Raw genomic sequence first — 54,694 nt, forward strand, 5'->3', positions numbered from 1 at the left:
CAGTTCCATCTGCTGCATCAGGAAGTCCATCGGCATCGCCGTGTTGGACTCGGTCTGCAGGTCGACGCCGTTCAGCTCGCACAGGTAGCGCGCGCGCAGCATCGGCTTGCGCAGGGTCTGGTAGGCCTCGTTGGCGCGGGTCGCCCACTGCATCGCGACGCGCTTCTCGGCGTCGCTGGCGTTGACGAAGCGGTCCGGGTGGACCCGGCCCTGGACTTCGCGGTAGGCCGCATCCAGGGCGTCCATGTCGACGTCGAACCTGGCCGGGAGTTGGAACAGCTCGAAGTGGTTCTGCATCGCGGGTCTGCTTGCCTCAGATGCGGAAGGATTCGCCGCAGCCGCAGTTGTCCTTGACGTTCGGGTTGTTGAAGCGGAAGCCTTCGTTCAGGCCTTCGCGGGCGAAGTCCAGTTCGGTGCCGTCGATATAGGGCAGGCTCTTCGGATCGACGAAGACCCTCACGCCGTGCGATTCGAAGATATTGTCTTCGTCCGCCGGCTCGTCGACATACTCCAGCTTGTAGGCCAGGCCGGAGCAGCCGGTCGTGCGCACACCGAAACGCAAGCCGACACCCTTGCCCCGGCGTTCGAGGTAACGGTTGATGTGCTTCGCGGCTTTTTCGGTCAGGGTGATTGCCATCAGTATTCTCCAGCTTGAATTACGTTTGCTGCTTCGGCAGGGTGGGCACGCCGCGCCCACCCTACGGATTTACGCCTGTTCGGTAGCGTGCTTGTGCTTGTAATCGGCCACGGCGGCCTTGATCGCATCCTCTGCCAGGATCGAGCAGTGGATCTTCACCGGCGGCAGCGCCAGTTCTTCGGCGATCTGGGTGTTCTTGATGGACAGCGCTTCGTCCAGCGACTTGCCCTTCACCCATTCGGTCACCAGCGAGCTCGAAGCGATCGCCGAACCGCAGCCGTAGGTCTTGAACTTCGCGTCTTCGATCACGCCGGCTTCGTTGACCTTGATCTGCAGCTTCATCACGTCGCCGCAGGCCGGGGCGCCGACCATGCCGGTGCCGACGTCGTCGGAGTTCTTGTCGAACGAGCCGACGTTGCGCGGGTTTTCGTAGTGGTCGAGGACTTTGTCGGAATATGCCATGTCAGTGCTCCTTGTATTCGTATGCGGTGATTAGTGTGCGGCCCATTGGATCGAATTCAGGTCGATCCCGTCCTTGTGCATTTCCCACAGCGGCGACAGTTCGCGCAGCTTGCCGACTTTCGACTTCAGCAGGTTGACCGCGAAGTCGATGTCTTCCTCGGTCGTGAAGCGGCCGATGGTGAAGCGGATCGAGCTGTGCGCCAGTTCGTCGCTGCGGCCCAGGGCGCGCAGCACGTAGGACGGCTCCAGCGAGGCCGAGGTGCAGGCCGAACCCGACGACACGGCGAGATCCTTGACCGCCATGATCAGCGACTCGCCTTCGACGAAGTTGAACGAGACGTTCAGGTTGTGCGGCACGCGGTGTTCCATGTCGCCGTTGATGTAGACCTCTTCGATCTCCATCAGGCCCTTGGCCAGGCGGTCGCGCAGCGCCTTCACTTTCACGATCTCCGCATCCATCTCTTCCTTGGCGATGCGGAAGGCTTCGCCCATACCCACGATCTGGTGGGTCGGCAGGGTGCCCGAACGCAGGCCGCGCTCGTGGCCGCCGCCGTGCATCTGCGCTTCCAGGCGCACGCGCGGCTTGCGACGGACATACAGGGCGCCCACGCCTTTCGGGCCGTAGGTCTTGTGCGCGGTGAAGGTCATCAGGTCGACCTTCAGGTCTTCCAGGTTGATGTGGACCTTGCCGGTGGCCTGGGCGGCGTCGCAGTGGAAGATCACGCCCTTCTTGCGGCAAAGTTCGCCGATTTCCTTGATCGGCTGGATCACGCCGATCTCGTTATTCACCAGCATGACGGAGACCAGGATGGTGTCCGGGCGGATCGCCGCTTCCAGCTGTTCCAGCGAGACCAGGCCGTTGTCCTGCGGCTCCAGGTAGGTCGCCTCGAAGCCGACGCGCTCCAGTTCGCGCACGGTGTCGAGCACCGACTTGTGCTCGGTCTTCACGGTGATGATGTGCTTGCCCTTCGTTTTATAGAAGTTGGCGGCGCCCTTCAGGGCCAGGTTGTTCGATTCGGTCGCACCCGAGGTCCAGATGATCTCGCGCGGATCGGCGCCGACCAGGGCGGCGACATTGGCGCGCGCTTCCTCGACCGCCGCCTCGGCGCTCCAGCCGTAGGCGTGGCTGCGCGAGGCCGGATTGCCGAACTGCTCGCGCAGGAAGGGAATCATGGCGTCGGCGACGCGTGGATCGATCGGCGTGGTCGCCGAATAGTCCATGTAGATCGGGAAATGCGGTGCAGTCTGGAAGCTCTGCTCGATTTTTTTGTCCAGGGGCGCGTTCATCAGTTCACTCCAATATGCTTTGCTTCGGTGTTGTCCGGCGACGCGTGGCGGTGCATCACCACCACGTTCTGTTCCTTCGATTCTTTTTGTTTCTGCTGCTCGACCAGGTCATGCAGGGTGACCGAATCGAGGTAATCGACCATCTTCGCGTTCAGCGTGGCCCAGAGTTCATGGGTCATGCAGCGCGTGCCGCTGGCGGCATCGGCGCCGTGGCAGTTTTCCTTGCCGCCGCACTGGGTCGCATCGAGCGGCTCGTCGACGGCGATGATGATGTCGGCCACGGTCACCTTGTCGGCGCTGCGCGCCAGGCTGTAGCCGCCGCCCGGGCCGCGCACCGACTCGACGATCTCGTGCCGGCGCAGCTTGCCGAACAGCTGCTCCAGATAGGACAGCGAAATGGCCTGGCGCTGGCTGATGCCCGACAGCGTGACGGGACCATTGCCCTGGCGCAGGGCAAGATCGATCATCGCGGTAACAGCAAAACGGCCTTTGGTGGTCAGACGCATCACAACCCCGGGTTGGTATCCAAACAGTGTTAAAATCTTGCTTCTCTTCAACGCCTCAAGTTCCTTTCCCGCATTAGCAAGAATAAAAACCTGATTAGTTGATTGAATTAGTCAAGTATAGCGCATTCGGCAGCCTTTGTCTTGGCGGCCCCAAAACCACCACACTCCCAAAATTCGGGGTCAGAGCACTTTTCCCGACAAAAGCTCACAGGCAATCGCCCCCCGTGTCCCCGGCACTTCCGCGCTGATACCGGCGCAATCGCGCAACGACGGTTCCAGAGAACATTTGATCGAAAAAGTGCTCTGACCCCGAATTAGGGACGCAGCAGTTGCATCGGGCCGAACAGCTTGTGCATGCCTTCGTGGCCGATGAAGCTCAGGTTGTAGGGGTGTTCGGCGTGGATCTGGGGGAAGCCTTCGGTTTCCGGTACTTTCTTCAGTTGCTCGGCGATCTTGCCCCACAGGACCAGGGTCGGCTTCGGCTCGCACTGCCCGAGCGCGGCGAAGACGGCGCGCTGGAACGGTAGCCAGGCGCGGGCGTCGACCACCGGGGCGACGTGCTTGCGGAATACCAGCGAAGCGTTCAGCAGCAGGAAGCCCCGCGCGACCAGCTTGTCCTGCAGCGCCGGCAGCGTCTGGATGAAAGCGCCTTCGCGGGCCGCTTTGGCGATCGGCGCCAGGGCCGCGCCGCCGGTGTCGGCCATGCTCAGCTGGCCGTCGGCCACCAGCAGCATCTTCATGAAGTTGCGCAGCGAGGTCGCGCGGTTGACCGGCTTCGACAGGCCGGTGTCCGACCACAGCCCGCCCACCGCGCCGTCCATGAAGCACACGCCGGTCGCGCTCTCGGGGCGCGGGTACGGCCCCTCGCCCACCAGCACGTAGCGCACCTGCCCCAGCGGCAGGGAAAAGGCCGCGAACAGCCGCCCGCCGGTCGGCAGGTAGTCGTCGGCGGCGAGCGCCGGCAGATAGGCCGGGTCGAGCGCAATCATGGCGCGCAGGCCGGCTTCCAGGTGCGGCCGCCACGAGGGGTCGGCAAGGTCGAAGGCATCGAGGATGGGCGCGGGGATCGCGGTATTCGGCATGGCTGGGCTCGGCAAGCTGAAAAGGGCTCAGATTGTAGCTTTTTTACGGGCCGTTCCGCGCGTCAACCTGGCGTCCGGGTTTCGCAAATCGGTGCATCATCGGCAGCATTTCGCAACCCAGGGAGACCCCCCATGCAAACGATCCAGGATGTGATGACCCGCGACGTGCAAAGCATCTCGCCGCAGGAAACGATACAGCGCGCCGCCCAGATGATGGATGAACTGAACGTCGGCTCGATCCCGGTGCTCGACGGCCAGAAGCTGGTCGGCATGATCACCGACCGCGACATCACCGTGCGCGCCACCGCCGCCGGCCAGGCGCCGGGCAGCACCCGCGTCGGCGACGTGATGAGCACCGACGTGCGCACCTGCTCGCCGCACCAGACCGTCGACGAGGTGCTCGGCCAGATGGGCGACGTGCAGATCCGCCGCGTGCCGGTGGTCGACCAGGCCTCGCATGAGGTGGTCGGGATCGTGTCGTTGGGGGATATGGCGACCAAGCACTCGGCCGGCGTCGACCACGCCCTGGAAGAGGTATCGAAGCCGTCGAGACCGGACCGCTCGACGGCCGGATCGCAGACCCGGCACTGAGCCGTCAATCGCCGGCCGGCGCGGGATTACTCCGCGTCCGGCTGGTTCGAAGGATGCGCCGCCACGAAGGCGGGAATCTGCACGCACAGCGCATTGATGCGCGAGATGTTCGGATAGATCGAGACATCGATGCCGTGGCGCTGCGCATTGAAGACCTGCGGCACCAGGAAGCAATCGGCGATGGTCGGCTTGTGGCCATGGCACAGCGGACCGGCGCTGGGGTCGCGCGCCAGGTGCTTTTCGAGCACCTCGAGGCCGCCGACCAGCCAGTGACGGTACCACTCCGCCTTCTTCTCTTCCGTCACGCCGAGATCGTGCACCAGGTAGCGCAGCACGCGCAGGTTGTTCACGGGATGGATGTCGCAGGCGATGATCTGGGCCAGCTCGCGCACGCGGGCGCGCTCGGTGGCGTCCTTCGGCATGATCGGCATCTTCGGATGGGCATCTTCGAGGTACTCGAGGATGGCCATCGATTGCGTCAGCGTGATGTAGTCGTCCTGAAAAGCCGGCACCAGGCCGCTCGGATTGATGGCGCGGTACTGCTCCTGCAGCTGTTCGCCGCCGCCGCGCAGCAGGTGCACCGGGATAGCATCGTACTGGAGCCCCTTCAGATTCAGCGCGATACGCACCCTGTAGGCGGCCGAGCTGCGAAAATAGGTATAGAGCTTCATTCCTTCCTCCCGTGATAGTGGGCGACCTCCTGGTCGATCGCCCCGAAAATGCTCGCGCCGGCCGCATCCTGCATTTCGATGCGGACCGTGTCGCCGTAGCGCAGGAACGGCGTCTGGGGCGCGCCCTGTTCGATCGTTTCATACATGCGCAGCTCGGCCAGGCAGCAGTAGCCGACGCCGCCGTTGGCGATGCTCGAGCCGTGCAGGCCGCCCTGCTTGTTCGACACCGTGCCGGAGCCGATGATGCTGCCGGCCGCCAGCTCGCGCGTCCTGGCGGCATGCGCGACCAGCTGGGCGAAGCTGAAGGTCATGTCCTCGCCCGCGTTCGGGCGGCCGAAGGGCTGGCCGTTCAGGGTCACCAGCAGCGGCAGGCAGAGCTTGCTGTCGCGCCAGGCCTCGCCCAGCTCGTCCGGCGTCACGGCCACCGGCGAGAAGGCGCTGGCCGGCTTCGACTGGAAGAAGCCGAAGCCCTTCTCCAGCTCCTTCGGGATCAGGTTGCGCAGCGAGACGTCGTTCACCAGCATCACCAGGCGGATCGCCTGCGCAGCCTGTTCCGGGCTCGCACCCATCGGCACGTCGCCGGTGACGACCGCCACTTCCGCTTCCAGGTCGACGCCCCAGTCCTCGGACAGCACCGCGATCGGGTCGCAGGGGCCGACGAAGGAATCCGAACCGCCCTGGTACATCAGCGGATCGTTGTAGAAGGACGGCGGCACCTCGGCGCCGCGGGCCTTGCGCACCAGCTCGACGTGGTTGATGTAGGCCGAGCCGTCGGCCCACTGGTAGGCGCGCGGCAGCGGCGAGGCGCATTCCTCTTCCAGGAAGGAGACGGCGTCCTGGGCCGTGCCCTGGTTCAGCTCTTGGTACACCCGCTGCAGTTGCGGCGCGACGCGGTCCCAGTCGTCCAGCGCGGCCTGCAGGGTGGGCGCGATGCCGGGGACGGCCTGGCAGGTGACGAGGTCACGGCTGACGACGACGAGAGTGCCGTCGCGGCCGCCGGTTTTCAGAGTGGCAAATTTCATGAGATTCCTCAGCGACAAATATTGCCGTAATTAAAAATGAAAACGTACTATCATACAAACAATATTTTTCGACCTATTTATCGGACTATCTGATGAATCCCACCCTGCGCCAGATGCGCGCCTTCGTCGCTGTGGCCAAGACTGGTAACTTTACGCTTGCTGCTCAATACATGCACGTGACACAGTCAGCTTTGTCCGGTTTGATCAAAGAACTAGAACAAACACTTGGCGCGAGGGTGATTGATCGCAGTACGCGTCGAATCGCACTGACGGAAATGGGCAAGGAGCTCTACCCCCTATTCAGCCAGATGATCGACGATCTCGACCGTGCGCTTGCTAACGTTGCGGATCATACACAACTCAGGAAGGGTATCGTCCGAGTCGCGGCGCCCCAGCTGATGGCATGTACCCTGTTGCCCCAGGCCATCGCCGCCTGGCGAGTGCGCCACCCCGAAATCAAGGTCAGCCTGGCCGACAGCGGGGTCGAGCAGGTCGGCGCGCGGGTGCTGTCCGGCGAGGTCGACTGCGGCATCGGTCCCGAGCGCGACGACACCCCGGAACTCGAAGCGCGGCCGCTGCTCGAGATGCCTTTCGAAGCCGTGCTGCCGCCCGGCCATCCGCTCGAGAGCCGCGGGCAGCTGACCTGGAACGACCTGGCCGGCTATCCCTTCATCTCGCTGCGCGGCCAGTTCACCGAGCGCCTGCTGGCCGATATGGACGGGTCCCTGCGCGAAGCGACCCTCAAGCCCGAGCACGAGGTGACCTTCATGACGACCGCGCTGGCGATGGTGGCGGCCGGCCTCGGCGTGACGATCTGCATGCCTTATGCGTCGGCCCTGGTGCGGCGCCACGGCCTGCTGACCCGGCCGCTGGCCGAGCCGGTACTGACACGCCGCTTCTTCATCTATACGCGCGGACAGCGCTCGCTGTCGCCGGCGGCCGAGGCCTTCGTCGCCTTCTTCCTCGATTACGTCGGCAAGGGCTTGCCCCGGTAAGCGCTAGAATGGCGGGATGTCCCATAACACCATCGACATCAACCGGACCATGAAGCGCTTCGACAGCCACGCCAGCGTGTGGCTGTTCGGCTATGGCTCGCTGATCTTCAAGGCCGACTTCCCCTTCCTCGAACGCCGTCCGGCCCACATCGCCGGCTGGACCCGGCGCTTCTGGCAAGGCTCGCACGACCACCGCGGCACCGAGCCGGCGCCCGGGCGCGTGGTGACCCTGGTGCCGGAAGCCGGCGCGCTCTGCCACGGCATGGCCTACCTGGTCACGCCGGAGGAATTCGCCCACCTCGACTACCGCGAAAAGAACGGCTACCTGCGCCTCGCCACCGACATCCATTTCGAGGACGGCGGCTCGGCCGAGGGCCTGGTCTACATCGCCACCCACGAGAACGCGGCCTACCTGGGCCCGGCCAGCGAGCGCGAGATCGCGCGCCAGATCGCCGGCGCCCGCGGACCGAGCGGACCGAACAGCGAGTACCTGCTGGAGCTGGCCAGGGCCCTGCGCGAACTGGGCAAGCCCGACGAACACGTGTTCGAGATCGAGCGCCACCTGGTAGCGTTCCACGGCTGATCCTGCGCCCCGATTCCGGCGTCTGTGGTCTAATCGCCGCATGCAACCAGCACCGACACGGCCGCCGTCAAGCGACGAACTCGACGAGGACACCCTCGCCTTCGTGCGCCGGGTATTCGGCTTCGCCCGCGCCGGCGAGGCCGCGGAACTCGCCACCCTGCTGGGCCAGGGCCTGCCGCCGAACCTGCGCAACGAGCGCGGCGACAGCCTCCTGATGCTGGCCTGCTACCACGGCCACCACGATGCCGCGAAAGTCCTGCTGGACCACGGCGCCGATCCGGACCTCATGAACGATGCCGGCCAGGCCCCGCTGCACGGCGCCGCCTTCAAGGGAGATCTGCGGATCGCCATCCTGCTGCTCAGCCATGGCGCCCAGGTCGACACCGCCGGCCCGAACGGCAAGACGACGCTGATGTTCGCCGCCATGTTCAACCGCGCCGACATCGCCCGGCTGCTGCTGGCGCGCGGCGCCGATCCCTTCCGGCTAGATGCCGACGGCAATTCCATGCTCGACGCGGCGCGCAGGATGGGGGCCGCCGACACCATGGAGCTGATGGCCGCAAGCACCAACGAAAGATAATCAGGCCGAAGGCATCGGACAGATACGATCGCGCCCGCCCTGCTTGGCCTCGTACAGCATGGCGTCCGCGCGCAGGAACAGCGCGTTCTCCGTCTGGCAGGCCGGATAGGCGGCCATCCCGCCGCTGAAGGAAAAGCGCCGCACGTCGCCCGAACGCACCTCGAAAGGCAGCAGACCGAAGGCCTGGCGCATCGCATTCAGCCGGTGCCAGCCGCGCTCCAGTGTGCAATCCCAGAACACGATCACGAATTCCTCGCCGCCGAAACGGCTGAGCAGGTCGCGCTCGCCCAGGTGGGATGCCAGGCAGACCGCCAGGCGCTTGATGACGATGTCGCCAAAATAATGGCCCCAGCTATCGTTGATGGTCTTGAACTTGTCGATGTCGATCACGCCGAAGGCCATCGGACACTCCTCGCGCGCCGCCTGGCGGATCAGTTCCTGGGCCTTCTTCTGCAGGCCGACCTTGTTCAGCAGGCCGGTCGCGCGGTCCTTGGCAATCAGGTCCTTGCTGATGCGGATCTTGCTGGCCCGGTTGACCAGCTGGGCGCACAGCAGGCCGGGGTCGCCTGCCGGCAACACCGCGTCGAAGCCGTTCGCCAGGGCGCGCTGCATCAGGGCGGCGTCCGGCTGGCGCTGCAGCAGCACGATCTCGCGCACCGGGTCGGCTTCGATGTTTTTCTTGAGTACGCGCGCCAGGGAATCGGTGCGCGCGAACTCGGCATCGCTGACCAGCACCAGGTCGGGCTGCAGCTCGCGCACCCGCAGGTGCAGGGTCTGGGCCTGATCGTGCGGGATCAGCTCGATGCGCGCCTGGCGCAGGCAATCCTCGTCGAATCCGCCGGCTTCTCCCAGGTGGAGCAGGCGTACCAGCTCGCCGCGCTTTTGCTGGACGAAGAGATTGAACAGCTTGTCGACCAGTACGTCGTTGGCGATCGGCTTTTCGGCATAGGCCAGGCAGTGGGAGTCGACCAGTTTCTGCTGCAGCAGGTAGCGGCCGCCCTGGCGCGAGCTCTGCAGGTAGACGTATTCGCGCCCCGGCGGCAGGCGCTGCAGCAGCTCGCCCAGCATCAGGGTCTTGCGCCTGTCCTGCATGTCGGCCTGCATATTGTGCAGGGCATCGAGATCGATCACGAACAGGCCGTTGCCGGCATCGCCCTCCACCGCCGCCACGAACTCGCTGACTTCGCTGAAGAAAGCCATGTCGAAGTCATATTTGTGGGCGTGGAGCCGCAACTCGGCAGCGTTGTCCTTGATGAAGAAACTCTGCGACAACAACAGCGCACGGTATTTGTAGAGCGGGACGTTGCTTGGCATGGGACCTGGTCTGTGTATCGGAATGCATCAGCAACACAAACATACAAGGATCCTAAGAAAAATTGTATAAAAAGGGAAACTTTTTTTATCAAATATGCATTCCGAATGACGGCGCAACAACACTCGGCTTGGTCCTCGTGCTTGATGCGATCACGCAAACTTGGTATTCAGGATAGCTATCGTCCCGTTGTGTACGGTGGCGTTTTATGCAGGAGTTCACGTGCAAGGACTCCTGCGAAGCCGCGAACAACACAATTCAGTCCATGGATGACGCTCGAAACAGCGTCAACAGGAACATCAAAGTTGAAATTCGAGATGGCATCGTAAGTATGGAATGCGTGAAGAAATAAGTTGACACGCCAATAAAGCAAATCCGCCCTCGGGCGGATTTGTTCGTTTACAGCGGCCCGCAGTCAGACCACGCCCTCGATCACCCGGCGTACCTGCAGCGCGCGTTCCTCGACGCTGCCGCTCACCAGGGTATACGGAATGCCGCGCGCCTCCAGGTCCTCCAGGACGAGCTGGTGGATGCGCCCGCGCCAGGCTTCGTTCTCGCGCGCGGCCTGCTCCTCATAGGGGATGTCGTCGGCACAGACGAAAGTATGCGCATAGCGCTCGCGGCATTCGTCGGCGCAGCGCAGCAGCTCGGGCGGGACCGGCTTGCCGACCTGGCCGAATTCCAGGCCCAGCAGCAAGGTGGTCAGGGCATTCGTGTCGACGAACAGGTAGCACCTGGCGTAGGGCATCTGCTCGTCCTCGGCCTCGCGGTGGCGCAGGGCGATGTCGACATAATCGCCGGCATCCAGCTGGCCTTCCTTGTCTTCCCAGATGTAGCGGCCGATCTCGGGCACGGCCACGCTGCCGTACTGGCGCGCCAGGTATTCGCACAAGGTCGATTTGCCGGTCGATTCCGCACCGACAAACACCACCCGCCTGATCCGGCCTGCTGCGCTGCCCTGCTCTTCCATATGAATCCCGTGATCGTAATGAATTACTTGCATCCCAGAAAGATGCGAGGCGCCATCCTAACTCAAAACAGGTCCATCTGCGGGCTCGCCTTGGCCTTCCCGCCCTGCGGCTTGCCGCCCGCCTCGGCCGCCGGCACGCCGCCGAACAGGTCGAGCTGGGTGACGTCCTCGTCGCGGCGCTGGCAGGCCGCGGCCGAGGGCACCACCAGCGGGCGGCGGAACTGCGTGCCGTCCATCTTGCTGAAGCGGCCATTAAAGCCGTCCATGCCGAGCCGCTTGACCGCCTTGGTGAAGCGCTGGCGGATCAGGTCGGCCCACACGCCTTCGCCCGTCATGCGCTTGCCGAAATCGCTATCGTATTCCTTGCCGCCGCGCATATCTTTCATGCGATTCAGGACGCGTTGAGCCCGGTCTGGAAAATGAGCGTACAACCATTGATGAAACAGCGGGTTGACTTCCCACGGCATGCGTAGCACGACGTAGTGGGCGCCGACCGCGCCGGCGTCCCTGGCGGCCTCGAGGATGCGCTCGATCTCCGGTTCCGTGATGAAGGGAATGATGGGCGCCACGCTGACGCTGACCGGGATGCCGGCTTCGGTGAGCGTGCGGATCGCGCGCAGGCGGCGTGCCGGCGCGGCCGCGCGCGGCTCGAGGGTGCGCGCGATCTCGCCGTCCAGGGTCGTGAGCGTGATCGCGGCCGCCGCCAGGCCCTTCTCCGCCATCGGCGCGATCAGGTCGACGTCGCGCTCGATCAGCGCCGACTTGGTGATCAGGCCATAGGGGTGCTTGCACTCGGCCAGCACCTGCAGCACTTCGCGCGTGATGCCGCGTTCGCGCTCGCAAGGCTGATAGGCGTCCGTGTTGACGCCGATGGCGATGCTTTCGGGCACATAGCCGGGGCGGGCCAGTTCGCGGCGCAGCAGGTCGGCCGCATTCACCTTGGCGAAGATGCGGCTTTCGAAGTCGAGGCCGGGCGACAGGCCGAGATAGCTGTGCGAGGGACGTGCGAAGCAATAGATGCAGCCGTGCTCGCATCCCCGGTAGGGATTGAGCGAGACATTGAAGGGAATGTCCGGCGATGCATTGCGGGTCAGGATGGTTTTGGCAAACTCATCCGTGACAATGGTCTTCGGCGCGGCCGGTCCTTCATCCTTCAGCCCCGGGACCGTCCAGCCGTCGTCGAAACGCTCGCGGCCGTGGACTTCGTAACGGCCCTGGAGGTTCGACACGGCGCCACGGCCCTTGTGCGGCGCGAGCGGCCGCGGGGGGATCATGACCTGGCCTTGCAATTCCACGTCTTCTGCCCAAGCTTGTTGGCGATTCACTATGGCGCTCCCGAGTACTGTATGGATATACAGTATCGTACACCTGCTTTATTGTTGGTTCAAGCGCGAAATAGACGGGATTGTTGTTCCACAAACCGATCGAATCCGTCGAGCAACGAAGTGTAGTGTTCAGGCCGGTTTTCGAGGCGGGACAGCGCATGCACGGCCGCTTCCAGCGACGACAGCTGGTCCGGCGCATGGGCCTTGCGAATCCGATAAGCCGAAGGCGGCAGTTCCTGCAGAGCCAGGCGCGGCAGGCACTGCAGCGCAGGGTTCAGGTAGAGCATCTTGCGACTCTTGCGCCAGGTGGCGTCGAGCAGCACCAGGCGCAGCGCCTCCGGCTGCGCCAAGCCGGCAGGATCGAGCGGCGGCGGCGCCGGCAGGCCGAGCGCGGCTTCGCCGGGGGTGTGCGGGTACAGCAGCAGCGGCCTGCGTCCGTCCGCATGCAGGGCCGCGTCCAGCTCGGCGGCGGCAAACGCCTCGCCGACCAGCAGCCGGCTCGACGGCAGGGACAGGTGCAGCAGCCGCGCGCTGTTCTTGGCGTGATGCACCTCGAGCGGATGTTGCAGGACCAGCAGCTCGACACGGCTGGCGAGCGGCGCCGCGAAGCCGCAGATGCAGGCGCTCCGCGCGCGCAGGCAGGCGGCGCAGGTGGCGCGCCGGGAAGCTGAAGGTGTCATGGGCGGCGATTGTACTCTCCGCCCGGCGGACGAAACATCAAAAACTGCCGCCCACCCGCTCCCCGCGCGGCGGCATATTGTCCGGCTCCGGCACCGGGGGATCGTCCTTGCGCAGGGGCTTGAGCGCCCCGCTCCACCGCACCACCTGGTCGAGCATGGTCTCGACCGCGCGCTCGTGGTGCTCGGCCGGGTTGAAGGTGGTGAAATTCTCGAAGTCGGTGAACAGCGACAGCATCACCTGGGCGCGCACGTCGGCCACCATCAGCTCGCCCATCACCAGGCGCAGGTTCTCGATCGCGCGCGCGCCGCCCGCGCTGCCGTAGCCGACGAAGCCGGCCGCCTTGTTGTTCCACTCCTTGTACAGGTAGTCGATGGCGTTCTTCAGCGCGCCGGACGTCCCATGGTTGTACTCCGGCGTGACGAACACGAAGCCGTCGAACCCGGCGATCTTCGCCGCCCAGGCCTTCGTATGCGGCTGCGAATACTGGCCCATCGACGGCGGCACCGGCTCGTCCAGCAGCGGCAGGCCGAAGTCCGCGATGTCGACCAGTTCGAAGGCGGCGTCGCCGCGCGCGGCCGCGCATTCCATCACCCAGCGCGCCACGTCGGGCGCCTTGCGTCCGGGGCGGGTGCTGCCCACGATGATTCCCACATTGATCATGCTCCCCTCCATCCATGCGATTGGTGATTCATGGTGCCACGCGCCAGCCTCCCCCCAGCGCCCGGTACAGGTCCACGTGCGCCGCCAGCCAGCTGGCGCGCAACTGCAGCACGGCGGTTTCGGCGCTGAAGGCGTTGCGCTGGGCGTCCAGCTCTTCCAGGTAGGAGGAGTAGCCGTTGCGGTAGCGGTTGTGGGCGATGCGCAGGGCCTCGGCGGTGGCAACCCGGCGCGCCTCGGTCTGGTCGAGCTGCTCGCGCAGGCGCTGCACGGCCGTCAGCGCATTCTCGGTCTCGGCGAAGGCGTTGCGCACCACCGATTCGTAGGCGAACACGGCGCGGTCGCGCAGCGAGGCCGAGATCTCGGCCTGGGCGCGCAGGCGGCCGGCGTCGAACAGCGGCGCCAGCACGCTGCCGCCCACGCTCCACAAGGTGGTGCCGGCGCCCAGCAGGTCGGGCAGCGTGTGCGCATAGCCGCCGACCGATGCCGTCAGGCGCAGCGAGGGCAGCATCTGGTCGCGGGCGGCGGCCAGGCTGGCGTCGGCGGCGGCGATGGCCGCTTCCGCCTGGGCGATGTCGGGCCGGCGGCGCAGCAGTTCGGACGGCAGGCCCGGCGCGATGCCCGGCGCCCGCAGCGCGACCAGGCCGGCGCCGCGCGCCACCGGTCCCGGATTGGCGCCGGCCAGCAGGGCCAGGGCATTCTCCTGCTGGGTGATCGAGCGTTCCAGCTGGGGCACCACGGCGGCCGTGGCGCGGTACTCGGCCTCGGCCTGGGACAGTTCCAGGCGCGAGCTGTAGCCGACCTCGAACTGACGCTTCGCCAGCGCCAGCGACTGCTCGCGCGAGGCCAGGGTCTGGCGCGCCAGCGCCAGCTGGGCATCCAGGCCGCGCAGGTTCAGGTAGCCGGACGCGGTGCTGGCCGCCACCGACAGCGCGGTCGCCTCGGCCGCCGCCTGCTGGGCCGCGTAATCGAAGCGCGCCGCCCGGGTCGCGGCCTCCAGCCGGCCCCAGGGATCGATCTCGTAGGCCGCCTGCACGTTGCCGGTGACGCTGGTGGTTTCGATCGGCGTGCCGAAGGGGCCGATGCTGCGCGCCCGGGTCGGCCCCACGCTGACGGACAGGTTCGGGGCCAGGGCCGAGCGCGCCACCTGGATGCGGGCCTGGTATTCCTGCAGGCGCGAGCGCGCGCTGCGGAGGTCGCCGTTGCGCGCCAGCGCCTGGGCCACCAGGGCGTCCAGCGCCGGGTCGCCGAAGGCCCGCCACCATTCCTGCTCGACGGCGGCGTTCGGCCCCACCTGCAGGGGCGTGCGCCAGGCCGCCGGCACTTCCAGCGAGGACGCCGGCCGGTCCTGCACCTGGATGCGGCAGCCGGCCAGCAGCAGGATCGCCGCGCCGAAGGCGAACGATGCACGCACGGCCCGCCTCATCGCTGCTGCCCTTTCGGCGCGGCGGCGGGGGCACCGGTATCGATGCTGGCCACCACCGACATGCCAGGCCGCAGGCGCGCCGCCAGTTCCTGGTTGGGGTCGATGCTGATCCGCACCGGGATGCGCTGGGCGATCTTGACGAAGTTGCCGGTCGCGTTGTCCGGCGTGATCACCGAGAACTCGGAGCCGGTGGCCGGCGAGATCTGCTCGACGTGGCCGCGCATCTTCGCGTGGTTGAGGGCGTCGACGGTGAAGCTGACAGGCTGGCCCAGGCGCACGTCGGCCATCTGCGTTTCCTTCATGTTGGCCACCACCCACATGGTCTGCGGCACCAGGGCGGTCAATTGGGCGCCGGCGTTGACGAAGGCGCCCAGGCGCACCGTCACCTGGCCCAGCTGGCCGTCGCGCGGCGCCAGGATGCGGGTGTTGGCGAGGTCGATCTCGGCCAGGCGCACGGCCGCCTCGGCGTTGGCCACCGCCGCTTCCAGCGAGGCGCGGTTGACGTCCACGGTCTTGAGGCTCTGGCGCGAGATCTCGAGCGCGGCGCGCGATTGCGCGGTCTGCGCCACCGCCTGGGCGTGGGCGGCGCGGGCGGCGTCGCGCTCGCGCGCCGACAGCGAACCGTCGGCGGCCAGTTCCTCGACCCGGCGCAGGTCGGCCTGGGCGCGCTGGGCCTGGGCCGCCGCATTCGCCACCGCCGCCTGGTTCTGGGAGATGGTGGCGCGCGCGCTCTGCTGGCTCTGGGCGAAGTTGGCGAGCGCCGCGCGCTGGGTCGCCAGCTGGGCGCGCGCCTGCTCCAGGCGCTGGTTGTAGATGCGGTCGTCGATGCGCATCAGGAGCTGGCCCTGGCGCACATGCTGGAAGTCCTGGACGTCGACCTCGACGATGTAGCCGGACAGCTGCGGGCTGATGATGGTCACCTGCCCGCGCACGGTGGCGTTCTCGGTACTCTGGATGGTGCTGCGGAAGGGCGGCAGGTCCCAGGCGTACAGGACGATGAGGACGCCGATCAGGGCGATCAGCGCGAACACGGCGCCGCTGGCGATCACGTGGCGGTTCGATTTGTCCTGGGAAGCGTTGGTAGTGGTCTCGGCCATATTGTCGTCGTATTCAAAGGATCAGGTCGGGCGGATGGTGCCGTCGGCGGTCGGCTCGGGCGGTTCGCCGGCGGCGTTGGCGATCGGCGAGTCGGTCACCGTCTCGGGGGCGGACGACGGCGGCGGCGCCGCGGCGGGCGGCGCCACATAGGTCAGCCACAGCGCGCGTCCGAAGATCCAGGCCGCCAGCAACGCGGCGAGGATGGAGATCGCCAGGAACACGTCGTTGTAGGCGAGGATGTTGGCTTCGCGGGTGACGGTCTGGCCCAGCACCGCAATGCCCTGCCGCGTGCGCGAGGACGGATCGGCCAGCACCCGTCCATAGGCCGCCGCGCCCTGCTGGATGCGGGCCGCCACCAGCGGGTCGAGGCTGCTGAGCTCATCGGCCAGGTTCGAGGAGTGGAATTTTTCGCGCATCACCTGCCAGGTGCCGAGCAGCGAGGAACCGAGCAGGCCGCCGAGGTTCTGGGTCAGGCCGAACAGCACCGAGAAGGTGATCAGGTTGGCCGGATTCGTGATCACCGTACCCAGCAGGGTGAGCAGCAGCGGCCCGAGGAAGAACACGCCGCCGAAGGCCAGCAGGCCCTGGCTGACGTACATCTCTTCGGGGCGTGTCAGGCTGGTCGCGTGCGAGTCGATCCAGGCCCCCATGGCCATGATCAGGAGGGCAACCACCTGGGGCGCCATCAGGTGCCTGGGGTTGTAGACCAGGGCCGACATGGCGATGCCGAGCAGGGTGCAGACCAGCACCACCAGGAACAGGGTCTGCAGCTGGTCGTTGTTCAGGCCGACCATGCGCAGGAAGCCGACCGCGCCGATGCTCTGCTCGGACAGCACCACGCGCACCAGCACCATCGCGATGAACAGGCGCGCGATCATGCCGTTGGTCAGCCAGCGCAGGTTCAGCAGCGGATTCTTGCGGTTGTGCTCGACGGCGACGGCCGCCAGCAGCAGGACCACCGACACGGCGAGCGCCACGCCGACCCAGGGCTCCTGGGTCCACCACAGCACCCGGCCGAAGGTCAGGACCGCGCACAGCAGCGCCATGCCGGGTGCGAACAGCGCGAAGGTGAGAAAGTCGGTCGGGCGGAAGGCCCGGAAGCGGTCGCCCGGCGGCAGCTTGAGCCACAGCACGGCGCCCAGGGTCACCAGGGTCAGGCCCAGCTCGAACAAATAGAGGCCGCGCCATTCGGCCACTTCCAGCAGCCGGGTCGAGAACAGGTAGGCGATCGGCTGCGCCAGCTGCGAGATGCCGGTCGAGATGATGATGCCTCGCGGCCGCCACTCCTTCTTGAATGACTGCAGGGTGTAGTACAGGCCCAGGGTGGACAGCGCGGCGCCCACCATGCCGTGCGCCGCCCGCACCGCGATCGCCGAACCGAGGTCGTTCACGAACAGGTGGGCGAAGGTCACCAGCGCGTACAGCACCAGGAAGAATTCGGTGAAGGCGCGCAGGCCGAACTGCTGGCGGAACTTCACCAGCAGCAGGTTCATCGAGACATTCGTCATGACATAGGCGGTCGGCAGCCAGTTGGTCTCGGCGGCAAAGGCGCCCAGCGCGCCCTGCAGGTTGACCAGGTTGACCGTCACCAGCGCATTACCGAGACCGCCGGTCAGGCTGACCAGGCTGCCGACCAGGAAATAGGCGATGCGGCGCGGCGTGGAATGCCTGGGGAAGGATGGGCCGCCAGGCATGGTCGGCCGTTCGTCCGGGTGCCATTCGCGCGGCGCATATTTATCGCTCATGCACTCTCCAGCACCTGCTGCCACTGCTCGAGCACGTTCACGGCCATCGCCACTTCACCGGGGTTGAGATGCGCCAGTGCCTCGCGCCGCATGGCATCGGCGTGCTCCCTGAGCTTGTCCTCCATCTCCCGGCCCTCCTGCGTGAGCACGACCAGCTTGACCCGCCGGTCCTGCTGGCTCGGGACCCGCTCGATCAGGCCGGCGGCGGTCAAGCGGTCGATGGTCGTCACGAGGGTGGCGCCATCGACGCCGAGCTGCTGCGCCAGGGCCGTCTGCGAGGGTCCTGGTGCCTCATGCTCGCCGACGCCACGCCGAAGCTCCGCCAGCGCGGCGATGGCGCTCCAGCCGGCCACCGTCAGACCGTAAGGCTTCAACTGGCGTTCCAGCGCCTTGTTCCATGCGCGTCCACCGCCTTGCAGGGCCTGGGTGAACAATTCGCCAAGGCGGTCATTGAGCCGTTCATCGAAAGTAACCATGGGGCCACCCAATCGTTGGACATTCTAATTATCTGCCTGTTCTGACAAATCTGGCCACACACAAAGATTTAATGCGCGAATTGGTTATTCGGATATTGCTCTGAGAAATTACAGTGCTTAGAATCAATTTATTCCCCTAAGCAATTGGTTCTTGCCGGATGCATCCGTAAGGCCGCTGTTCCCAGAGTCTTCCATGTTTAGAGTACGCGCTTCTGTTCGCCACCTTACGTCCGCACTGATCATCGGGCTGGCCATGCTGCCGGGCTTTTCCGTCGAGCAGGAGTTGCAACTCGACTACCGGATCAACGAGCACATCATCCTGATCCCGGCCGGCAAGAATCATCAGGCGCGCCTGGAAACGACGGTGTTCTCGCCGAACGGCCCGGGCCCCTTCCCGCTGATCATCATCAACCACGGCAAGGATCCGGGGCACCCGAACCTGCAGCCGCGCGACCGCTTCTATCACATGGCCCATGCCTTCGTTGCCCGCGGCTACGCGGTGATGGTGCCGATGCGCCAGGGCTTCGCCAACTCGACCGGCCGCTACCGCGACCGCGGCTGCGACATGACGGCCAACGGCTACATCCAGGCCGAGGACATCATGGACACCCTGGCATACGCCCGCGAGCAGAAATGGATCGACGCCGACCGCATCGTGGTGGCCGGGCAGTCCTACGGCGGCCTCGCGACCATGGCGCTGGGCACCCGGGAACTGCCGGGCGTGCGCGGCCTGATCAATTTTGCCGGCGGCCTGCGCGACGACAGCAACGGTTGCGGCTGGCGCTCGGCCCTGGTCTCGGCCTTTGCCGAATACGGTTCGCAGAACAAGATTCCGAGCCTGTGGATGTACGGCCAGAACGATTCGCTGTTCGGCCCGGAACTGGTGGCGCGCATGCACGACGCCTTCGAACAGGCCGGCGGCAAGGCCCAGCTGGTCGAGTACGCGGCGTTCAAGCGCGATGCGCACGGCATGCTGGCCAGCCGCGACGGCGAGAAAGTCTGGCTGGCCGACACCATGCAGTTCCTGGAGCGCGTCGGCATGCCGACCAAGGTGGTCTACAAGGTGCCCGAGCCACCGATGCCGCAAGCAACCAATTTCGCAAAGATCGAGGACGTCGAGGCCGTGCCTTTCCTCAGCGAGAACGGCAAGCGCGCCTATGCCGAATACCTGACCAAGATGACCCCGCGCGCCTTCGCGGTGTCGCCGAGCGGCGCCTGGTGCTGGGCCGAGGAAGGCGAAGCGCCGGAAGCGCGCGCCCTTGCCACCTGCTCGGCCAAGAGCGACAAGCCGTGCCGCCTGTATTCCGTCGACGAGCACGTGGTGTGGAATCCGGACCTGGCCGAGAAGGCCGCGGTCACGGCATCGAATACGCCGGTGCCGGCGCCCGCGGCCGATTCGGCGGGTACTGCGCAGATGGGTGGTACCGCGGTTGTAGCGAATTAAGTGCAAACGTCGTGCCCGCCTTCGCGGGGACGACGTTTGAGGGCGCAGGCCGACGTTTGGTACCGCGCAAACCCCCTACCCAATACCAATTCGACAATGTAGCGTCCGCCACCAAGGGAGAGCTACATGCCGTCGTTTAACACAACAAGCACCCGAGCGCTGCTGGCCCTGGCCTGCCTGCTGGGCAGTGCAACGGCCGGGGCCGCCAACAACCATCCTGTCGTACTGGTGCACGGCTTCCTCGGCTTCGGGCCGGATACCTTTCCCTTCAGTCGCTTCCTGTACTGGGGCGGCTACCACGACATCGCGGCCCGCATGCAGCGCTACAAGGGGCCGCATGCGGTCTACACGGCCGGCGTCGGCGCGATCAGTTCGAACTGGGACCGCGCCGCCGAACTGTACGCCCAGATCAAGGGCGGCTGCGTCGACTACGGCGCCACCCACGTCGCCCGCCACGGCTATCCCGGCCAGCCGCAAAAGCCGGCCGGCAAGTGCTGGGCCGCCGATCCGGACAACAATCCGCACGATTATCCCCTCGCCTTCTATCCACAATGGGATGCGGCGCACCCGGTCCACCTGATCGGCCACAGCCAGGGCGGCACCACGATCCGCGCCCTGGTACAGCTACTGGAACACGGTTCGCCCGACGGCGACGAAGGCGGCGGCGAGCTTTACCGTGGCGGCAAGGCCGGCTGGGTGTCGAGCGCGGTGACGATCTCGGCGCCGCACAACGGCACCACCCTGCGCGACGCCGTGCTGGACGTCCTGCCGAATTTACGCAGTCCGCTGCGCGACATCCTCGACAGCCGCCTGGCGCACTGGGAGCTGGCGCCGGACGGCGCGCGCGAATTCAACCGCTGGGCGCAGACCTCTCCCTCGGTCTACTGGTTTTCGCTGGGGACGCGGGCGACGGTGGCGGGCGCCTGGTGCTGCAACGGCAGCGACCGCGTGCTGGCACCGATCCAGAGCAGCCGGTTCCAGTATCCACGCGACGACATGATCCCCTATTTCAAGCTGTTCGCGGGCGAGTTCATCGCGGGTTCGCTGGCGCAGCCGGGCATGGGTTCCTATACCCAGTCGGCGCCCGGGAGAGTGCGGATCGACGGCAGCTGGTTCGCCAGCGACGGCGTGGTCAACACGGTGAGCATGCGCGCGCCCGCCGGCCATCCGGTGCGCGACTACGACGGCCGGGCCGTGCGCGGCAGCTGGAACTACCTCGGCACCTACGACGGCTACGACCACTTCGACATCCTGAACTGGCCTAACCCGGGACCGTCGGCCGATCCGGTCTACGACCGCATCTGCGACATTATTTTCGGCCTGGAATAAGGTAGGGTGGGCACGCCGTGCCCACGATTCAGGCAGCCAGCTCGCGGCCCCAGCGCTGCAGCTGTTCGACGGTGGCCGTGACGCCGCCGCACACGACCACCAGCACGCGCTCGTAAGCAGCGAGCCTCTCGCCGGCGCGATAGGCCAGCGCCAGCGAGGCGCCGCAGGCCGGTTCCACCACGACGCGATGGTCGTCCATGAAGCGCAGGCAGGCCTCGACGGCCTCGCGGTCGCTCACCACCACCGGCTCGACCGGACGGCGGCGCGCCAGTTCGAAAGCCTGTTCCGACACCTTGCGCGCGCCCAGCGAGGTGGCGATGCTGGTGATGGCCGGCAGTTCGATGCGCTCTCCGGCCCGCAGCGAGCGCGCATGGGAATCGGCGCCTTCGGTCTCGACGGCAATGACCGGCACCGCATCCCAGCCATGGCGCCGCAAACCTTCGGCCACGCCGCACAGCAGGCCGCCGCCGCCGACCGACAGCACCACCGCATCGGGAATCAGGCCGGCGCGCGCCACCTCGTCGATCATGCTCGCGTGGCCCTCCCACAGCAGCGGGTCGTCGAAGGGGTGGATGAAGGCGTCGGTGGCGCCCAGCATCGCTTGCGCCAGCGCGTTCGCTTCCTGGAAGGAGGCGCCATGGACGACGATTTCGGCGCCCTCGCGCGCGATCAGCTCGCGCGCCCTGGCGCTGGCCGTCTCCGGTACCACCACGGTCACCGGCAGGCCGAGCCGGCGTCCGGCGTGGGCGGCGGCGATGCCGGCATTCCCGCCCGAGGACGAGACGAAGCGCCGCGCCCCGCGCAGCGCGTACTGCTCGCAGGCGTGGCCGATGCCGCGCAGCTTGAACGAGCCGGAAGGCTGCAGCGCCTCCATCTTCAGCCACACCGACTGGCCGGGCCGGGTGGCCATGGCGCCCGAGGGCAGCAGCGGCGTCTCGACATGCAGGACCATCGTCGCGCCCGCTCCGCCTACATCGCCGTGCGCAGGGTGCGCGCCAGGTCGGACAGCCGGTAGGGCTTGTTGACGAAGGCGAACTCGTTCAGGTCCTGGCCATGGCGCTGCTTCAGCGCCGGCAGCGGATAGCCGGAGGCCAGCATGATCTTGGTGCCGGGATAATGGGTGCGCGTGTAGCTGGCCAGCTCGAGGCCGTCCATCCCGTTCGGCATGACGACGTCGGTGAACAGGATGTCGACATCGAGCTGCTCCATCATGTCGATCGCCTCGCGGCCGCTGGATGCCGTCACCACGTCGTAGCCCATGCTGGTGAACAGCGAGGCGGCGACATCCATCAGGTCCGGCTCGTCCTCGACGATCAGCACGCGCTCGACATGCGCACGCTTGTCCTCGTGGGCCTCGGACACCACCGCCGGCAGGTAGATCGAGATCGTGGTGCCCTCGCCCTGCTTGCTCTCGATGACCACGTCGCCGTCCGACTGCTTGATGAAGCCGTAGACCTGGGACAGGCCCAGGCCGGTGCCCTTGCCCACTTCCTTGGTCGTGAAGAAGGGTTCGAAGGCGCGCCTCACCACGTCGGGCGGCATGCCGGTGCCGGTATCGCTGACCGAGATCCGCACATAGTCGCCGGCCGGCAGGCTGCCCCCCTCGTGGTGGCCGAGCGTCACGTTGCGGGTCGCGATGACGATGCGGCCGCCTTCCGGCATGGCGTCGCGCGCGTTCACCACCAGGTTCAGCAGGGCCGACTCGAGGCGCGCGCTGTCGATCACCGCGCTGTGTGCGTTGCGGTCGAGGTCGACCTCGAACTCGATGCCGGCATTGACGGCGCGCCGCAGCACGGATTCGAAGCCGGTGACGATGCGGTTCAGGTTGCGGGTCTCGGCCTGCAGCGGCTGCTGGCGCGCGAAGGCGAGCAGCTGCTGGGTCAGGCGCGCGCCGCGGTCCACCGCGCGCCGCATGCTCTCGATGGTGCGGGTGTCGCTGCCCTCGCCGCGCTGCATCGCCAGCACTTCCAGGCCGCTCGACAGCACCGACAACAGGTTGTTGAAGTCGTGCGCGACGCCGCCGGTGAGCTGGCCGATCGACTCCATCTTCTGCGCCTGGTACAGCGCGGCGTTGGCGGCTTCCAGCGCGTCGGCGATGCGCTTCTTCTCGGTCAGGTCGCGGGTGATCTTGGCAAAACCCACCAGCTTGCCTTCGTCGTCGTGGATGGCGTCGATGATCACGTGGGCCCAGAAGCGGGTGCCGTCCTTGCGCACCCGCCAGCCCTCGGCCTCGAAGCGCCCCGTCTCGGCGGCGGTCGACAGCGCCTGTTTCGGCACGCCGGCGTTGTGGTCCTCGGCCGTGTAGAAGCGCGAGAAGTGGCTGCCGACGATCTCGTCCTGGGTATAGCCCTTGATCCGCTCGGCGCCCGAATTCCAGTTGGTGACCGTTCCTTCCGGCGACAGCATGTAGATCGCATAGTCGGTCACGCCCTGCACCAGCAGGCGGAAGCGCTGCTCGCTCTCGCGCAGCCTGTCCTCGGCCTCCTTGCGCTCGGTGACGTCGCGGGTTACCTTGGCAAAGCCGAGCAGGACCCCTTCCTCGTTGTAGATGGGGTCGATGACCACGTGGGCCCAGAAGCGGCTGCCATCCTTGCGCACGCGCCAGCCTTCGGATTCGAACTTGCCCTGCTCGAGCGCGGTCTTCAGCGCGCGCGCCGGCAGACCGGATTCCCGGTCTGCCTCGGTGTAGAAGCGCGAGAAATGCTGGCCGAGGATCTCCTGCGCCACATAGCCCTTGAAGCGGTTCGCGCCCGCGTTCCAGCTGCTCACGTGCCCTTGCGGGTCGAGCATGTAGATCGCGTAGTCGTTGATACCGGAAATCAGGTACTGATAGCGCCGCTCATCCGACAAGATTTTCTTTTCCTGCATGTGTTCGCTCATGGCTTGCCACTCGTGTCAGAGGCACAAATTCATTGATCCAAATCCACTTCATGATACACCCAGCCTGTTCGCCCAGCCCGCACGCGTAACAAGGGATTTCACAATTCTGCATTAGTCATACCGTTGTCTTATCGCCGCATGGGCAACATTGCCAGAATACCTAAAGAAGGGTACCGCACGGCATTCAATGTAAAATGGCGGAGTTGAAATTTAAGTTTTACATCATCCCACGTACATGAATCCGGCCTCTTCCGCCCCCGTACTCGACCTGTCGGCCTGCGACAGGGAGCCGATTCGCACACCCGGGAGCATCCAGCCCCACGGCTTCATGCTGACCCTGTCCGACGGCCTGGAAATCCTGCAGGCCAGCGCCAACCTGGGCGACTGGACCGGTTTCGGCGTCCAGGAAGCCGTCGGCCGCCCGCTCGCCGAGGTGACCGGCGAAGCGGCCGCCCTCCGCCTGGCGCCGGAACTGACGGAAAATCTGGGCTCGCGTCCCTATTACGTGGGCACGGTCACGATCGGCAATGGCCGCCATTTCGACGTGCTCGGGCACCGCTGGGACGAGCTGACCATCCTCGAGTTCGAACCGACCGAACGCGCCGCCACGGCCGATTTCCGCCACCTGTATTCGCTGATCGGCGACTTCCTGCAGAAAGTGAACAGTGCCGAGTGCGTGGAATCGCTGGCCCGGCTGGCCTGCCACCACGTGCGCTCGGTGACGGGTTTCGGCCGCGTGATGGTGTACAAATTCGACCGCGACGGCCACGGTCACGTGATGGCGGAGGCTAGGCAGGAAGACTACGCTTCCTACCTGGGCCAGCATTTCCCGGCCTCCGACATCCCGGTCCAGGCGCGCCAGCTGTACGCGCTGTCGCCGATCCGCCTGATCCAGGACGCCAACTACACGCCGGCGCCGCTGGTCCCGGCCATGAATCCGGTCACCGGCAAGCCGAACGACCTGTCGTTCGCGGTGCTGCGCAGCGTCTCGCCGGTGCACCTGCAGTACATGCGAAACATGCGCACGCTGGCCTCGATGTCGGTGTCGCTGATGGTCAAGGGCAAGCTGTGGGGCCTGATCTCCTGCCACAACGAGGGGCCGTCCCCGGTACCCTTCGAGCAGCGCACCGCCTGCGAGCAGCTGGGCCAGCTGCTCGCGCTGTGCATCGAATCGCGCGAAGATGCCCACGAGCTGCAGTTCCGCCTGGACCTGCGCCGCATCATGGTGTCGATGCTGGCCGGCCTGACCCAGGGCAGCGATTTCATCGAGAACCTGTCGAGCGTCTTCCCCGAGCTGCTGCGCTTCGCGCGCGCCACCGGCGTCGCGGTCGTGGTCGACGAGCGCGTGCTGACCTATGGCGACACGCCCGAGCAGGACGATATCCTGGGCCTGGTCGACTGGCTGGCCGTGCACGGCCACGGCGACACCTACCACACCGACAACTTATCGTCGGCCTGGCCCGAGGCGGCAAAAATGGTGCGCAACGCCAGCGGCCTGCTGGCGATGCCGATCTCGCGCATCCACAAGCATTACCTGCTGTGGTTTCGCGCCGAATACGTGCACACGATCGAATGGGCCGGCAACCCGCACGACAAGCTCGTGCAGGCGGCGGCCGGCGGCCCGGCCGCCGGCACTCCGCTGCAGCTGTCGCCGCGCACCAGCTTCCAGGCCTGGCGCGAGACCATCCACGGCACCAGCATGCCCTGGCATGGCGGCGAGATCGAACTGGCGCTGGAATTCCGCACCGCCCTGCTGGGCATCGCCCTCGAGCGCGCCGAGCAGATGGCCGAACTGGCCGAGGAGCTGACCCGTTCCAACAAGGAGCTGGAAGCCTTCTCCTATTCGGTCTCGCACGACCTGCGCGCGCCGCTGCGCCACATCGTCGGCTTCGCCGACCTCCTGATCGAATCGGCCGGCAGCGAGAACGGCGAACAGCGCCAGCGCTTCCTCAAGAACATCAAGGAGGCGGCGCGCATGGCCGGCAAGCTGGTCGACGACCTGCTGTCCTTCTCGCAGATGGGCCGCGCCTCGCTGCGCCCGACCACGGTCGACATGAACGACCTGGTGGCCGCCTGCATCGACAAGCTGGCGCTGGAAACGCGCGGCCGCAACCTCGAATGGGACATCGCCCCGCTGCCGGCGGCCTACGCCGACCCGACCTTCCTGCACCTGGCGATGCTCAACCTGCTGTCGAACGCCGTGAAGTTCACCGGGAAGAAGGACCCGGCCATCATCCGCGTCAGTGCCGAAGACACGCCCGGCGAGACGATCTTCCATGTGGCCGACAACGGCGCCGGCTTCAACATGGAATACGCGCACAAGCTGTTCGGCGTGTTCCAGCGCCTGCACCGCATGGAAGATTTCCAGGGTACCGGCATCGGCCTGGCCAATGTGCGCCGCATCGTCGAGCGGCACAATGGCCGGGTGTGGGCCAATTCCGTACAGGGCGAAGGCGCGACCTTCTCCTTTGCCATTCCAAAACATGTTTCAAGCAACTGAATTTACTGAAAGAGTCCTCAAGGAACGCATGCTCAAACCCATCCTGCTCGTCGAAGACAATCCGAACGACCTGGAACTCACGCTGATTGCACTGTCCAAGAGCCAGCTCGCCAACCAGGTGATTGTCGTGCGCGACGGCGCCGAGGCCCTCGACTACCTGCACCGCCGCGGCGAACACGCGCAGCGTACCGCCGGCAACCCTGCCGTGGTGCTGCTCGACCTCAAGCTGCCGAAGGTCGACGGCCTCGAGGTGCTGAAGGAAATCCGCACCACCGACGGCCTGAAGCCGCTGCCGGTGGTGATGCTGACCTCGTCGAAGGAAGAACAGGACCTGGTGCGCAGCTACGAGCTGGGCGTGAACGCCTATGTGGTCAAGCCGGTCGATTTCACGGAGTTCGTGCGCGCGATCGCCGACCTCGGGATCTTCTGGGCGGTGCTGAACGAACCGCCGCCGGGTTCGCAGAAATACATCAAGCCGAATAAATGAACGGGGCCACGCATGACAAAGGCGTCAGCTTGCCCGGCGCCGCAGCAGATGACGGATACGCGCACTCAGCGCATCCGGATGATAGGGTTTCTGCAGCAGGTTGACGCTCGCATCCAGCTTGCCCTCGTGCGCCAGCACGCCTTCCGCATATCCCGAGGTATATAACATCTGCGCCTGCGGCAGCCGGGCGCGCACCGCGTCCCCCAGCTGCAGGCTGCTGACAGGTCCCGGCATGATGACGTCGCTGAACACCAGGTCGATCTGCTCGCCGCTTTCCACGATCGCCTTGGCCACCGCCGCATCCGGCGCCTCCAGCACCCGGTAGCCGAGCGCCGACAGGATGCCGCAGGTGGCGCTGCGCACGTCTTCCTCGTCCTCGACCACCAGGATCGTTTCCGGCCCGCCCAGCAGGGGCGCAGCCGCCACGTCCTCGAACATGGCTGGCGCCGCTTCGCTGCGCGGCAGCCAGATGCGCACGCTGGTGCCCTTGCCCGGCTCGCTCTGCAGCACGATCTCGCCGCCCGACTGCTTCACGAAACCATAGGCCATCGACAGGCCCAGCCCCGTGCCCTGCCCGGTCGGCTTGGTGGTGAAGAAGGGTTCGAAGGCGCGTTCCAGCACGTCCGGCGCCATGCCCTTGCCGGTGTCAAGGATCTCGATCATCACGTAATGCCCGGCCGCCAGCGACGGCGGCAAGTCGCTGTCCGGCCCCGCATTGGCGGCGCGGATCGTCAGCGTGCCGCTGCCGCCCATGGCGTCGCGCGCATTGATGGCCAGGTTCAGCAGCACGTTGTTGAGCTGGTTGGGGTCGACCAGGGTGCTGCCCAGCCGGTGCTCGATCTCGGTGACCACGCGCGCACGCGGGCCGAGCACGCGCCGCATCATGTCGTCCATCTCGCGCAGCAGGTGGCCCGGATCGATCACCACCGCCTGCAGCGGCTGGCGGCGGGCGAAGGCCAGCAGGTGGGAGGACAGCTTGGCGCCGCGCTCGACCCCGGCCAGCGCCATGTCGACGCGCGCCTTGCCGGCATCGTTCAGGTTGCCGACCAGTTTCAGCAGCTGCAGGTTGCCGCCGACGATCTGCAGCACGTTGTTGAAGTCGTGGGCCACGCCGCCCGTCAGCTGGCCGATCGCCTCCATCTTCTGGGCCTGGAACAGGGCCGACTGGCTGGCCGCCAGCTGCTCCTGGCTGTGGCGCAGCGAGACGAAGGCGGCGTCGCGCTGGCGGCGCGCGACGAAGGCGTCGCTGTGGTAGCGCACCCGCGCCACCAGTTCGCGCGGATCCGGCCACTTCACCAGGTAGTCGTTGGCGCCGACCGCGAAGGCCTTGGCCTTGATGTCCGGATCATCTTCCGAGGACAGCACGATCACGGGAATGTGTTCGGTGTCCTTGTCGGCGCGAAGGCGCCGCGTGACTTCCAGGCCGTCGATCTCCGGCATGCGCAGGTCGACCAGCACCACCGTCGCCCCGATCTCGCGCGCCAGTTCGACCGCCATCTCCGGCCGGCTCGCGAAGCGCAGGGTATGCGGCGCACAGCCTTTCAGGCCATGCGAGATGATGTCTTCGGCAAAGGGTTCGTCGTCGATGAGGAGGACGGAGCAGGCGCTGGATTCGTCTCGGGTCATTGCAACTGCGGTAAGGTGGGCAAAATGTGACGCGAATTGCAAAATAGTAAGCTTTAATTTTACACCAGGCACGCTGATGGCGACGTCCATGCAGCAGGGATACCCGACTATTTATGCCGATGTTGCCATATAGCCATTAGCTGCTTATCTTCTTCCCTGCTTCTTGTTGGCCGTGAAGGTGCGGGTGTAGAAGCCGGGCGGCTTGTTCGCGACCCAGCCGATGAAGGAGCGGATGTCTTCGTGGCCCTTCAGTGCATCCCAGGTGTGATAGGCGCGCAGCAGTTCGCGTTCGGAAAAGATCGAGTGGATCTTGCGGTGGCAGATTTTGTGGATCGGAAACTGTTCCCTGCCCTTCAGGGACTTGGGAACGAGGTGGTGCCGGTCGATGTTCTCGACGCCCAGCGGCCGGCCGCACAGCGGGCACAGTGCCTCGCCCTCGGGCTCCGGGGAGGTGTCAAGGGTGTCGGGAATGCGGGAACGGCGCGCCATGCCCTTCATATCGAGGCGTGCACCGCCGTTTAAAGAGTCGGGTCGGGCAATGCCCGGCACGACGAGCGCATTAACGCGCTGGCGCAGCCACCACCAGCCGCGAAAAACTGGCGATGCTGGCCGCCGCCGCAAACACCGCCGCAATGGCGATCGCATACCAGGTGCCGCGCAGGTGGAACACGGTCAGGCAGAAGGCCACCAGCGCGGCGCCTGTCGATTGCCCGATCAGGCGCGCGGTCGCCACCATGCCGCTGGCGCTGCCGCTGCGCGAGGGCGGCGCGCTGGCCATGATCGCCTTCACGTTGGGCGCCTGGAAGAAGCCGAATCCGACGCCGCACACGGCCATGCGCCAGCCGATGTCGAAGGCCGAAGGCGAAGCCGGCATGCCCAGCAGCAGGGCCAGGCCGGCCGCCAGGATCATCAGGCCGACGCCGCCCAGCAGGCCCGGCGAATAACGGTCGCTGAGGCGCCCCGCCACCGGCGCCATGATGCCGACCATCACCGGCCAGGGCGTCAGCAGGAAGCCGGTCTCCACCGGCGTGCGGCCGAGCTGGCTCTCGAAGTAGAACGGCAGCGCGACGAAGGCCAGCGCCTGCGCCGCGAAGGTGCAGATCGCGGTCAGCGTGGACAGGGTGAACAGCGGCAGGCGGAACAGGTCCACCGGCAGCAGCGGCGCCGGGTGGCCCTTCTGGCGGCGGATCAGCAGGAAGAAGAAGAACAATGCGATCACGGTCTCCGGCAACAGGGTGCGCATGCCGACGCGGTGGGCCGCATCGCCCAGCGCCAGGATGGCCATGCCGAAGGCGGCGACGTTGTACAGGCCGGCCACGCCGTCGACCTTGTGGCTGGCGCGCGGCGATTCCGGCAAGGCTTTACGGGCCAGGAAGAAGCCGAGCACGCCGGGGAGGACGTTGATCCCGAACAGCCATTCCCAGGACGAGACGCTGAGGATGATCGATGCCAGGCTGGGGCCGATGGCAAAGCCGATCGCCACCACCAGCGCATTGTTGCCGAAGCCGCGTCCATGCAGCTTGGCCGGATAGACGGTGCGGATCAGCGCCGAGTTCACGCCCATCAGGGCGCTCGCGCCCAGGCCCTGGAACAGGCGCCCGGCGATCAGGACCGGCAGCGACCAGGCCAGCGCGCAGGCCAGCGAAGCGGCGGTGAAGATGACCATGCCCGCGATATAGACCCGCTTGTAGCCGATGGTCTCGCCCAGCGCCGCCACCGGCAGCAGGGTTGCGACCATGGCCAGCTGGTAGGCATTCACGATCCACACCGAATCCGCCGGGCTGGCGTGCAGCTGCTGGGCCATGGCCGGCAGCGCCGTGTTGGCGATGGCGGTATCGAGCGCGGACATGCCGACGCCGAGCGACAGGACGATCACGGCCCAGATGAGCTGGGCGCCGGAAAGACCGTCCTGCGGCGCCGCGGTCTTGTCGTAAGCATTTGTATTTACTGCGCTTTTCATGACCGGTCCGCGACAAAAGACCGATTATAAAAGGCTTGAGCAAGGTCTGCTGGAGAGGGCCTGGCTTGCCGATGAATTTACCGGCCCATCGGCGTCCTGGCGCAACAACTTCTCCTTCAAGGCTGCCAGCCCGTCCATATAGATGCCGAAAAACAGCTGCGTGGCTTCCTGTTCGCTGGCCCCTGCCGGCGTAAAGCTGCCCGACCACTCGACCACGGCCGCCGACTCGCCTGCCGGCCTGACCCGCAGCGTCGAGTAATACCCGGTGACCGGGAAAGGCGCCTTCAGGATCGAATAACTGTAGCTGCGCTCCTTGTCGTTGAAGGCTTCCAGCCTTTCGACGATGGCGTCGCCGGCCGGGTTGGCGAGCGTGCGCACGCGCCCGCCTTCGCTCCACTCGCTCCGCGGAATATAGGGCAGCCAGTCGGGCAGCGCGTCGAAGCCGCCGATCAGTTGCCACACGCGTTGCGCGGACACCGGAAGTTCGATGCTTGCGATGGTATTGGCCATGTTCTTACTCCTTCGAATCGCCGGGCAGCGGCGCATCGGCCGAGACCAGCTTCTGTTCACGCATCTCCTGCCAGAAGGCGGCAGGCACTTTTTCGTTCAGCGCGGCATGGTCTTCCATGATGCGCTGCGGACGGCTGGCGCCGGGAATGACCGCGGCGACGGCCGGATTGGCGAGGGCGAACTGCAGGGCCGCCGCCTTGACGCTGACGCCGTGGCCTTGCGCGATCGCCTTGATCCGCTCCACCTTCGCGATGATGTCCGGCGAGGCTTTCTGGTACTCGAAGTGGGTGCCACCCGCCAGGATGCCCGAGCTGTATGGACCGCCGACCACGATATCGACCTTGCGCGCGGCCGCGGCCGGCATCACGCGCTGCAGCGCGCGCTCATGATCGAGCAGGGTGTAGCGGCCGGCCAGCAGCATCACATCCGGTGCCGGTTCGTTCAGGTCCAGGATCAGTTCGACCGGCTCGACCCGATTCACGCCGAGACCCCAGCCCTTGATGACGCCTTCGTCGCGCAGGCGGTCCAGCACGCGGAAGGCCCCTAGACGCGCGGTCTCGAACCGGGCCAGCCATTCGTCGCCGTAGAAGTCCTGCGCCACGTCGTGGATGAAGACCAGGTCCAGGCGGTCGGTCTTCAGGCGCTTCAGGCTGTCCTCGATCGAGCGCAGCGTGGCGTCGGCGCCATAGTCGTTGACGATCCTGTTGGGGCGGCCGTGCTGGAACACACCGCCCTTCTCGCCGAGCTGGCGGGCAGCCGGGTCTTCCACCTCGTCGAGGATCACGCGGCCCACCTTGGTGCTCAGCACATAATCGTCGCGCTTGTGGCCGACCAGGGCTTCGCCGAGACGAATCTCGGACAGGCCGGCGCCATACAGCGGCGCGGTGTCGAAGTAGCGGACGCCCTGCTCCCAGGCCGCGTCCACCGTCGCCAGCGCCTCGGCGTCGGGGATGTTGCGGAACATATTGCCCAGCGGTGCGGCGCCGAAGCCCAGTTTGCTTTTCAGTTTGTGACGGATGCTCATGTCGGTTTCCTTTTGGGATGATGAAGTAAGTGAAGGCAAGTGTAGGTTGACGACATAAGACTGTCCAAGACATAATTTGCATCACTTAAGTCTCAAAAGGTCTTATATGTTGGACATACGCCAACTTCAGTATTTCGTCACCGTCGCCGAGGAAGAGCACGTGGGACGGGCCGCCGAAAAGCTTCACATCTCGCAATCGCCGCTGAGCCGGCAGATCGCCCAGCTCGAAGAAAAGCTGGGCCTGACGCTGTTCGAGCGCAGCCAGCAGCGCATCCGCCTCACGCGCGACGGCCGCACCTTCCTGACCGAGGTGCAGGCTTTTCTCACTCACGCCAACCGCCTGGAGTCCCTGGCCAAACGACTGGGGCGCGGCGACGAGGGCGGCCTGTGCATCGGCTACATCGAGAACGCCATGCACGCCGGCGTGCTGCCGGCCGGCCTGCGCACCCTGCGCGCCAGCCGGCCCTCGGTACACGTCGCGCTGTACAGCCAGCCCCCATCGGAGCAGCTGGAAGGGCTGCGCCAGCGCAGCCTGGACATCGCCCTGGTCTGCGATCCGCCCCCGGCCGACGATCCGGACCTGGAATCCGCGCAGGTGCTCAGCGATCCGATGATCCTGGCCTTGCCGGATTGCCACCCCCTGTGCGCAGTGAAGGAATTGAAGCCGGAAGACCTGAACGGCCAGGACTGGATCGCCGTGCACCACCGCGAGACGGGCACGCATCATCAAGACTTCGTCGCCGCCTGCGTGCGCTCCGGCTTCACGCCCAACATCAAGATGGAAGCGAGCGAACCGACGACGGCAATGGGACTCGTGGCGGCAAACCTGGGCATCGCAATCGTGCAGCAGGGCCTGCGCCACCAGGCGCCGCCGGGGGTGACCTTGCGCGAGCTGCCCTGGTTCAGTCACCGCGCCCCGCTGTGGGTAGTGTGGCACCGCATCAACCTGCGTCCGCTGGTGGCCAGCTTCCGCGAGATCCTGCAGGCGTAAACGGAAAAGGCCTCGTGCTTGCACACGAGGCCTTTCGTATTCTGGCTCCCCGACCTGGACTCGAACCAGGGACCTGCGGATTAACAGTCCGTCGCTCTACCGACTGAGCTATCAGGGAATTGAGGCTCGCATTATAGCGGTTCAGTTGCCGTTTGACCAGTGCTCGTGCACGGGGTCAGCAGGGCGTGCTGGGACGCGGTGTGAAAATCGCGCCAGACCCGGTTGACGGGCGTGTCCTCGCGCGCCGCGTACAGGCCGCAATATGGGTAGAGCGCATCGACCGCGCGGCGCGATGCGTTCACCCATTCCATCGACAGCGCCTGCATCTGCGCGGCCTCCTCAATGCCGACCGGCGCGCCTCCCACGACCTGGTCCCAGGTCGCATCCAGCCGCGCGTAGAAGCGCTCGCGCACGGCGTCGAGCGAAGCACGGGTCGAGTCCAGCAGCGCACGCACGGCCGGCACCTCGATCAGGGGCTCGCCCTGCCCGCCGAAGCGGTTGCGGCGGTGGGCGATGCATTCCTGCGCCAGCTCGACGAAGTGATGCGCCATGCCGGCCACGTTGGCCGCCAGCGTGACGAAGGCAAAGGGAAGAAACGGGAAACGGTACAGCGGGCCTTGTGCGCAAGCCCTGGCCGGGTCGATCCCGAAACCGTGGTCGGCGTGGATCCATTGCCCGGCCATGCGATAGGCGTGCGAGGCGGTGGCGCGCAGGCCGATGCTGCGCCAGCGCGGCACGATCTCGACCAGCGCGGCCGGCACCACGAAGGCCTGGATGCGCGGATTGCCGGCGGCGTCCAGCAGCGGCTCGCCCTGCTCGCGCAGAACCGCGTTGAAGGTGAAGTGGGTGGCCATCGGCGCGCCGCTGGCGTAGTCCCACAGGCCGTCGATGCGCCAGCCCGCTTCTCCTCCCCGGCTTTCGCGGTCGGCGTAGCCGGTCGGTGCGCCGCTGCCGGCCAGGCAGACCTGCGGCGTCGCCAGGATCCCGGCTGCGAGGCGCGGCGACAGGAAGCCGGCAAACCAGCCGGCGCCGGCGCACAGGGTCACGGTCCAGCCCATGCTGCCGTCGACGCGGGCGATCGCCTCTTCCAGCCGCACCACCTCCGGCAGCGGCAGCTCGGCGCCGCCGACCGCGCGCGGGGCCAGCATGCGAAGCCAGCCGCGTTCGTGGATCAGGGTTTGCTGTTGCGGGCGCAGCCAGCCTTCGGCATCGGCCCGGGCGGCGTGTTCGGCAATTACGGCGGCATCGTTCAAGGAAATCATCGGCGTGACCTCGAAAAGCAAAAAGGCCGCTTCACTGAAGCGGCCTTTTCATGTTCTGGCTCCCCGACCTGGACTCGAACCAGGGACCTGCGGATTAACAGTCCGTCGCTCTACCGACTGAGCTATCAGGGAATTGAGGCACGCATTATAACCGCTGGACCGAATCTGGCAAGGTTTTTTTATTTTGTTATAGTGCTCGCTTCCCTCCACACCATCCACTGCAATGACGAAAGCACCCATCCTCGGTACGCCCCTGTCTCCCTCCGCCACGAAAGTGATGCTGCTCGGCTCCGGCGAGCTCGGCAAGGAAGTCATCATTTCCCTGCAGCGCCTCGGCGTCGAAGTGATCGCCGTCGACCGCTATGCCGACGCGCCGGGCCACCAGGTCGCGCACCGCGCCCACGTGATCGACATGACCGACGGCGAAGCCCTGGCCGCGCTGATCGCACAAGAGAAGCCCGACCTGGTCGTGCCGGAAATCGAGGCGATCGCGACAAGCAAGCTGGCCGAGCTCGAAGCGCTAGGTGCCATCACCTGCATCCCCACCGCCCGCGCCGCCCAGCTGACCATGAACCGCGAAGGCATCCGCCGCCTGGCCGCCGAGGAACTGGGCCTGGCCACCTCGCCCTACCGCTTCGCCAGCAGCCTCGACGAGCTGAAGGCGGCCTGCGCCGAGATCGGCTTTCCGAACGTCGTGAAACCGGTCATGTCCTCATCCGGCAAGGGCCAGTCGAAACTGGACAGCATGGATGACGTCGAGAACGCCTGGAACTACGCGGCCGCCGGCGGGCGCGTGGATGCCGGCCGCGTGATCGTCGAAGGCTTCATCGATTTCGACTACGAGATCACCCTGCTGACCGTGCGCTCGTCGAACGGCAACGGCGAGATCGTCACCGGCTTCTGCGAGCCGATCGGCCACAAGCAGGTCCACGGCGACTACGTCGAATCCTGGCAGCCGCAGCCGATGAGCCCGCGCGCCCTGGAGAGCGCGCGCGAGATCGCCAGCAAGGTCACCGCCAGCCTGGGCGGCCGCGGCGTGTTCGGCGTCGAGCTGTTCGTGAAGGGCGACATGGTGTGGTTCTCGGAAGTCAGCCCGCGTCCGCACGACACCGGCATGGTGACCATGGCGACCCAGGTCCAGAGCGAGTTCGAACTGCATGCCAAGGCTATCCTCGGCCTGCCGGTGAATCCGGAACTGCGCGCGCCGGGCGCCTCCGCCGTGATCTACGGCCAGCTGGAGCAGGCCGGCATCGCCTTCGAAGGCGTGGCCGAGGCGCTGCGGGTGCCGGGTTCGGACATCCGCCTGTTCGGCAAGCCGGAATCCTTCGCGCGCCGCCGCATGGGCGTGGCGCTGGCGACCGCGCCGGATATCGAGACCGCGCGCCAGCGTGCGCTGGAGGCGGCCGGCAAGGTCAAGCCGGTATCCGGCAAGAAGAACTAAGCGTCAGCCTGGGGTCGTAGCTCCACTTCCGGACTTTCCGGGCCGTGATCAGCCTGGTGTCCGGATGCGCGGGATTGACGAGCACGTTGAACTCTTCGTTGACGACGACCGAGGGTACGAAGATCAGCGCGCTGCCATTGGCCTTGATCCAGCCGTCGCCCGCGTCCAGACTCACCTTGCCCGCCGGCATGGCATCCCAGCCGACCGGCGGCGCATCCAGCCGGCGCGCCCTGTCCCAGACCGCATCGGGAATGGACAGTTCCACCAGATAACGGCTCAGCGGCAGGCCGCCCGCCTTGATGTGGTTGAAAGTTTCCAGCACGGCCAGCGAAATGGTCGTGGCACAGTAGAGCATGGCATTGCCGGGCCGCTTCCAGCGGCCGCCGGACAGCTTGGCGCCCGCGCCGGAGAGGAAGAGTAGATCAAATGAGCCGGCCACACGAGCAAGCCACGAAAAAAAGGCCGCTTCGACTGAAGCGGCCTCTTCTGAATTCTGGCTCCCCGACCTGGACTCGAACCAGGGACCTGCGGATTAACAGTCCGTCGCTCTACCGACTGAGCTATCAGGGAATTGATGTTGCTATTATAGCTTCCCCATCGCGACTTGCACAGAGTGAGTTTCCAACCGTGCATGCCTCGCCGAGGCTTGAAACCTGGCTCCCCGACCTGGACTCGAACCAGGGACCTGCGGATTAACAGTCCGTCGCTCTACCGACTGAGCTATCAGGGAATTGCCTACTTGCTCTTCCAATTCATGCGTGCTGAATCGGAAGAGCCAAGAGTTTAGAGAACTTTTGCGATCGCGTCAACGACCCGATCGATGTTCTTTGAATTCATCGCGGCAACACAGATGCGGCCGGTGTCCACGGCATAGATCGATTCCTCGCGCAGCTTGCCCACCTGCTCCTTGGTCAGACCGGAATAGGAGAACATGCCGACCTGCTGGCGCACGAAGCCGAAGTCCGTGCCCGGCGCTTTCTCGGCCAGCTTTTTCACCAGCTCTTCGCGCATCTCCTTGATGCGCACGCGCATGCCGGCCAGTTCCTCTTCCCACAGGCGGCGCAGTTCCGGGGTCGACAGCACGGTGGCGACGACCTTGCCGCCGTGCACAGGCGGGTTCGAGTAGTTGGTGCGCACCACGCGCTTCAGCTGCGACATCACGCGCGCCGCTTCTTCGCTGGATGCCAGCACGACCGACAGCGCGCCGACGCGCTCGCCGTACAGCGAGAAGGATTTCGAGAACGAGTTCGACACCAGCAGCGGGCCGCCGGCGTCGACGAAGCGGCGCACCACGGCGCCATCTTCGGCGATGCCCGAGCCGAAGCCCTGGTAAGCCATGTCCAGGAAGGGGATCAGGCCGTTCGCGCGCACCACGTCGATCACCTGGCCCCACTGGTCGGCCGTCAGGTCGGCGCCGGTCGGGTTGTGGCAGCAGGCGTGCAGGACCACGATCGAAGCTTCCGGCATCGCTTTCAAGGAGGCCAGCATGCCTTCGAAATTCACGCCGTGGGTGGCCGGATCGTAGTAGCTGTAGTTGTTGACGTCGAAGCCGGCGCTTTCGAACAGCGCGCGGTGGTTTTCCCAGCTCGGGTCGCTGATGTAGACCGCCGAGCCCGGCGAGAAACGCTTCAGGAAGTCGGCGCCGATCTTCAGTGCGCCGGTGCCGCCGAGGGCTTGCACGGTGACCGCACGCTTCTCTTGAATTACCGCGCTGTCGGCCCCAAATACGAGTTCTTGCACAGCCTTGTCATACGCACCCAGGCCTTCGATCGGCAGATAGGTGCGGGGCGCAGGTTGTTCCATCAGCATCGCTTCCGCCTTGCGTACACATTCCAGCAGGGGCACTTTTCCGTTGTCATCGTAGTAGACGCCGACGCCGAGATTGATCTTGGCCGGATTGGTATCTGCATTGAAGGCTTCGGTAATGCCCAGGATGGGGTCGCGTGGGGCCATGGCGATGGCGCCGAAGATGCTGGCAGGAACTGTGGAATTCATCGTGATAAACTCTGGTTTGTCGGCTGGGTTCGCAGCGGTTGTATAGACAGCGGCTTGGATGTTGCAGTGCCGCAGGCGGATTCCCATTCTAGCAAAGGTCTGAACTCATGGCAGAACTATCGGTCGCAAATTCCCCCGCGCCCACCGTCATCACTTTCCCGGATTCTCCGTTCAAGCTGCACCAGCCCTTCCCTCCCGCCGGCGACCAGCCGACCGCGATCCAGGGCCTGGTCGAGGGCATCGACGACGGCCTGATGTACCAGACGCTGCTGGGCGTAACAGGCTCCGGTAAAACGTACACCATGGCCAACGTGATTGCCCGTGCGGGCCGTCCGGCGATCGTCTTCGCGCCGAACAAGACGCTCGCGGCCCAGCTCTACGCGGAGTTCCGCGAGTTCTTCCCGCAGAACGCGGTCGAGTACTTCGTCTCCTACTACGACTATTACCAGCCGGAAGCCTATGTGCCGCAGCGCGACCTGTTCATCGAAAAGGACTCGTCGATCAACGAGCACATCGAGCAGATGCGCCTGTCCTGCACCAAGTCGCTGATGGAGCGCCGCGACGTCGTCATCGTCGCCACCGTCTCGGCCATCTACGGTATCGGTAATCCGGACGAGTACCACAAGATGGTGCTGACCCTGCGGGCCAAGGACAAGGTCGCGCAGCGCGACGTGATCGCCCGCCTGATCCAGATGCAGTACACGCGCAACGAGATGGACTTCGCGCGCGGCACCTTCCGCGTGCGCGGCGACACCATCGACATCTTCCCGGCCGAGCACGCGGAACTCGCGATCCGCGTCGAGATGTTCGACGACGAGATCGAATCGCTGCAACTGTTCGACCCGCTCACCGGCAAGGTACGCCAGAAGATCCCGCGCTTCACCGTCTATCCGGGCTCGCACTACGTGACCGGGCGCGCCACCGTCCTGAAAGCCGTCGACTCGATCAAGGCCGAGCTGCGCGACCGCCTCGAATTCTTCCGCGAACAGGGCAAGCTGCTGGAAGAGCAGCGCCTCGAGCAGCGCACCCGTTTCGACCTCGAGATGCTGGCCGAAGTCGGCTTCACGAAGGGCATCGAGAACTACTCGCGCCACCTGTCCGGCGCGATGCCGGGCGAACCGCCGCCGACCCTGATCGACTACCTGCCGAAAGACGCGCTGATGTTCATGGACGAGTCGCACGTGATGATCGGCCAGCTGAACGCGATGTACAACGGCGACCGTTCGCGCAAGACCAATCTGGTCGACTACGGCTTCCGCCTGCCCTCGGCGCTGGACAACCGGCCCCTGAAGTTCCAGGAATTCGAGAACAAGATGCGCCAGTGCATTTTCGTCTCAGCAACGCCTGCCGATTACGAGAAGGAGCACGCCGACAACGTGGTCGAGCAGGTGGTGCGTCCGACCGGCCTGGTCGACCCGCAGGTGATCGTGCGCCCGGCGCGCTCGCAGGTCGACGACCTGATGGGCGAGATCACCGACCGCATCGCCAAGGACGAGCGGGTGCTGGTGACCACGCTGACCAAGCGCATGGCCGAGCAGCTGACCGAATACCTGAGCGACCACGGCATCAAGGTGCGCTACCTGCACAGCGACATCGATACCGTCGAGCGCGTCGAGATCCTGCGCGACCTGCGCCTGGGCACCTTCGACGTGGTGGTCGGCATCAACCTGCTGCGCGAGGGCCTGGACTTGCCGGAAGTCTCGCTGGTGGCCGTGCTGGACGCCGACAAGGAAGGCTTCCTGCGTTCCGAGCGCTCGCTGATCCAGACCATCGGCCGCGCCGCGCGTAACCTGAACGGCGTCGCGATTTTGTACGCCGACCAGATCACCGACTCGATGAAGAAAGCCATCGACGAGACCGAACGCCGCCGCGCCAAGCAGATCGCCTTCAACGCAGCGAACGGCATCACGCCGAAGGGTGTGAACAAGAAGATCAAGGACATGATCGACGGCGTCTACAGCGCCGCCGCGGCCAAGAACATGGCCGAGGCGGAGGAGACCGCGAAGATCGAAGGCATGAGCGAGAAGCAGATCTCGAAAGAGATCAAGCGCCTCGAGAAGCTCATGGTCGACCATGCCAAGAACCTCGAGTTCGAGAAGGCGGCCCAGGTTCGGGACCAGCTGCATGTGCTCAAGCAGCAGGCTTTCGGGGCGCCGGGGGCGGACAATGTGGTGTCGATTCTGGGCAAGTAAGCCTTGATCGCCCCCCCCAAAGTAAAAAGCGGCCCGCGGGCCGCTTTCTTCATGCACGTGCAGATTACTGCTTGCGACGACGGCGCAGGCCGCCCAGCATCGCACCGCCCAGGGCCAGCAGCGCCAGGCTGCCCGGTTCCGGAACGAAGGTGATGTTGCCGTCGGTTGCCTGGTGCAGGTAGTCGACGTAGGAACCCAGGATGATGCCGCCGAACAGGGTGCCGAAGGTGCCGGCCACCTGGCTGGCGAACAGGCGGGTTTCGAAGGTGTTGTTGGCAACGACCATCAGCTCGCCGTACAGCTCGACGAAGGACGGACCGCCCGAATCGCCGCCGCCGATGCCGGCTTCGACGCCGTTCGGCAGCGCCACGGTGCAGATGTTGAAGTAGGTGCAGAAGGTGTCCTTGCCGTTGCCGTCGAAGTCGGCATAATAGACTTCGTTGCCGCTCTTGATGCCCTCGTCGTCGCCCTCGAAATAGTCGGTGACGTTCTCGCCGACACGCTTGGTGTCGTAGCGCGGAGCGACGTAATGGCCGTTGATGCCGTCGCCCGAGGTGCCGTAGCCGGCCATGATGATGTGCGAGCCGGCGACCAGCTCGGTGGTGGCGACCTTGTAGATCTTGGCGCTGGCCGGTGCGTCCTTGCTCAGGGTGATCACCGAGATGTCGTCGTTCACGCAGCCCTTGCTGCCGTCCGGGCAGTTGTTGAAGCCTTGGTAATCCGGATTCATCGAGACCTTCGAGGCCGAGATGATCGAGTTGTAGGTGCCGTTGCTGTTGAAGGCGACCAGCACGCTGTTGTTCGGATTCTTCAGGTCGATGACCTTGCCGTCGCCATACTGGTCGACGCAGTGGCCGGCCGAGATGACCTGGCGTTTGCCGACCAGGGCGCCGGAGCAGATGTAGTAATCGTTGCCGTACTGGATCTGGATTGCGACCACACCGGAAAACTTCGAGGACGACACGTTCGGATCGACGTGCGCGGCCGGGGTATCCGGCAGTGCGCCGGCGGTAATGACCGGGGTATTGATTGCACCGGCGATGCCTGCCTGCGCGGCACCGCTGATCCCGAAGAGTGCGCCGGTGGCGATGGTGATACCCAACAGCTTATTGAACGACAGTTTCCGATTACGCATTTTTTATCCTTTGTAGTAACAGCGTTATGTCTGCGGCACTTTGTAAGCTCGCGCGGATAGTGCATGCAGGAACTATGCCAGAAAGAAAAGATGCTTAAAAATTAATGACATACGGAAACGGCACTTCACGAATACTTACCAGTTGTAAATTTTTCCGACAGTAAATGCACAAGAAAAAACCGCAGGTCCTCGCGGAGCCTGCGGTTCGGGCTGGGGCTGCCGCTGCCTTATTTCACGTCGAGCAGGCTGACGTCGAAAATCAGGTTGGCGTTCGGCGGAATCGGCCCCGCGCCGTTGTTGCCGTAGGCGAGCGCGGCCGGCACTACCAGGGTGCGCTTGCCGCCCGCCTTCATCCCGACCAGGCCCTCGTCCCAGCCCTTGATGACCTTGCCGGCGCCGAGCTGGAAGGTGAAGGGCTCGCCGCCGACCGAGCTGTCGATCTGGAGGCCATGCTGGCCCGGCTCCTTGGGCGAATACAGCCATCCGGTGTAGTGCACGGTCACGGTGGAACCGGCCGCGGCGGCCTTGCCCTTGCCGACGACGGTGTCGGTTTTCTGCAGCGGCCTGGCGGCGGCGGCCACCGGAGCCTTGGGGATGGCCGCAGCCTGGGCGATGGCAGGACCGAGGGCCAGGCTCAGTCCAAAGGCAAGTGCGGCGCGCGAAAGAATGGAAGTCATCGGGATTTGCTCTGCTGGTTGGGAAAGGGTGGCACTAGTATTGCCGAGGTGCAGTATTTGTACAAGCGACAACGCTATTCACCCTTTCTCCGTGTTAATGTTGAGGCAGACTAACCCGAAAGAAAGGACATCACCATGCAAGCCCGATTCATTGCCGCCGCAGTGCTGATCCTCCTCGAGGCCGCAGCGGCGCCGGCCTTTGCCGCGCCCGACGTCAACTACCTGCAGAACGAACTCGACGGCCGTGGCCGCTGCCTCGGCACGGCCGGTCCCGACGTCGCCATGATGGCCTGCAATAAATCGCCGACGCAGCAATGGTTCGCCACCCGCGGCGAGCTGCCGGGCTTCGACAAATTCCACACGGTGGCGGACGGCGAGACCGTCTGCCTGGCGGCGCACCCGAACGACCGCAAGAACGTGCTGGTGATGGAGCCCTGCAGCCGCGCCGACAGCCAGCAATGGACGATCGAGCGCCTGAGCGACGTGCCGCGCCAGATGCTGCTGACCAATCGCGAAACCGGCGCCACCCGCTGCCTGGAAGCGCTGCAGACCGGCATCAGGATGACGGCCTGCAGCCGCCGCCAGAACGGCCACCGCTGGCACAGCAATTACGAACCGACGATGTAAAGCGCTTTATTGGACGTCGAGCAGCTCGACATCGAAGATCAGGTTGCTGTTCGGCGGAATCGGGCCCGCGCCCTGCTCGCCATAGCCCATCGCGGCAGGCACGATCAGGGTGCGCTTGCCGCCCACCTTCATGCCCTGCACGCCCTGGTCCCAGCCCGGGATGACCTGGCCGGCGCCGAGGCGGAAGCTGAAGGGTTCGCGGCCGATCGAGGAATCGAACTGGGCGCCGTGCTGCAGCTGGGCACTCGGCGCGTACAGCCAGCCCGTGTAGTTGACGACCACGGTGGAACCGGCCACCGCTTCCTTGCCGGTGCCGGTCACGGTATCGATCTTCTGCATGGCGATCGGGGTCGCGTCGGACGGCGCCGCGGAAGGCGCGTGGCCGCGCTTGCAGCCGGCCAGGGTGAGGGAAAGCGCCAGGCCGAGGGCGCACACGGAAAGCAGCTGTTTCATGTTCTTGTTCTTTCGTAGTGATGGATGCCGGCGCAGGATACACCCCGCCCGCCCCTAGGGCAACGGCAGGCGTGCAATGCCGCCCAGGATGCGGTCGGCGGCGCGGCCGACGCCATCTTCGAGCGCCATCTCCTCCGCTACCTCGTGCGCCCGCTCGCGCATGGCCGGCGCGCAGGCGGCGGCAATCAGCGCGGCCGGATCGGCGCCGGCGAATTCCTCCATCGGGCAGGTGAGGCCGATTCCACGCGCACGCAGGCGCCCGGCCCAGAAGAACTGGTCGCCGGCAAACGGCACCACCACCGAGGGCACGCCGGCGCGCGCCGCCGCATGCGTGGTCCCCGCCCCGCCGTGGTGGATGACCGCGGCGGTGCGCGGGAACAGCCATTCGTGCGGCGTGTCGCCCAGCACCAAGACGTCCGGCGGCAACCGCGACAGGTCGACGCCGCTCCAGCCGGGATAGAACAGCACGCGACGGGTGGCGGCGATTCCGCAAACCGTCTCCAGCAGCGTCTGGGGATCCATGCCCGCCATGCTGCCGAAGCCGATGTAGACCGGCGCCTCGCCGGCGGCCAGGAAGGCGGACAGCGATGCCGGCGGCTGCCACCCGGCGGCGGCGGGAAGCTGCCAGCTGCCGGTCAGCTCGACCTCGGCCGGCCAGTCGTCAGGACGCGGCAGCAGGGCCGGCGAACAGCCGTACAGGGTCGGATAGCCCTTCCACAGGCGCCGGCGCGGCGCCGCCCCGAACACGTCCCTGCGCGCCGCGTTCACGGCCGGCCGGAACATCGCCCAGGTCAGGCTGTTGAATGCCTGGTGCGTCAGCCGGTTGGCCCAGCCGGGCAGCCTGCGCGGACGCAGGAAGGCGGCGCCGAACTCGCGCGTGGGCGTCAGCGGCCACAGCGCGGTGCCGATGCAGGGAATGGCGAGGGCCTCGGCCACGGCCAGGCCGACGAAGGCCGCCAGGCCGGAAAACACCAGCACGTCGCTGCCCTGGGCCGCCGTGCGCGCGGTCGCCATCCACGCCGTCGTGTGCTCGCGCGCGAGCCGGGCGCAGGCGCGCGCGACCCGCGACATGTCGGCGCGGCCGTCGATGGATTTGGCGAGCGTGCCGCCCGGCTGCACCGCCTTGCGGATGTCGCCGGCCAGGGCCGTGAACGGGATGCCGTGTTCGCGCGCCAGCGGGGCGCAGGCGCGGTCGGCCAGCAGCCGGGCTTCGTGCCCGCGCCGGATCAGTTCTCTGGCGAGCGCCGCCAGCGGGCGCGTGTCGCCGTCGGTGCCATAGGTGAGGAAAGTGATCTTCATGTCATGCCTTGCTTGTCGAAGGCATGATTGTCGGCCTGCTAGCCGGGGCGAGGCTTGTACGAATCCGACATCGTCATCGTGACCGTCGCGTCACAGCCGGTAAGCCCAGTAATCGCGGTCGGAAGCGATACTTTCTTCCAGGCGCGAAGGCGGCAGGCCGGCCAGTTCGCGCAGTTCGCGCGCCATGTGGGCCTGGTCGGCGTAGCCCAGTTCGGCCGCCAGCGCGGCCAGCGTCTCCTTGGGCGCGGCCGGGTCGCGCAGGGCGTAGACGGCTTCGTTCATGCGCTGCAGGCGCCTCGCCTGGGCCGGCGTGACACCGATCCGCTCGCGGTAGCGGCGCTGCACCTGGCGCTCGCCGACGCCGAGCGTGCGCGCCGTCTCCGCCACGCCTTCGTGGCTGGCGATACGGCGCAGGCTGCGGCCCAGCGCCGCGTCCCAGCCGGCGCGGCGCTCGCGCCAGCGCGCGGCAATCCACGCCTCGATCCATGCGGTCTGCGCGGCCTCGTCGAGGTCCGCCAGGGCCCGCGGCCAGGCTTCCCAATCGGCGTCCAGCCAGCCGGCGGCCGGCTCGTCGCGGTCCTGCAGACGGACCGGCGCGATGCCGGTCAGGAGGGCGAAGGCATCGGGATAGAAGATCGCGGACAGCGATCGCACCGGCGCCAGCGACAGCGACGTGACCGGGCGCGTGCGCGGCCCCGAGACCAGCAGGCCGGACAGGGCGCGCGTGCCGCCCTCCTCCGCCGCCATGGCGATGGCGCCGTCGAGGATCAGGCTCAGGCTGCAATGGACCATCGCCGGAAAGCGGTTCAGGTGGGGCTGCGGCGGCGGCCAGGGCTCGTCGAGGGTCGACATGAAGCCGATCCCGTACAGGACCTCGGACAGTTCGCCTTGCGGCTGGTGCATCGAGGTCCGCATGCGGCCTTACTCGCCGAGCGTCTTGACGAAGGCGCGCACGCCGCCCAGCAGCATCTCGACCGACATCGCCGTCAGGATCAGGCCCATCAGGCGCTCGAAGGCGGTCATGACCTGGGCGCCGAGCGCCTTCTGCAGGCGCTCCGCCGCCAGGAACACGGCCAGCCAGACCAGGCCGACGGCGGCCAGCGCGGCCACGTGGACCATCACTTCCGCCGTCGTCTGCGAGGTGAACAGCAGCACGGTGGCCAGCGCCGAGGGGCCGGCCAGCGCGGGGATCGCCAGCGGCACGATGAAGGGCTCACCGCCTTCGCTGCGGCCCAGCACGCCGTCCGGATGCGGGAAGATCATGCGGATCGCGATGATCAGCAGGATCACCGCGCCGCCGATGCGCAGCGAGATGTCGGTCAGGTGCAGCGCTTCCAGGAAGTGCCGGCCGAAGAACATGAAGACCAGCAGCAGCAAGAAGGCGATCGCGCATTCGCGCACCACGATGCGCGGCCGGCGGGCCGGTTCGACCTCCTTCAGCGCGGTGACGAACAGGGGAACGTTGCCGAAGGGGTCGGTAACGAGCAGGAGCAGGATGAAGGTCTGGAAGAAGCTTTGGGTCATGGGATCGGTCAAGGTATTTGTTGCAATCTTAACCGATCGGCATCCGTACCCATCGATTTACCGGTCAAAAGCTTTCCCACGCCTCCGCAGCCGGTTCCGGGTTGCGGCCCCGTGCCGCCGGACCTGCGGGCGCCGCGGCTGCCAGTGCCTTGCGCGCCGGCGCCGGCGACCGGACCGACTGAGCCGGCTGGGCCGGCATGTCTTTCAGCTTGAATACGCGCATCGCGTCGGACAGGTCCGCAGCCTGCTTCTGCAGGGTTTCGGAGGCCGCCGCAGCCTCCTCCACCAGCGAGGCATTCTGCTGGGTGGTCTGGTCCATCTGGCTGACCGCTTCGTTGATCTGCTCGATGCCGAGGGTCTGCTCGCGGGTGGCGGCGCTGATGTCGCCCATGATATCGGTGACGCGGCGGATACTCGCCACGATCTCGCCCATCGTGGTGCCGGCCTTGGCCACCAGGGCGCTTCCCGTTTCCACGTTGCCGACCGAGGCATCGATCAGGGTCTTGATCTCCTTGGCGGCGGCAGCCGAACGCTGGGCCAGGTTGCGCACCTCGCCGGCCACCACGGCGAAGCCGCGGCCCTGCTCGCCCGCCCTGGCCGCCTCCACCGCGGCGTTCAGCGCCAGGATATTGGTCTGGAAGGCGATACCGTCGATCACAGCGATGATGTCGACGATTTTCTTCGACGAGGTATCGATCAGCCCCATCGTTTCGACCACCTGGTGCACCACCGCGCCGCCCTTGGCCGCCACTTCGCTTGCCGAGGCGGCCAGCTGATTGGCCTGGCGCGCATTGTCCGAGGTCTGCTTGACGGTCGAGGTCAGCTCTTCCATCGACGAAGCGGTTTCTTCGAGCGAGCTGGCCTGCTGCTCGGTGCGCGACGACAGTTCGAGGTTGCCCGCGGCGATCTCGTCGCTCGCACGGGCGATATTGCCGGCGCCCTGGACCACGCTATGCACCAGCTCGCGCAGCGAGTGATTCATCGCGCGCAGCGCTTCCAGCAGTTGTCCGGCCTCGTCCCTGGATGTGACCTGGATATCCGCCGTCAGGTCGCCCTTGGCGACGCGGCGCGCGATCCCGATCGCGGTTTCGAGCGGCTTGACGATGCTGCTGCGAAGCAGCCATCCACAGGCGACCACCAGCAGCACCAGCATCACGCTCAGCGCGGTCTGCATGCGCAGGCTGGCGGCCGCGGCCTGCTCGGCCTGCGCTGCGCTGGCGTCGATGGCCTTGCGCTGCATGTCGACCATGTCACGCAGCAAGCCCTGGTACTTGGCCGAAGCCGGGATGAACTTCTCTTCGAGCACGTGCGTTGCGGTCTCGACATCGTTCATTTCCTTGGCCTTGGTCACCGCGGCTTTCTGGACGTTGTAGAAATCACGCGCATCGGCGATCTGCTGCAGCAGCTTGGCCTCTTCCGGCGAGGTCAGCAGCTGCTTCACCTTTTTCAGGATTTCGCCGGCTTCCTTGCTGCCCGTCGCCGAATCTTCGGCAAAGAACGCAACCAGCGCATTGTCGCTGCTCTTCGCGATTGCCAGCGTCCTGCGCGAACCGCCGTAGATGGTGCGGTACCAGTCGCTGACCAGCCTTTCCTTGGCCAGTGGCAAGGCCATCAGTTCCTTGGTCGATGCCGTCATCCTGTTCAGCTGCCAAAGTCCGACGCCGGTAGTTGCAATCGAAAAGAGCAGGACGATTGCGAAGACGAGCGCAATCTTTTTGCCGATGTTGAGGTTTTTCATCATTTACATGTACGCAATCCGCCGTCGCACGGCACCAGTGTTCAATAACGGGAGGCCCCGCTGTCAGGTCCGGAATATGCCGCAATAATTTCCGCATAGCAACATAAAATTTGTATGTGTCGGCATCGGCGCAACACCCGATATGCATGGGCATAAAACCGGTTTATGATGCCCAAGGGAAATTTTGTTTCTTCCGGCCGTTTAAAATTTCATATTTACAGCAAGGCATCGGTGTTTCCTGCCGGGCCTTCCTGTCCTCCGTTTTCACAGGATACAAACAGCATGACCGACCCTACCCAACCCAAGCCGCGTCGCGACTTCCTGATCAAGTCACTGGTCGGCGCGGCCGGCGCAGCGAGCGCTTCCCTGCCTCTCACCGGAAAGGCCCAGGCGGCCAACGGACAGCCCGCCGCCCCCGCCGCCGCCGCGGAAGCGCCGGCCGGCTACGAATGGCTGCGTCCCGGCGAGCAGGCATTCGTCGAAGCGCTGGTCAATCACATGTGCCCGGCCGACCAGTACACCCCGAACGGGGTCGACATGGGCCTGAACATCTACTTCGACCGTGCCCTCGCCGGCAACTGGGGCCAGGGCGACCGCCTCTACCTGCAAGGCCCCTTCAGGCAAGGCAGTGCCAACCAGGGTTACCAGCTGGCCATGACCCCCGCCGCCCTGTTCCGCGCCGGCACCGAAGGCCTGGCCGACTACTGCCAGGCGACCTTCAAGAAGCCCTTCGATGCCCTGCCGTCCGAGGCCAGGGAGCAGCTGCTCAAGGACCTGCAGGCAGGCAAGATCGCCTTGCCGAACGGCGTGCCGGCCAAGCCGTATTTCGCGCAGCTGCTGCAGATGTTCTATGAAGCCATGTTCTCCGACCCGATCTATGGCGGTAACCGCGACAAGATGGCCTGGAAGATGATCGGCTACCCGGGCGTGAACACCACCAACAAGCTGAACATCGTCAAGTTCAAGAACAAACCGTATCGCACGCAGCCGGTCGGCATTGCCGACCTCAGCTGAAGCAAACACCAACGGAACCGCAATGAAGAAAATGAATGAAGTGGATGTCGTGCTGGTCGGCGCCGGCTGGACCGGCGGCATCCTGGGCAAGGAATTGTCCGAAGCAGGCATGACCGTGGTATGCCTCGAGCGGGGCGGCCCGCAGGCCTCGTCGGAAGACTTTACCGTGCCGCGCATGCGCGACGAACTGTCGCTGGGCATCCGCAACGGCATGATGGTCAACACGACCGACCAGACCGAAACCATCCGCAACCACGCCGGGGAAACCGCGCTTCCCTATCGCCGCCTCGGATCCTACCTGATGGGTACCGGCGTCGGCGGCGCATCGACGCACTGGAACGGCCATACCTGGCGCTGGACCGACGACGAGTTCAAGATCCGTTCGCGCTACGAGGACAAGTACGGCAAGAAGTACATTCCCGAAGACATGACGATCCAGGACTGGGGCATCAGCTACAAGGAACTGGAGAAGTACTACGACAAGTTCGAGAAGGTTGCCGGCATCTCCGGCAAGGCGGGCAACATCAAGGGCAAGAAGATCGCCGGCGGCAACGTCTTCGAAGCGCCGCGATCGAACGACTATCCGCTGCCGCCGGTCGAACAGACCCTGGCCGGCGAGCTGTTCGAAGATACGGCCAGGAAGATGGGTTACCACCCCTTCCCGCGCCCGACCGCGAACACCTCGCGCGCCTATACCAACCCCGACGGCGCCAAGTTCGGCGAATGCCAGTACTGCGGCCACTGCGAGCGCTTCGGCTGCGAATCGAACGCCAAGGGCGGCGCCCACATGACCGTGCTGCCGGCCGCCCTGAAGCAGAATACCTTCGAGCTGCGCACCAACGCCTGGGTCACCCGCATCGAGCGCGACGCCTCGGGCAGGAAAGCGACCGGCGTCACCTACGTCAACCTGGCGAACGGCGAAGAAGTCTTCCAGCCAGCCAAGATGGTCGTGCTGACTGCCTACGCGCTGAATAATGTCCACCTGATGCTGGTCTCCGGCATCGGCCAGGTCTACGACCCGGCCACCGGCAAAGGCCTGATCGGCAAGAATTACTGCTACCAGACCGGCGCCAGCGCCACGCTGTTCTTCGAAGACAAGCTGTTCCACCCTTACATGTCGGCGGGCGGCACCAGCACCCTGATCGACGACTTCAACGCCAACTGGGACTTCGACCGCACGCCCTTCGGCTACATCGGCGGTTCGATCATCGGCACCGTGCAGTATGGCGGCCGTCCGATCCAATGGCACCCGGTGCCAGGCGGTACGCCAGCCTGGGGCAACAAGTGGAAAGAGGAAACCGCCAAGTGGTACGAGCGCGCGATGAACATCGCGGCCGCCGGCAGCGTGATGCCGAACCGCGGCAACTTCCTCGACCTCGACCCGACCTACCGCAACCGCCTCGGCATGCCGCTGATGCGCATGACCTTCGACTACAAGGACAACGAGCGCAAAATTTCGGCGCACTCGGCCGAGGTCATCAACAAGATTGCACAGGCAATGAGCCCTGCTCACCTGAACAAGGCGGCGCCGCGCAATTCGTGGAACGCGACCGTGTACCAGAGCACCCACAACACGGGCGGCACCATCATGGGCACGAATCCGGGCAACTCGGTCACGAACAAATATGGCCAGGTGTGGGACGTCGACAACCTGTTCATCATGGGCGCCTCGCTGTTCCCGCACAACTCGGCCTACAACCCGACCGGTCCCGTCGGCGCGATCGCCTACATGGCAGCCGATATCATCAAGAAAGTCTACGTCAAGAATCCAGGAAAGCTCATCGATGCCTAAGTTCGTCAATTCGTCTGCAATCACGTTCGCGGCCCTCGCCGCCTTCTCCCTGCACGCCCAGGCCGCCGACGACCTCGGCAAGAAGACCTTCGAAACCTGCGCCGCCTGCCACTCGCTGAAAGCCGGCGAGAACGGCGTCGGCCCGGACCTGCACAACATCGTCGGCCGTACCGCCGGCCTTGAGCCTGGCTTCCGCTTCTCGGGTCCGATGAAACGCAGCGGCATCACCTGGGACGAAAAGAGCCTGACCGAATTCTTGCGCGCGCCGCAGGAAAAAGTGCCGGGCAACCGCATGCCCTTCTCCGGCATTCCGGACGAGGCGGCGCTGAAGGCGGTCGTGCAGTACCTGGCGACGGCCAGCAAGTAAGCCCACGCCCCGGCCTGGTGACCGGCGGCCTCAGGGCCGCGTCGGCTGCACCAGGCTCGTCATCGCATCCACGTACAAGGTCCGCTCGTCCGCATACAGCGGCAGCAGCGGCGTGACCGACACCTGGTTCAGTTTCGTCTTGCGAACCTGGCCGCCGGCCGGATCCCTGAACACCGCGTAAGGCACGTCCTGGATCACATAGGGCTCGCCGTTCACGTGGCCGATGATCATCAGCACGTGGCCGGGGACGACCACCAGGTCGCCCACCTGGGCCTCGGCCAGGGCGCGCACGCGGTCCTCATGGCTGTCCTTGTCGGTAAAAGTCCGGTGCTGGAACAACGGCATGCTGCCCTGCAGGGCGGAGCTGGGCGGCAGGTACAGGCCCATGCTGCGGTAGACCTCGCCGGTCAGGCCGCTGCAGTCGCGCGCATTGAACTGGTGGCCCCAGCCGTAACGCTCGCCGAGCAGTTTGAAGGCCTGGCGGATGATGTTGGCGCGGGTGACCGGCAGGTAGCCGGGCGCGCTGTCCGCACTGCGGCGCAGCAGGGCCGGCCTGAATTCGAGCGCCCCGCCCTGCCCGCGCACCGGCAGCAGCAAGGGCCAGGACGCGTAGGGGCTGGCGCCGTTCACCGGTTCGCCGGGCGGCACATCGGCGGCCGGCAGCGCCGTACCCATGTCCAGCAGCACTTCCGACACCTCGGGCGCTTCCGGCGTGAACACGGTGCGCACCTGGTCGCCGGTGACGACCCGGCCCGGGGCACGGGTGGCATAGCCGAACACGGCGTCGCGCGCGCCTTCGGCGATGTCCTTGCTTCTCACCCAGGCCGGGCCCTGGGTCGACATCACCAGCAGCCAGTTGCGATCAAGGCTCTGGTGGGCGATCAGGACCGGCTCGCCCGGGAAGAGGACGCCGGCCTGCAGGCTTTCATAATCGCGGTTGTCGGCGGCCGGGTAGAAGTTGCGTTCGGCCGGCATCGTGCGCAGTTGGGCGCGGCGCACGCTGAGGCCGTAGCGGGCCGGCGCCGATGCCGCGATCCGTTCCGGCGCGCCGTTCCTGCGGACGGCGTCCAGGGTCGCCGCGCCGACCGGCTTGCCGTCCTCGTCGACCGCAATCTTGACCGGCGTCGCCTGCTCGGCCTGCGTCAGCCAGTCGGCCACCTGGGCGCGTTCCAGGGTCGCCGGCAGGCGCTGCAGGTCGATGAAGCCGCCGCCCGGCGCGAAGGCTTGCGTCCGTTTGGCCGCCGCCTGGCGCGCGTTCAGCAGCACCATGTCCGGTTCCAGCAGGCGGTGGATCCAGAAATCGGGATTCAGCATCTCCTCGCTGAAGGCGGGGATGCCGGAGGCGGATACCGGGGCCGGGGCGCGCTCGTCGGCGGCCAGTGCGGGGTGGGTGGCGCATGTGATCGCCACGGCCAGCGCCAGGGTGCGCAGCTTGGTGCTCGTCTTCATCGTCGTCTCCATTTTTTATGGATGAAGCTTACATGAAGACGGGCAAAAAAATCGGGGCGCGCGGCCCCGATTCAGCTTGGCCCCCCGCCTGCGCGGGGGCGACGACTAAAAGGCGCGAGAGCGCCGTCGTCTTCAGTTCTTCTCGAACTTCTTCATCCACGCCGACAGCTGGTGCGGACGCAGGCCATCGTAGTCTTCGAACGGCTGGTGGATCCACGGGTTGTGCGGCAGGTCTTCCAGGTGGTAGTCCGGAACCAGCGACGAGGTGCCCTTGACCCAGATGACGGCCGAACGCACTTCGGTGACGTCCGGGTAGTTGGCGGTCAGGTGCTCGCTCACTTTTGCCAGGGTCACGCCGGAGTCGGCCAGGTCATCGACCAGCAGGATCTTGCCGGCCAGCGGACCCTTGGTCATCGTCATGTACTTGGCGATGTCCAGGTCGCCCTGCTTCTTGCCGGATTCTTCGCGGTAGGAGCTGGTCGACAGGATCGCCAGCGGCACGTCGAAGATGCGCGAGATCACGTCGCCGGGACGCACGCCGCCGCGCGCCAGGCACAGGACCATGTCGAACTTCCAGTTCGATTCGTAGACCTTCAGCGCCAGGCGCTCGACCAGGCGGTTGTACTCATCCCAGGAGACCCACAGATCCTTGTCGGTCGATGCAGGAGTATTCATAGCTTTGGTAATTCCTATTGTTCTTATGCGGCAAACGGGTGACGCAGCACGATGGTTTCTTCACGGTCCGGACCGGTCGACACCATATCGACAGGAACACCGACCAGCTCTTCGATGCGCTTGATGTAAGCGCGGGCAGCGGCCGGCAGCTCGTCCATGGACTTGGCGCCGACAGTGCTTTCCTTCCAGCCCGGCATCTCTTCGTAGACCGGCACGCAGGCGGCCGCCTCTTCCGCGCCGACCGGGAAGATGTCGACGTCACGGCCGTCGATCTTGTAGCCGGTGCACAGCTTCAGGGACTCGATGCCGTCCAGGACGTCGAGCTTGGTCAGGCACATGCCGGTCACGCCGTTGATCTGGACCGAGCGGCGCAGCAGCGCGGCATCGAACCAGCCGCAGCGGCGCGCACGGCCGGTCACGGTGCCGAACTCGTGGCCCACGCGCGACAGGTGCTCGCCGACGCCGGCGTCGGTCGGCAGTTCGGACGGGAACGGGCCCGAACCCACGCGGGTGGTGTAGGCCTTGGTGATGCCCATGATGTAGTGCAGCATGCCCGGACCCACGCCCGAACCGGCGGCAGCGTTGCCGGCCACGCAGTTCGACGAGGTCACGAACGGATAGGTGCCGTGGTCGACGTCCAGCAGCGAGCCTTGCGCGCCTTCGAACAACAGGTGGCCGCCGGCCTTGTGGGCTGCGTACAGGGCCGAGCTGACGTCGCCGACCATCGGACGCAGGCGCGGCACCAGGGCCATCGCGTCGTCGAAGGTCTTCTGGAAGTCGATTGCCTGGGATTTCAGGTAACCGGTCAGCACGAAATTGTGGTAGTCCAGGTTCTCGCGCAGCTTTTCGGCGAAGCGGGTCTCGTTCAGCATGTCGGCGATACGGATCGCGCGGCGTGCCACCTTGTCTTCGTAGGCCGGGCCGATGCCCTTGCCGGTGGTGCCGATCTTGTTGACGCCGCGGGCCGCTTCACGGGCGACGTCGATGGCGACGTGGTAAGGCAGGATGACCGGGCAGGCTTCCGAGATCTTCAGGCGCGAAGCGACTTCGACGCCGGCAGCTTCCAGCTTGTCGATCTCGCGCATCACGTCCGGTACCGAGACCACGACGCCGTTGCCGATGTAGCAGGCCACGCCTTCGCGCATGATGCCCGACGGGATCAGTTGGAGTGCCGTCTTCTGGCCCTTGATCACCAGCGTGTGGCCGGCATTGTGGCCACCCTGGAAACGCACCACGCCGGCGGCATGGTCGGTCAGCCAGTCGACGATCTTACCCTTGCCCTCATCGCCCCATTGGGTGCCGATGACAACGACGTTCTTAGCAGTATTTGACATCACTTAACCTAAGTTTTTGAGAATCCAATTTCCTTGTTCGAGGACGAGCACACGGTCGCACTCGAACTCGTCCTGTACGTTTTCATGACCCGGCATGGACTGGATCACGACTTCGCCTGCCTTGCGCAGTTCAGCGATTTTTTCGCGCAGCTCGGGCGCATTGCCCCACGGCGCACGGATGGCGTGTTTGCGGTCGGCGGTCGGCAGCAGCCGCGCCAGCTCGCGCAGGTCGAGAGAGAAGCCGGTTGCCGGACGCGCGCGTCCGAAGGCTTCGCCGACGTGGTCGTAACGGCCGCCGCGGGCGACGGCATTCGGCAGGCCCGGCACGTAGAGCGCGAACATGGCGCCGCTCTCGTACTGGTAGCCGCGCAGGTCGGCCAGGTCGATCGCCACCTGGGCGCGGCCGATCGCACAGCCGGCCAGCGCCGCCAGTTCGGCCAGCGCGCGGGTGATGCCCGGCAGCGCCGGCAGCACTTCTTTTGCACGGGTCAGCACGTCGACGTCGCCATACAGGTTCGGCAGCGCCATCAGGGCGGCGCGGGTCGCTTGCGCATGGTTCTGCGTCGCTTCGTCCAGGCCCGGCATGTCCTTCGATTTCAGCAGGCCGTGCAGCAGCTGCTCGTCGCGTTTGGCGGCCGGGTCTTCGGCCAGGATCGCGCGCAGCACGCCGGCGTGCGACAGGTCCAGGCGCGGCTGTTCGAAGCCGGCCAGCGCCAGCGTGGCGAGGGCCAGTTCCTGGATCTCGGCGTCGGCTTCGAGGCCGGCGTGGCCGTAGATTTCGGCGCCGATCTGGAGTTGTTCACGGGTCGCGTGCAAGCCGGACGGGCGGGTGTGCAGCACCGTGCCGGCATAGCACAGGCGGG

At 65.9% G+C, this 54,694-nt stretch carries 53 protein-coding genes and 4 tRNA genes (2 of these 57 cut by a window edge); 15 read left to right on the top strand and 42 right to left on the bottom strand.

The window, feature by feature from the left end; all coding sequences use genetic code 11:
- From hscB to AC1DOP_RS10560, 6 genes are all read right to left on the bottom strand, one after another.
- Positions 1-297: the 5' portion of a Fe-S protein assembly co-chaperone HscB gene (gene hscB / locus AC1DOP_RS10535; RefSeq protein WP_442121830.1), read on the bottom strand. Its footprint begins 219 nt before the window's first position; 297 of the gene's 516 nt are visible here — the first part of the coding sequence; it begins with the start codon at positions 295-297; its stop codon lies beyond the left edge, outside the window.
- Positions 298-313: 16 nt separating this feature from the next.
- Positions 314-637 (bottom strand): iron-sulfur cluster assembly protein IscA, encoded by a 324-nt coding sequence (iscA, locus tag AC1DOP_RS10540; RefSeq protein ID WP_442121831.1) that lies wholly within the window; start codon positions 635-637, stop codon positions 314-316.
- A gap of 69 nt (positions 638-706) precedes the next feature.
- The gene (gene iscU, locus AC1DOP_RS10545) at positions 707-1,099 is read right to left on the bottom strand and encodes a Fe-S cluster assembly scaffold IscU (protein WP_060567023.1); all 393 of its coding nucleotides are present in this window, start codon (positions 1,097-1,099) and stop codon (positions 707-709) included.
- 30 nt (positions 1,100-1,129) lie between these two features.
- Positions 1,130-2,386, bottom strand: a complete 1,257-nt coding sequence (locus tag AC1DOP_RS10550) for an IscS subfamily cysteine desulfurase (RefSeq protein ID WP_442121832.1) — start codon at positions 2,384-2,386, stop codon at positions 1,130-1,132.
- Entirely contained in the window at positions 2,386-2,892 is a 507-nt protein-coding gene (gene iscR / locus AC1DOP_RS10555) for a Fe-S cluster assembly transcriptional regulator IscR (protein WP_442121833.1), read from the bottom strand. The genes AC1DOP_RS10550 and iscR overlap by 1 nt, the downstream gene beginning before the upstream one ends.
- Positions 2,893-3,206: 314 nt before the next feature.
- Positions 3,207-3,974, bottom strand: coding sequence for a uracil-DNA glycosylase family protein (locus tag AC1DOP_RS10560; RefSeq protein ID WP_477250990.1), 768 nt, complete (start codon positions 3,972-3,974; stop codon positions 3,207-3,209).
- Between the two features lie 132 nt (positions 3,975-4,106).
- Between AC1DOP_RS10560 and AC1DOP_RS10565 the strand changes: the two genes are divergently transcribed.
- Complete coding sequence (locus AC1DOP_RS10565; RefSeq protein WP_442121835.1) at positions 4,107-4,565, top strand: CBS domain-containing protein; 459 nt, start codon at positions 4,107-4,109, stop codon at positions 4,563-4,565.
- A 26-nt stretch (positions 4,566-4,591) separates the two neighbouring features.
- On the opposite strand, the gene maiA is transcribed toward AC1DOP_RS10565, so the two are convergent.
- Together maiA and AC1DOP_RS10575 are read right to left on the bottom strand one after the other, a co-directional pair.
- Positions 4,592-5,236: a maleylacetoacetate isomerase gene (gene maiA, locus AC1DOP_RS10570; RefSeq protein WP_442121836.1), complete on the bottom strand. Its 645-nt coding sequence runs from the start codon at positions 5,234-5,236 to the stop codon at positions 4,592-4,594.
- Positions 5,233-6,258 (bottom strand): fumarylacetoacetate hydrolase family protein, encoded by a 1,026-nt coding sequence (locus AC1DOP_RS10575; RefSeq protein ID WP_477250993.1) that lies wholly within the window; start codon positions 6,256-6,258, stop codon positions 5,233-5,235. The genes maiA and AC1DOP_RS10575 overlap by 4 nt, the downstream gene beginning before the upstream one ends.
- Positions 6,259-6,371: 113 nt before the next feature.
- Between AC1DOP_RS10575 and AC1DOP_RS10580 the strand changes: the two genes are divergently transcribed.
- Genes AC1DOP_RS10580 through AC1DOP_RS10590 form a run of 3 tightly spaced genes read left to right on the top strand, consistent with a single transcriptional unit; the run spans position 6,372 to position 8,416 of the window.
- Positions 6,372-7,253 carry a LysR family transcriptional regulator gene (locus tag AC1DOP_RS10580; RefSeq protein ID WP_442121970.1) on the top strand — a complete coding sequence of 294 codons (882 nt, stop codon included), beginning with the start codon at positions 6,372-6,374 and terminating at the stop codon, positions 7,251-7,253.
- Between the two features lie 16 nt (positions 7,254-7,269).
- Complete coding sequence (locus tag AC1DOP_RS10585; RefSeq protein ID WP_477250995.1) at positions 7,270-7,836, top strand: gamma-glutamylcyclotransferase; 567 nt, start codon at positions 7,270-7,272, stop codon at positions 7,834-7,836.
- 40 nt (positions 7,837-7,876) lie between these two features.
- Complete coding sequence (locus tag AC1DOP_RS10590; RefSeq protein ID WP_477250997.1) at positions 7,877-8,416, top strand: ankyrin repeat domain-containing protein; 540 nt, start codon at positions 7,877-7,879, stop codon at positions 8,414-8,416.
- Here AC1DOP_RS10590 and AC1DOP_RS10595 read toward each other — a convergent pair whose 3' ends face one another.
- The 9 genes from AC1DOP_RS10595 to AC1DOP_RS10635 form a co-directional block, all read right to left on the bottom strand.
- A complete protein-coding gene (locus AC1DOP_RS10595; protein WP_442121840.1) occupies positions 8,417-9,730 on the bottom strand; it encodes a GGDEF domain-containing protein in 1,314 nt (437 codons plus the stop codon). It lies immediately after the preceding gene.
- Between the two features lie 413 nt (positions 9,731-10,143).
- Entirely contained in the window at positions 10,144-10,698 is a 555-nt protein-coding gene (locus AC1DOP_RS10600) for an AAA family ATPase (protein ID WP_477251000.1), read from the bottom strand.
- A 62-nt stretch (positions 10,699-10,760) separates the two neighbouring features.
- Positions 10,761-11,972, bottom strand: a complete 1,212-nt coding sequence (locus tag AC1DOP_RS10605; protein WP_442121842.1) for a PA0069 family radical SAM protein — start codon at positions 11,970-11,972, stop codon at positions 10,761-10,763.
- A 110-nt stretch (positions 11,973-12,082) separates the two neighbouring features.
- The gene (locus AC1DOP_RS10610; protein WP_477251002.1) at positions 12,083-12,703 is read right to left on the bottom strand and encodes a tRNA-uridine aminocarboxypropyltransferase; all 621 of its coding nucleotides are present in this window, start codon (positions 12,701-12,703) and stop codon (positions 12,083-12,085) included.
- Positions 12,704-12,740: 37 nt separating this feature from the next.
- The gene (locus AC1DOP_RS10615; protein WP_442121844.1) at positions 12,741-13,364 is read right to left on the bottom strand and encodes an NADPH-dependent FMN reductase; all 624 of its coding nucleotides are present in this window, start codon (positions 13,362-13,364) and stop codon (positions 12,741-12,743) included.
- A 28-nt stretch (positions 13,365-13,392) separates the two neighbouring features.
- The gene (locus tag AC1DOP_RS10620; RefSeq protein WP_477251005.1) at positions 13,393-14,775 is read right to left on the bottom strand and encodes an efflux transporter outer membrane subunit; all 1,383 of its coding nucleotides are present in this window, start codon (positions 14,773-14,775) and stop codon (positions 13,393-13,395) included.
- A gap of 8 nt (positions 14,776-14,783) precedes the next feature.
- The gene (locus AC1DOP_RS10625) at positions 14,784-15,884 is read right to left on the bottom strand and encodes an HlyD family secretion protein (protein ID WP_442121846.1); all 1,101 of its coding nucleotides are present in this window, start codon (positions 15,882-15,884) and stop codon (positions 14,784-14,786) included.
- 21 nt (positions 15,885-15,905) lie between these two features.
- The gene (locus tag AC1DOP_RS10630; RefSeq protein ID WP_477251007.1) at positions 15,906-17,630 is read right to left on the bottom strand and encodes an MFS transporter; all 1,725 of its coding nucleotides are present in this window, start codon (positions 17,628-17,630) and stop codon (positions 15,906-15,908) included.
- Entirely contained in the window at positions 17,627-18,106 is a 480-nt protein-coding gene (locus AC1DOP_RS10635) for a MarR family winged helix-turn-helix transcriptional regulator (RefSeq protein WP_442121848.1), read from the bottom strand. The genes AC1DOP_RS10630 and AC1DOP_RS10635 overlap by 4 nt, the downstream gene beginning before the upstream one ends.
- 193 nt (positions 18,107-18,299) lie before the next feature.
- Between AC1DOP_RS10635 and AC1DOP_RS10640 the strand changes: the two genes are divergently transcribed.
- Together AC1DOP_RS10640 and AC1DOP_RS10645 are read left to right on the top strand one after the other, a co-directional pair.
- A complete protein-coding gene (locus tag AC1DOP_RS10640; protein ID WP_477251009.1) occupies positions 18,300-19,550 on the top strand; it encodes a dienelactone hydrolase family protein in 1,251 nt (416 codons plus the stop codon).
- A 126-nt stretch (positions 19,551-19,676) separates the two neighbouring features.
- Positions 19,677-20,879: an esterase/lipase family protein gene (locus AC1DOP_RS10645; RefSeq protein ID WP_442121850.1), complete on the top strand. Its 1,203-nt coding sequence runs from the start codon at positions 19,677-19,679 to the stop codon at positions 20,877-20,879.
- A 28-nt stretch (positions 20,880-20,907) separates the two neighbouring features.
- Here AC1DOP_RS10645 and AC1DOP_RS10650 read toward each other — a convergent pair whose 3' ends face one another.
- Together AC1DOP_RS10650 and AC1DOP_RS10655 are read right to left on the bottom strand one after the other, a co-directional pair.
- Positions 20,908-21,831, bottom strand: coding sequence for a pyridoxal-phosphate dependent enzyme (locus AC1DOP_RS10650; protein ID WP_442121851.1), 924 nt, complete (start codon positions 21,829-21,831; stop codon positions 20,908-20,910).
- A 17-nt stretch (positions 21,832-21,848) separates the two neighbouring features.
- Positions 21,849-23,759, bottom strand: a complete 1,911-nt coding sequence (locus AC1DOP_RS10655) for a hybrid sensor histidine kinase/response regulator (protein WP_477251012.1) — start codon at positions 23,757-23,759, stop codon at positions 21,849-21,851.
- A gap of 235 nt (positions 23,760-23,994) precedes the next feature.
- Here AC1DOP_RS10655 and AC1DOP_RS10660 point away from each other — a divergent pair, with 235 nt between their 5' ends.
- Both AC1DOP_RS10660 and AC1DOP_RS10665 read left to right on the top strand, forming a co-directional pair.
- On the top strand, positions 23,995-26,259 hold the full coding sequence (locus tag AC1DOP_RS10660; RefSeq protein WP_477251014.1) for an ATP-binding protein: 2,265 nt from the start codon (positions 23,995-23,997) through the stop codon (positions 26,257-26,259).
- Between the two features lie 28 nt (positions 26,260-26,287).
- Positions 26,288-26,746 carry a response regulator gene (locus tag AC1DOP_RS10665; protein WP_442121854.1) on the top strand — a complete coding sequence of 153 codons (459 nt, stop codon included), beginning with the start codon at positions 26,288-26,290 and terminating at the stop codon, positions 26,744-26,746.
- A gap of 24 nt (positions 26,747-26,770) precedes the next feature.
- Here AC1DOP_RS10665 and AC1DOP_RS10670 read toward each other — a convergent pair whose 3' ends face one another.
- The 5 genes from AC1DOP_RS10670 to AC1DOP_RS10690 form a co-directional block, all read right to left on the bottom strand.
- Positions 26,771-28,372 (bottom strand): response regulator, encoded by a 1,602-nt coding sequence (locus AC1DOP_RS10670; protein ID WP_442121855.1) that lies wholly within the window; start codon positions 28,370-28,372, stop codon positions 26,771-26,773.
- Between the two features lie 144 nt (positions 28,373-28,516).
- Positions 28,517-28,861, bottom strand: a complete 345-nt coding sequence (locus tag AC1DOP_RS10675) for an HNH endonuclease (RefSeq protein ID WP_442121856.1) — start codon at positions 28,859-28,861, stop codon at positions 28,517-28,519.
- Positions 28,862-28,931: 70 nt separating this feature from the next.
- Positions 28,932-30,332, bottom strand: a complete 1,401-nt coding sequence (locus AC1DOP_RS10680; RefSeq protein WP_442121857.1) for an MFS transporter — start codon at positions 30,330-30,332, stop codon at positions 28,932-28,934.
- A 24-nt stretch (positions 30,333-30,356) separates the two neighbouring features.
- Entirely contained in the window at positions 30,357-30,842 is a 486-nt protein-coding gene (locus AC1DOP_RS10685; protein WP_477251018.1) for an SRPBCC family protein, read from the bottom strand.
- A 4-nt stretch (positions 30,843-30,846) separates the two neighbouring features.
- Positions 30,847-31,866, bottom strand: coding sequence for an aldo/keto reductase (locus AC1DOP_RS10690; RefSeq protein WP_477251020.1), 1,020 nt, complete (start codon positions 31,864-31,866; stop codon positions 30,847-30,849).
- A gap of 106 nt (positions 31,867-31,972) precedes the next feature.
- On the opposite strand from AC1DOP_RS10690, the gene AC1DOP_RS10695 reads away from it, so the two are divergent.
- Positions 31,973-32,857, top strand: a complete 885-nt coding sequence (locus AC1DOP_RS10695) for a LysR substrate-binding domain-containing protein (RefSeq protein WP_477251022.1) — start codon at positions 31,973-31,975, stop codon at positions 32,855-32,857.
- A 42-nt stretch (positions 32,858-32,899) separates the two neighbouring features.
- Here AC1DOP_RS10695 and AC1DOP_RS10700 read toward each other — a convergent pair.
- The 3 genes from AC1DOP_RS10700 to AC1DOP_RS10710 all read right to left on the bottom strand — a co-directional run bounded on the left by AC1DOP_RS10700 (position 32,900) and on the right by AC1DOP_RS10710 (position 34,251).
- Positions 32,900-32,975: transfer RNA gene (locus AC1DOP_RS10700), tRNA-Asn, on the bottom strand.
- Positions 32,976-32,988: 13 nt separating this feature from the next.
- Positions 32,989-34,119, bottom strand: coding sequence for an acyl-CoA dehydrogenase family protein (locus tag AC1DOP_RS10705; RefSeq protein WP_477251023.1), 1,131 nt, complete (start codon positions 34,117-34,119; stop codon positions 32,989-32,991).
- 56 nt (positions 34,120-34,175) lie between these two features.
- Positions 34,176-34,251: transfer RNA gene (locus AC1DOP_RS10710), tRNA-Asn, on the bottom strand.
- 91 nt (positions 34,252-34,342) lie between these two features.
- On the opposite strand from AC1DOP_RS10710, the gene purT reads away from it, so the two are divergent.
- Positions 34,343-35,560: a formate-dependent phosphoribosylglycinamide formyltransferase gene (purT, locus tag AC1DOP_RS10715; protein ID WP_477251025.1), complete on the top strand. Its 1,218-nt coding sequence runs from the start codon at positions 34,343-34,345 to the stop codon at positions 35,558-35,560.
- On the opposite strand, the gene AC1DOP_RS10720 is transcribed toward purT, so the two are convergent.
- From AC1DOP_RS10720 to AC1DOP_RS10735, 4 genes are all read right to left on the bottom strand, one after another.
- Complete coding sequence (locus tag AC1DOP_RS10720; protein ID WP_477251027.1) at positions 35,532-35,999, bottom strand: RES family NAD+ phosphorylase; 468 nt, start codon at positions 35,997-35,999, stop codon at positions 35,532-35,534. The two genes, purT and AC1DOP_RS10720, sit on opposite strands and share 29 nt — an antisense overlap.
- 55 nt (positions 36,000-36,054) lie before the next feature.
- Positions 36,055-36,130, bottom strand: a tRNA-Asn gene (locus tag AC1DOP_RS10725).
- An 84-nt stretch (positions 36,131-36,214) separates the two neighbouring features.
- Positions 36,215-36,290, bottom strand: a tRNA-Asn gene (locus tag AC1DOP_RS10730).
- Positions 36,291-36,343: 53 nt separating this feature from the next.
- Complete coding sequence (locus AC1DOP_RS10735) at positions 36,344-37,555, bottom strand: amino acid aminotransferase (protein ID WP_442121864.1); 1,212 nt, start codon at positions 37,553-37,555, stop codon at positions 36,344-36,346.
- 107 nt (positions 37,556-37,662) lie between these two features.
- Here AC1DOP_RS10735 and uvrB point away from each other — a divergent pair, with 107 nt between their 5' ends.
- Positions 37,663-39,747: an excinuclease ABC subunit UvrB gene (uvrB, locus tag AC1DOP_RS10740; protein ID WP_477251029.1), complete on the top strand. Its 2,085-nt coding sequence runs from the start codon at positions 37,663-37,665 to the stop codon at positions 39,745-39,747.
- A gap of 64 nt (positions 39,748-39,811) precedes the next feature.
- Here uvrB and AC1DOP_RS10745 read toward each other — a convergent pair whose 3' ends face one another.
- Complete coding sequence (locus AC1DOP_RS10745; RefSeq protein ID WP_442121866.1) at positions 39,812-40,882, bottom strand: trypsin-like serine protease; 1,071 nt, start codon at positions 40,880-40,882, stop codon at positions 39,812-39,814.
- 227 nt (positions 40,883-41,109) lie between these two features.
- Positions 41,110-41,559: an FKBP-type peptidyl-prolyl cis-trans isomerase gene (locus tag AC1DOP_RS10750; protein WP_442121867.1), complete on the bottom strand. Its 450-nt coding sequence runs from the start codon at positions 41,557-41,559 to the stop codon at positions 41,110-41,112.
- 135 nt (positions 41,560-41,694) lie between these two features.
- Between AC1DOP_RS10750 and AC1DOP_RS10755 the strand changes: the two genes are divergently transcribed.
- Positions 41,695-42,186, top strand: coding sequence for a hypothetical protein (locus AC1DOP_RS10755; protein ID WP_442121868.1), 492 nt, complete (start codon positions 41,695-41,697; stop codon positions 42,184-42,186).
- Between the two features lie 6 nt (positions 42,187-42,192).
- Here AC1DOP_RS10755 and AC1DOP_RS10760 read toward each other — a convergent pair whose 3' ends face one another.
- From AC1DOP_RS10760 to AC1DOP_RS10780, 5 genes are all read right to left on the bottom strand, one after another.
- Positions 42,193-42,639, bottom strand: coding sequence for an FKBP-type peptidyl-prolyl cis-trans isomerase (locus AC1DOP_RS10760; protein ID WP_442121869.1), 447 nt, complete (start codon positions 42,637-42,639; stop codon positions 42,193-42,195).
- 54 nt (positions 42,640-42,693) lie between these two features.
- Positions 42,694-43,938, bottom strand: a complete 1,245-nt coding sequence (locus AC1DOP_RS10765; protein WP_477251033.1) for a glycosyltransferase — start codon at positions 43,936-43,938, stop codon at positions 42,694-42,696.
- 90 nt (positions 43,939-44,028) lie between these two features.
- The gene (locus AC1DOP_RS10770; RefSeq protein WP_477251035.1) at positions 44,029-44,853 is read right to left on the bottom strand and encodes a helix-turn-helix domain-containing protein; all 825 of its coding nucleotides are present in this window, start codon (positions 44,851-44,853) and stop codon (positions 44,029-44,031) included.
- A 6-nt stretch (positions 44,854-44,859) separates the two neighbouring features.
- The gene (locus AC1DOP_RS10775; protein ID WP_442121872.1) at positions 44,860-45,462 is read right to left on the bottom strand and encodes a MarC family protein; all 603 of its coding nucleotides are present in this window, start codon (positions 45,460-45,462) and stop codon (positions 44,860-44,862) included.
- Between the two features lie 64 nt (positions 45,463-45,526).
- The gene (locus tag AC1DOP_RS10780; protein ID WP_442121971.1) at positions 45,527-47,200 is read right to left on the bottom strand and encodes a methyl-accepting chemotaxis protein; all 1,674 of its coding nucleotides are present in this window, start codon (positions 47,198-47,200) and stop codon (positions 45,527-45,529) included.
- A 282-nt stretch (positions 47,201-47,482) separates the two neighbouring features.
- On the opposite strand from AC1DOP_RS10780, the gene AC1DOP_RS10785 reads away from it, so the two are divergent.
- From AC1DOP_RS10785 to AC1DOP_RS10795, 3 genes are read left to right on the top strand one after another with little or no spacing between them, the layout of a single operon-like run.
- On the top strand, positions 47,483-48,214 hold the full coding sequence (locus AC1DOP_RS10785; protein WP_442121873.1) for a gluconate 2-dehydrogenase subunit 3 family protein: 732 nt from the start codon (positions 47,483-47,485) through the stop codon (positions 48,212-48,214).
- A 22-nt stretch (positions 48,215-48,236) separates the two neighbouring features.
- Positions 48,237-50,006: a GMC family oxidoreductase gene (locus AC1DOP_RS10790; protein ID WP_442121874.1), complete on the top strand. Its 1,770-nt coding sequence runs from the start codon at positions 48,237-48,239 to the stop codon at positions 50,004-50,006.
- Entirely contained in the window at positions 49,999-50,373 is a 375-nt protein-coding gene (locus tag AC1DOP_RS10795; protein ID WP_477251038.1) for a c-type cytochrome, read from the top strand. The genes AC1DOP_RS10790 and AC1DOP_RS10795 overlap by 8 nt, the downstream gene beginning before the upstream one ends.
- A gap of 30 nt (positions 50,374-50,403) precedes the next feature.
- On the opposite strand, the gene AC1DOP_RS10800 is transcribed toward AC1DOP_RS10795, so the two are convergent.
- The 4 genes from AC1DOP_RS10800 to AC1DOP_RS10815 all read right to left on the bottom strand — a co-directional run.
- Entirely contained in the window at positions 50,404-51,822 is a 1,419-nt protein-coding gene (locus AC1DOP_RS10800) for an SH3 domain-containing protein (protein WP_477251040.1), read from the bottom strand.
- Between the two features lie 132 nt (positions 51,823-51,954).
- Positions 51,955-52,497: a phosphoribosyltransferase gene (locus AC1DOP_RS10805; protein ID WP_442121877.1), complete on the bottom strand. Its 543-nt coding sequence runs from the start codon at positions 52,495-52,497 to the stop codon at positions 51,955-51,957.
- A 23-nt stretch (positions 52,498-52,520) separates the two neighbouring features.
- A complete protein-coding gene (locus AC1DOP_RS10810; protein WP_442121878.1) occupies positions 52,521-53,831 on the bottom strand; it encodes an adenylosuccinate synthase in 1,311 nt (436 codons plus the stop codon).
- Between the two features lie 3 nt (positions 53,832-53,834).
- Positions 53,835-54,694: the 3' portion of an ATP phosphoribosyltransferase regulatory subunit gene (locus AC1DOP_RS10815; protein ID WP_442121879.1), read on the bottom strand. It continues 295 nt past the right edge of the window; only the last 860 of its 1,155 coding nucleotides appear in the window; its start codon lies beyond the right edge, outside the window; the stop codon is at positions 53,835-53,837.

This window comes from Massilia sp. 01N410, assembly GCF_056399665.1.

Excerpts from the sequence above, each read along its gene's own strand:
- AC1DOP_RS10660 (WP_477251014.1), top strand. The coding sequence starts at position 23,995 with ATGAATCCGGCCTCTTCCGCCCCCGTACTCGACCTGTCGGCCTGCGAC.
- AC1DOP_RS10690 (WP_477251020.1), bottom strand. The coding sequence starts at position 31,866 with ATGAGCATCCGTCACAAACTGAAAAGCAAACTGGGCTTCGGCGCCGCA.
- AC1DOP_RS10760 (WP_442121869.1), bottom strand. The coding sequence starts at position 42,639 with ATGAAACAGCTGCTTTCCGTGTGCGCCCTCGGCCTGGCGCTTTCCCTC.
- AC1DOP_RS10610 (WP_477251002.1), bottom strand. The coding sequence starts at position 12,703 with ATGACACCTTCAGCTTCCCGGCGCGCCACCTGCGCCGCCTGCCTGCGC.
- AC1DOP_RS10780 (WP_442121971.1), bottom strand. The coding sequence starts at position 47,200 with ATGAAAAACCTCAACATCGGCAAAAAGATTGCGCTCGTCTTCGCAATC.
- AC1DOP_RS10640 (WP_477251009.1), top strand. The coding sequence starts at position 18,300 with ATGTTTAGAGTACGCGCTTCTGTTCGCCACCTTACGTCCGCACTGATC.
- AC1DOP_RS10745 (WP_442121866.1), bottom strand. The coding sequence starts at position 40,882 with ATGCGTAATCGGAAACTGTCGTTCAATAAGCTGTTGGGTATCACCATC.
- AC1DOP_RS10670 (WP_442121855.1), bottom strand. The coding sequence starts at position 28,372 with ATGACCCGAGACGAATCCAGCGCCTGCTCCGTCCTCCTCATCGACGAC.
- iscA (WP_442121831.1), bottom strand. The coding sequence starts at position 637 with ATGGCAATCACCCTGACCGAAAAAGCCGCGAAGCACATCAACCGTTAC.
- iscR (WP_442121833.1), bottom strand. The coding sequence starts at position 2,892 with ATGCGTCTGACCACCAAAGGCCGTTTTGCTGTTACCGCGATGATCGAT.
- AC1DOP_RS10755 (WP_442121868.1), top strand. The coding sequence starts at position 41,695 with ATGCAAGCCCGATTCATTGCCGCCGCAGTGCTGATCCTCCTCGAGGCC.
- AC1DOP_RS10685 (WP_477251018.1), bottom strand. The coding sequence starts at position 30,842 with ATGGCCAATACCATCGCAAGCATCGAACTTCCGGTGTCCGCGCAACGC.
- AC1DOP_RS10645 (WP_442121850.1), top strand. The coding sequence starts at position 19,677 with ATGCCGTCGTTTAACACAACAAGCACCCGAGCGCTGCTGGCCCTGGCC.
- AC1DOP_RS10785 (WP_442121873.1), top strand. The coding sequence starts at position 47,483 with ATGACCGACCCTACCCAACCCAAGCCGCGTCGCGACTTCCTGATCAAG.
- AC1DOP_RS10675 (WP_442121856.1), bottom strand. The coding sequence starts at position 28,861 with ATGGCGCGCCGTTCCCGCATTCCCGACACCCTTGACACCTCCCCGGAG.
- AC1DOP_RS10680 (WP_442121857.1), bottom strand. The coding sequence starts at position 30,332 with ATGAAAAGCGCAGTAAATACAAATGCTTACGACAAGACCGCGGCGCCG.
- AC1DOP_RS10605 (WP_442121842.1), bottom strand. The coding sequence starts at position 11,972 with ATGATCCCCCCGCGGCCGCTCGCGCCGCACAAGGGCCGTGGCGCCGTG.
- AC1DOP_RS10735 (WP_442121864.1), bottom strand. The coding sequence starts at position 37,555 with ATGAATTCCACAGTTCCTGCCAGCATCTTCGGCGCCATCGCCATGGCC.
- AC1DOP_RS10565 (WP_442121835.1), top strand. The coding sequence starts at position 4,107 with ATGCAAACGATCCAGGATGTGATGACCCGCGACGTGCAAAGCATCTCG.
- AC1DOP_RS10655 (WP_477251012.1), bottom strand. The coding sequence starts at position 23,759 with ATGAGCGAACACATGCAGGAAAAGAAAATCTTGTCGGATGAGCGGCGC.
- AC1DOP_RS10585 (WP_477250995.1), top strand. The coding sequence starts at position 7,270 with ATGTCCCATAACACCATCGACATCAACCGGACCATGAAGCGCTTCGAC.
- AC1DOP_RS10805 (WP_442121877.1), bottom strand. The coding sequence starts at position 52,497 with ATGAATACTCCTGCATCGACCGACAAGGATCTGTGGGTCTCCTGGGAT.
- AC1DOP_RS10765 (WP_477251033.1), bottom strand. The coding sequence starts at position 43,938 with ATGAAGATCACTTTCCTCACCTATGGCACCGACGGCGACACGCGCCCG.
- AC1DOP_RS10595 (WP_442121840.1), bottom strand. The coding sequence starts at position 9,730 with ATGCCAAGCAACGTCCCGCTCTACAAATACCGTGCGCTGTTGTTGTCG.
- AC1DOP_RS10590 (WP_477250997.1), top strand. The coding sequence starts at position 7,877 with ATGCAACCAGCACCGACACGGCCGCCGTCAAGCGACGAACTCGACGAG.
- AC1DOP_RS10790 (WP_442121874.1), top strand. The coding sequence starts at position 48,237 with ATGAAGAAAATGAATGAAGTGGATGTCGTGCTGGTCGGCGCCGGCTGG.
- AC1DOP_RS10630 (WP_477251007.1), bottom strand. The coding sequence starts at position 17,630 with ATGAGCGATAAATATGCGCCGCGCGAATGGCACCCGGACGAACGGCCG.
- AC1DOP_RS10615 (WP_442121844.1), bottom strand. The coding sequence starts at position 13,364 with ATGATCAATGTGGGAATCATCGTGGGCAGCACCCGCCCCGGACGCAAG.
- AC1DOP_RS10635 (WP_442121848.1), bottom strand. The coding sequence starts at position 18,106 with ATGGTTACTTTCGATGAACGGCTCAATGACCGCCTTGGCGAATTGTTC.
- AC1DOP_RS10810 (WP_442121878.1), bottom strand. The coding sequence starts at position 53,831 with ATGTCAAATACTGCTAAGAACGTCGTTGTCATCGGCACCCAATGGGGC.
- AC1DOP_RS10750 (WP_442121867.1), bottom strand. The coding sequence starts at position 41,559 with ATGACTTCCATTCTTTCGCGCGCCGCACTTGCCTTTGGACTGAGCCTG.
- AC1DOP_RS10575 (WP_477250993.1), bottom strand. The coding sequence starts at position 6,258 with ATGAAATTTGCCACTCTGAAAACCGGCGGCCGCGACGGCACTCTCGTC.
- purT (WP_477251025.1), top strand. The coding sequence starts at position 34,343 with ATGACGAAAGCACCCATCCTCGGTACGCCCCTGTCTCCCTCCGCCACG.
- AC1DOP_RS10795 (WP_477251038.1), top strand. The coding sequence starts at position 49,999 with ATGCCTAAGTTCGTCAATTCGTCTGCAATCACGTTCGCGGCCCTCGCC.
- AC1DOP_RS10770 (WP_477251035.1), bottom strand. The coding sequence starts at position 44,853 with ATGCGGACCTCGATGCACCAGCCGCAAGGCGAACTGTCCGAGGTCCTG.
- AC1DOP_RS10650 (WP_442121851.1), bottom strand. The coding sequence starts at position 21,831 with ATGGTCCTGCATGTCGAGACGCCGCTGCTGCCCTCGGGCGCCATGGCC.
- AC1DOP_RS10600 (WP_477251000.1), bottom strand. The coding sequence starts at position 10,698 with ATGGAAGAGCAGGGCAGCGCAGCAGGCCGGATCAGGCGGGTGGTGTTT.
- AC1DOP_RS10560 (WP_477250990.1), bottom strand. The coding sequence starts at position 3,974 with ATGCCGAATACCGCGATCCCCGCGCCCATCCTCGATGCCTTCGACCTT.
- AC1DOP_RS10580 (WP_442121970.1), top strand. The coding sequence starts at position 6,372 with ATGCGCGCCTTCGTCGCTGTGGCCAAGACTGGTAACTTTACGCTTGCT.
- uvrB (WP_477251029.1), top strand. The coding sequence starts at position 37,663 with ATGGCAGAACTATCGGTCGCAAATTCCCCCGCGCCCACCGTCATCACT.
- AC1DOP_RS10625 (WP_442121846.1), bottom strand. The coding sequence starts at position 15,884 with ATGGCCGAGACCACTACCAACGCTTCCCAGGACAAATCGAACCGCCAC.
- AC1DOP_RS10550 (WP_442121832.1), bottom strand. The coding sequence starts at position 2,386 with ATGAACGCGCCCCTGGACAAAAAAATCGAGCAGAGCTTCCAGACTGCA.
- AC1DOP_RS10705 (WP_477251023.1), bottom strand. The coding sequence starts at position 34,119 with ATGATTTCCTTGAACGATGCCGCCGTAATTGCCGAACACGCCGCCCGG.
- AC1DOP_RS10775 (WP_442121872.1), bottom strand. The coding sequence starts at position 45,462 with ATGACCCAAAGCTTCTTCCAGACCTTCATCCTGCTCCTGCTCGTTACC.
- AC1DOP_RS10800 (WP_477251040.1), bottom strand. The coding sequence starts at position 51,822 with ATGAAGACGAGCACCAAGCTGCGCACCCTGGCGCTGGCCGTGGCGATC.
- iscU (WP_060567023.1), bottom strand. The coding sequence starts at position 1,099 with ATGGCATATTCCGACAAAGTCCTCGACCACTACGAAAACCCGCGCAAC.
- AC1DOP_RS10665 (WP_442121854.1), top strand. The coding sequence starts at position 26,288 with ATGCTCAAACCCATCCTGCTCGTCGAAGACAATCCGAACGACCTGGAA.
- AC1DOP_RS10695 (WP_477251022.1), top strand. The coding sequence starts at position 31,973 with ATGTTGGACATACGCCAACTTCAGTATTTCGTCACCGTCGCCGAGGAA.
- maiA (WP_442121836.1), bottom strand. The coding sequence starts at position 5,236 with ATGAAGCTCTATACCTATTTTCGCAGCTCGGCCGCCTACAGGGTGCGT.